This window comes from Pseudomonas sp. NCCP-436 (genome assembly GCF_019656335.1).
Lineage (GTDB): Bacteria > Pseudomonadota > Gammaproteobacteria > Pseudomonadales > Pseudomonadaceae > Aquipseudomonas.
In genome coordinates, this window is sequence record NZ_BPLZ01000016.1 from 1 (window position 1) to 54,324 (window position 54,324).

Annotated in this window: 55 protein-coding genes, 6 tRNA genes and 1 pseudogene (1 of these 62 only partly in view); 28 read left to right on the forward strand and 34 right to left on the reverse strand. The window is 60.7% G+C overall.

From position 1 onward, the window contains the following. Together NCCP436_RS14860 and NCCP436_RS14865 are read left to right on the forward strand one after the other, a co-directional pair. On the forward strand, positions 1-131 hold a 131-nt coding region (locus tag NCCP436_RS14860; protein ID WP_073664670.1), incomplete at its 5' end, for an aldehyde dehydrogenase family protein. A gap of 215 nt (positions 132-346) precedes the next feature. Then, the gene (locus NCCP436_RS14865; protein ID WP_220804755.1) at positions 347-736 is read left to right on the forward strand and encodes a GFA family protein; all 390 of its coding nucleotides are present in this window, start codon (positions 347-349) and stop codon (positions 734-736) included. A gap of 134 nt (positions 737-870) precedes the next feature. Here NCCP436_RS14865 and NCCP436_RS14870 read toward each other — a convergent pair whose 3' ends face one another. Beyond that, on the reverse strand, positions 871-2,259 hold the full coding sequence (locus NCCP436_RS14870) for an adenylate/guanylate cyclase domain-containing protein (RefSeq protein WP_220804756.1): 1,389 nt from the start codon (positions 2,257-2,259) through the stop codon (positions 871-873). Between the two features lie 208 nt (positions 2,260-2,467). Beyond that, on the reverse strand, positions 2,468-2,785 hold the full coding sequence (locus NCCP436_RS14875) for an Mpo1-like protein (RefSeq protein WP_220804757.1): 318 nt from the start codon (positions 2,783-2,785) through the stop codon (positions 2,468-2,470). 127 nt (positions 2,786-2,912) lie between these two features. Between NCCP436_RS14875 and NCCP436_RS14880 the strand changes: the two genes are divergently transcribed. After that, positions 2,913-3,968, forward strand: coding sequence for an AraC family transcriptional regulator (locus tag NCCP436_RS14880; protein WP_220804758.1), 1,056 nt, complete (start codon positions 2,913-2,915; stop codon positions 3,966-3,968). Here the strand turns inward: NCCP436_RS14880 and NCCP436_RS14885 are convergent. Next, positions 3,925-5,379: a TrkH family potassium uptake protein gene (locus NCCP436_RS14885; RefSeq protein ID WP_220804759.1), complete on the reverse strand. Its 1,455-nt coding sequence runs from the start codon at positions 5,377-5,379 to the stop codon at positions 3,925-3,927. The genes NCCP436_RS14880 and NCCP436_RS14885 overlap by 44 nt on opposite strands. Before the next feature lie 3 nt (positions 5,380-5,382). Beyond that, on the reverse strand, positions 5,383-6,837 hold the full coding sequence (locus NCCP436_RS14890; RefSeq protein ID WP_220804760.1) for a TrkH family potassium uptake protein: 1,455 nt from the start codon (positions 6,835-6,837) through the stop codon (positions 5,383-5,385). 149 nt (positions 6,838-6,986) lie between these two features. Between NCCP436_RS14890 and NCCP436_RS14895 the strand changes: the two genes are divergently transcribed. Continuing rightward, positions 6,987-7,358 (forward strand): YkgJ family cysteine cluster protein, encoded by a 372-nt coding sequence (locus NCCP436_RS14895; RefSeq protein ID WP_220804761.1) that lies wholly within the window; start codon positions 6,987-6,989, stop codon positions 7,356-7,358. A 79-nt stretch (positions 7,359-7,437) separates the two neighbouring features. Further along, positions 7,438-7,998, forward strand: coding sequence for a nitroreductase (locus tag NCCP436_RS14900; protein WP_220804762.1), 561 nt, complete (start codon positions 7,438-7,440; stop codon positions 7,996-7,998). 12 nt (positions 7,999-8,010) lie between these two features. On the opposite strand, the gene NCCP436_RS14905 is transcribed toward NCCP436_RS14900, so the two are convergent. From NCCP436_RS14905 to NCCP436_RS14925, 5 genes are all read right to left on the reverse strand, one after another. Next, a complete protein-coding gene (locus NCCP436_RS14905; protein ID WP_220804763.1) occupies positions 8,011-9,339 on the reverse strand; it encodes a HAMP domain-containing sensor histidine kinase in 1,329 nt (442 codons plus the stop codon). 64 nt (positions 9,340-9,403) lie between these two features. Then, positions 9,404-9,820, reverse strand: coding sequence for a Spy/CpxP family protein refolding chaperone (locus tag NCCP436_RS14910; protein WP_220804764.1), 417 nt, complete (start codon positions 9,818-9,820; stop codon positions 9,404-9,406). Positions 9,821-9,938: 118 nt separating this feature from the next. Further along, positions 9,939-10,616, reverse strand: coding sequence for a response regulator transcription factor (locus NCCP436_RS14915; protein ID WP_220804765.1), 678 nt, complete (start codon positions 10,614-10,616; stop codon positions 9,939-9,941). Positions 10,617-10,620: 4 nt separating this feature from the next. Continuing rightward, on the reverse strand, positions 10,621-10,992 hold the full coding sequence (locus tag NCCP436_RS14920) for a translation initiation factor 2 (IF-2, GTPase) (protein WP_220804766.1): 372 nt from the start codon (positions 10,990-10,992) through the stop codon (positions 10,621-10,623). 37 nt (positions 10,993-11,029) lie between these two features. Next, a complete protein-coding gene (locus NCCP436_RS14925; protein WP_220804767.1) occupies positions 11,030-11,329 on the reverse strand; it encodes a YciI family protein in 300 nt (99 codons plus the stop codon). A gap of 105 nt (positions 11,330-11,434) precedes the next feature. On the opposite strand from NCCP436_RS14925, the gene NCCP436_RS14930 reads away from it, so the two are divergent. The 5 genes from NCCP436_RS14930 to NCCP436_RS14950 all read left to right on the forward strand — a co-directional run bounded on the left by NCCP436_RS14930 (position 11,435) and on the right by NCCP436_RS14950 (position 14,848). Next, entirely contained in the window at positions 11,435-12,301 is an 867-nt protein-coding gene (locus tag NCCP436_RS14930) for a PHP domain-containing protein (protein ID WP_220804768.1), read from the forward strand. 13 nt (positions 12,302-12,314) lie between these two features. After that, positions 12,315-12,944, forward strand: a complete 630-nt coding sequence (locus NCCP436_RS14935) for an L-threonylcarbamoyladenylate synthase (protein WP_220804769.1) — start codon at positions 12,315-12,317, stop codon at positions 12,942-12,944. Between the two features lie 148 nt (positions 12,945-13,092). Then, positions 13,093-13,791: a ScpA family protein gene (locus NCCP436_RS14940; RefSeq protein ID WP_220804822.1), complete on the forward strand. Its 699-nt coding sequence runs from the start codon at positions 13,093-13,095 to the stop codon at positions 13,789-13,791. Then, the gene (gene scpB, locus NCCP436_RS14945; RefSeq protein ID WP_220804770.1) at positions 13,788-14,576 is read left to right on the forward strand and encodes an SMC-Scp complex subunit ScpB; all 789 of its coding nucleotides are present in this window, start codon (positions 13,788-13,790) and stop codon (positions 14,574-14,576) included. Before NCCP436_RS14940 ends, scpB begins: the two co-directional genes overlap by 4 nt. 95 nt (positions 14,577-14,671) lie before the next feature. Further along, on the forward strand, positions 14,672-14,848 hold the full coding sequence (locus NCCP436_RS14950) for a DUF1289 domain-containing protein (RefSeq protein ID WP_220804771.1): 177 nt from the start codon (positions 14,672-14,674) through the stop codon (positions 14,846-14,848). 27 nt (positions 14,849-14,875) lie between these two features. On the opposite strand, the gene NCCP436_RS14955 is transcribed toward NCCP436_RS14950, so the two are convergent. From NCCP436_RS14955 to NCCP436_RS14970, 4 genes are all read right to left on the reverse strand, one after another. Further along, the gene (locus NCCP436_RS14955; RefSeq protein WP_220804772.1) at positions 14,876-15,667 is read right to left on the reverse strand and encodes an ABC transporter permease; all 792 of its coding nucleotides are present in this window, start codon (positions 15,665-15,667) and stop codon (positions 14,876-14,878) included. Beyond that, a complete protein-coding gene (locus NCCP436_RS14960; RefSeq protein ID WP_220804773.1) occupies positions 15,664-16,488 on the reverse strand; it encodes an ABC transporter ATP-binding protein in 825 nt (274 codons plus the stop codon). The genes NCCP436_RS14955 and NCCP436_RS14960 overlap by 4 nt, the downstream gene beginning before the upstream one ends. 228 nt (positions 16,489-16,716) lie before the next feature. Continuing rightward, positions 16,717-17,040 (reverse strand): I78 family peptidase inhibitor, encoded by a 324-nt coding sequence (locus tag NCCP436_RS14965; RefSeq protein WP_220804774.1) that lies wholly within the window; start codon positions 17,038-17,040, stop codon positions 16,717-16,719. 30 nt (positions 17,041-17,070) lie between these two features. Then, on the reverse strand, positions 17,071-17,721 hold the full coding sequence (locus NCCP436_RS14970; RefSeq protein ID WP_220804775.1) for a YceH family protein: 651 nt from the start codon (positions 17,719-17,721) through the stop codon (positions 17,071-17,073). Positions 17,722-17,868: 147 nt separating this feature from the next. Here NCCP436_RS14970 and NCCP436_RS14975 point away from each other — a divergent pair, with 147 nt between their 5' ends. Further along, complete coding sequence (locus NCCP436_RS14975) at positions 17,869-18,087, forward strand: DUF3820 family protein (protein ID WP_220804776.1); 219 nt, start codon at positions 17,869-17,871, stop codon at positions 18,085-18,087. A gap of 94 nt (positions 18,088-18,181) precedes the next feature. On the opposite strand, the gene NCCP436_RS14980 is transcribed toward NCCP436_RS14975, so the two are convergent. Both NCCP436_RS14980 and fnr read right to left on the reverse strand, forming a co-directional pair. After that, the gene (locus tag NCCP436_RS14980; protein WP_220804777.1) at positions 18,182-18,730 is read right to left on the reverse strand and encodes an adenine phosphoribosyltransferase; all 549 of its coding nucleotides are present in this window, start codon (positions 18,728-18,730) and stop codon (positions 18,182-18,184) included. Positions 18,731-18,758: 28 nt separating this feature from the next. Beyond that, positions 18,759-19,493 carry a fumarate/nitrate reduction transcriptional regulator Fnr gene (fnr, locus tag NCCP436_RS14985; protein ID WP_220804778.1) on the reverse strand — a complete coding sequence of 245 codons (735 nt, stop codon included), beginning with the start codon at positions 19,491-19,493 and terminating at the stop codon, positions 18,759-18,761. Positions 19,494-19,648: 155 nt separating this feature from the next. Here fnr and NCCP436_RS14990 point away from each other — a divergent pair, with 155 nt between their 5' ends. Continuing rightward, positions 19,649-20,092 (forward strand): twin-arginine translocase TatA/TatE family subunit, encoded by a 444-nt coding sequence (locus NCCP436_RS14990; RefSeq protein WP_220804779.1) that lies wholly within the window; start codon positions 19,649-19,651, stop codon positions 20,090-20,092. Positions 20,093-20,109: 17 nt separating this feature from the next. Here NCCP436_RS14990 and hemN read toward each other — a convergent pair whose 3' ends face one another. The 14 genes from hemN to ccoN (NCCP436_RS15060) all read right to left on the reverse strand — a co-directional run bounded on the left by hemN (position 20,110) and on the right by ccoN (NCCP436_RS15060) (position 33,844). Next, on the reverse strand, positions 20,110-21,492 hold the full coding sequence (gene hemN / locus NCCP436_RS14995; RefSeq protein WP_220804780.1) for an oxygen-independent coproporphyrinogen III oxidase: 1,383 nt from the start codon (positions 21,490-21,492) through the stop codon (positions 20,110-20,112). Between the two features lie 156 nt (positions 21,493-21,648). After that, complete coding sequence (locus NCCP436_RS15000; protein WP_220804781.1) at positions 21,649-22,332, reverse strand: sulfite exporter TauE/SafE family protein; 684 nt, start codon at positions 22,330-22,332, stop codon at positions 21,649-21,651. Further along, positions 22,325-22,531, reverse strand: coding sequence for a cbb3-type cytochrome oxidase assembly protein CcoS (gene ccoS, locus NCCP436_RS15005; protein WP_220804782.1), 207 nt, complete (start codon positions 22,529-22,531; stop codon positions 22,325-22,327). The genes NCCP436_RS15000 and ccoS overlap by 8 nt, the downstream gene beginning before the upstream one ends. Positions 22,532-22,602: 71 nt before the next feature. Then, on the reverse strand, positions 22,603-25,002 hold the full coding sequence (locus NCCP436_RS15010; protein WP_220804783.1) for a heavy metal translocating P-type ATPase: 2,400 nt from the start codon (positions 25,000-25,002) through the stop codon (positions 22,603-22,605). 8 nt (positions 25,003-25,010) lie between these two features. Beyond that, positions 25,011-25,529: a FixH family protein gene (locus tag NCCP436_RS15015; RefSeq protein WP_220804784.1), complete on the reverse strand. Its 519-nt coding sequence runs from the start codon at positions 25,527-25,529 to the stop codon at positions 25,011-25,013. 13 nt (positions 25,530-25,542) lie between these two features. Further along, positions 25,543-26,955: a cytochrome c oxidase accessory protein CcoG gene (ccoG, locus tag NCCP436_RS15020; RefSeq protein ID WP_220804785.1), complete on the reverse strand. Its 1,413-nt coding sequence runs from the start codon at positions 26,953-26,955 to the stop codon at positions 25,543-25,545. 157 nt (positions 26,956-27,112) lie between these two features. Then, positions 27,113-28,108, reverse strand: coding sequence for a cytochrome-c oxidase, cbb3-type subunit III (gene ccoP / locus NCCP436_RS15025; RefSeq protein WP_220804786.1), 996 nt, complete (start codon positions 28,106-28,108; stop codon positions 27,113-27,115). Further along, entirely contained in the window at positions 28,105-28,287 is a 183-nt protein-coding gene (locus NCCP436_RS15030) for a cbb3-type cytochrome c oxidase subunit 3 (protein ID WP_220804787.1), read from the reverse strand. The genes ccoP (NCCP436_RS15025) and NCCP436_RS15030 overlap by 4 nt, the downstream gene beginning before the upstream one ends. A 6-nt stretch (positions 28,288-28,293) precedes the next feature. After that, positions 28,294-28,902 (reverse strand): cytochrome-c oxidase, cbb3-type subunit II, encoded by a 609-nt coding sequence (ccoO, locus tag NCCP436_RS15035; RefSeq protein WP_220804788.1) that lies wholly within the window; start codon positions 28,900-28,902, stop codon positions 28,294-28,296. Continuing rightward, positions 28,902-30,344, reverse strand: coding sequence for a cytochrome-c oxidase, cbb3-type subunit I (gene ccoN / locus NCCP436_RS15040; protein ID WP_220804789.1), 1,443 nt, complete (start codon positions 30,342-30,344; stop codon positions 28,902-28,904). The genes ccoO (NCCP436_RS15035) and ccoN (NCCP436_RS15040) overlap by 1 nt, the downstream gene beginning before the upstream one ends. 341 nt (positions 30,345-30,685) lie before the next feature. Further along, positions 30,686-31,615 (reverse strand): cytochrome-c oxidase, cbb3-type subunit III, encoded by a 930-nt coding sequence (gene ccoP, locus NCCP436_RS15045; protein ID WP_220804790.1) that lies wholly within the window; start codon positions 31,613-31,615, stop codon positions 30,686-30,688. Beyond that, positions 31,612-31,791 (reverse strand): cbb3-type cytochrome c oxidase subunit 3, encoded by a 180-nt coding sequence (locus NCCP436_RS15050; RefSeq protein WP_220804791.1) that lies wholly within the window; start codon positions 31,789-31,791, stop codon positions 31,612-31,614. The genes ccoP (NCCP436_RS15045) and NCCP436_RS15050 overlap by 4 nt, the downstream gene beginning before the upstream one ends. A 5-nt stretch (positions 31,792-31,796) precedes the next feature. Beyond that, positions 31,797-32,405, reverse strand: coding sequence for a cytochrome-c oxidase, cbb3-type subunit II (gene ccoO / locus NCCP436_RS15055; RefSeq protein WP_220804792.1), 609 nt, complete (start codon positions 32,403-32,405; stop codon positions 31,797-31,799). Then, the gene (gene ccoN / locus NCCP436_RS15060) at positions 32,405-33,844 is read right to left on the reverse strand and encodes a cytochrome-c oxidase, cbb3-type subunit I (RefSeq protein WP_220804793.1); all 1,440 of its coding nucleotides are present in this window, start codon (positions 33,842-33,844) and stop codon (positions 32,405-32,407) included. Before ccoN (NCCP436_RS15060) ends, ccoO (NCCP436_RS15055) begins: the two co-directional genes overlap by 1 nt. Positions 33,845-33,945: 101 nt before the next feature. Between ccoN (NCCP436_RS15060) and NCCP436_RS15065 the strand changes: the two genes are divergently transcribed. Beyond that, positions 33,946-34,620, forward strand: coding sequence for an alpha/beta family hydrolase (locus NCCP436_RS15065; protein WP_220804794.1), 675 nt, complete (start codon positions 33,946-33,948; stop codon positions 34,618-34,620). Between the two features lie 23 nt (positions 34,621-34,643). Here NCCP436_RS15065 and NCCP436_RS15070 read toward each other — a convergent pair whose 3' ends face one another. After that, positions 34,644-35,438: a cytochrome c gene (locus NCCP436_RS15070; protein ID WP_220804823.1), complete on the reverse strand. Its 795-nt coding sequence runs from the start codon at positions 35,436-35,438 to the stop codon at positions 34,644-34,646. 737 nt (positions 35,439-36,175) lie between these two features. Between NCCP436_RS15070 and NCCP436_RS15075 the strand changes: the two genes are divergently transcribed. The 3 genes from NCCP436_RS15075 (at position 36,176) to NCCP436_RS15085 (ending at position 40,518) form a co-directional block, all read left to right on the forward strand. Next, on the forward strand, positions 36,176-37,381 hold the full coding sequence (locus NCCP436_RS15075; protein ID WP_220804795.1) for an acetyl-CoA C-acetyltransferase: 1,206 nt from the start codon (positions 36,176-36,178) through the stop codon (positions 37,379-37,381). A 16-nt stretch (positions 37,382-37,397) separates the two neighbouring features. Further along, positions 37,398-39,557 carry a 3-hydroxyacyl-CoA dehydrogenase NAD-binding domain-containing protein gene (locus NCCP436_RS15080; RefSeq protein WP_220804796.1) on the forward strand — a complete coding sequence of 720 codons (2,160 nt, stop codon included), beginning with the start codon at positions 37,398-37,400 and terminating at the stop codon, positions 39,555-39,557. A 235-nt stretch (positions 39,558-39,792) separates the two neighbouring features. Further along, positions 39,793-40,518, forward strand: a complete 726-nt coding sequence (locus NCCP436_RS15085) for an amidotransferase (protein WP_220804797.1) — start codon at positions 39,793-39,795, stop codon at positions 40,516-40,518. Between the two features lie 197 nt (positions 40,519-40,715). Here the strand turns inward: NCCP436_RS15085 and NCCP436_RS15090 are convergent. Together NCCP436_RS15090 and NCCP436_RS15095 are read right to left on the reverse strand one after the other, a co-directional pair. Beyond that, positions 40,716-40,791: transfer RNA gene (locus NCCP436_RS15090), tRNA-Asn, on the reverse strand. Positions 40,792-41,134: 343 nt separating this feature from the next. Beyond that, positions 41,135-42,331, reverse strand: coding sequence for an amino acid aminotransferase (locus NCCP436_RS15095; RefSeq protein ID WP_220804798.1), 1,197 nt, complete (start codon positions 42,329-42,331; stop codon positions 41,135-41,137). A gap of 246 nt (positions 42,332-42,577) precedes the next feature. Between NCCP436_RS15095 and uvrB the strand changes: the two genes are divergently transcribed. From uvrB to NCCP436_RS15135, 8 genes and pseudogenes are all read left to right on the forward strand, one after another. Further along, on the forward strand, positions 42,578-44,593 hold the full coding sequence (gene uvrB, locus NCCP436_RS15100; protein ID WP_220804799.1) for an excinuclease ABC subunit UvrB: 2,016 nt from the start codon (positions 42,578-42,580) through the stop codon (positions 44,591-44,593). Between the two features lie 77 nt (positions 44,594-44,670). Further along, positions 44,671-44,799, forward strand: a pseudogene (locus tag NCCP436_RS15105) (LysR family transcriptional regulator); the annotation flags it as partial. A gap of 33 nt (positions 44,800-44,832) precedes the next feature. Further along, positions 44,833-46,314, forward strand: coding sequence for a glutamate--tRNA ligase (gltX, locus tag NCCP436_RS15110; RefSeq protein WP_220804800.1), 1,482 nt, complete (start codon positions 44,833-44,835; stop codon positions 46,312-46,314). A gap of 177 nt (positions 46,315-46,491) precedes the next feature. Next, positions 46,492-46,567 (forward strand) — tRNA-Ala (locus NCCP436_RS15115). A 60-nt stretch (positions 46,568-46,627) separates the two neighbouring features. Further along, positions 46,628-46,703: transfer RNA gene (locus NCCP436_RS15120), tRNA-Glu, on the forward strand. A 47-nt stretch (positions 46,704-46,750) separates the two neighbouring features. Continuing rightward, positions 46,751-46,826 (forward strand) — tRNA-Ala (locus tag NCCP436_RS15125). Positions 46,827-46,878: 52 nt separating this feature from the next. Next, positions 46,879-46,954: transfer RNA gene (locus NCCP436_RS15130), tRNA-Glu, on the forward strand. Positions 46,955-47,000: 46 nt separating this feature from the next. Further along, positions 47,001-47,076, forward strand: a tRNA-Ala gene (locus tag NCCP436_RS15135). A gap of 83 nt (positions 47,077-47,159) precedes the next feature. On the opposite strand, the gene NCCP436_RS15140 is transcribed toward NCCP436_RS15135, so the two are convergent. Then, complete coding sequence (locus tag NCCP436_RS15140; protein WP_259651508.1) at positions 47,160-49,022, reverse strand: diguanylate cyclase; 1,863 nt, start codon at positions 49,020-49,022, stop codon at positions 47,160-47,162. A 160-nt stretch (positions 49,023-49,182) separates the two neighbouring features. On the opposite strand from NCCP436_RS15140, the gene NCCP436_RS15145 reads away from it, so the two are divergent. The 4 genes from NCCP436_RS15145 to NCCP436_RS15160 all read left to right on the forward strand — a co-directional run bounded on the left by NCCP436_RS15145 (position 49,183) and on the right by NCCP436_RS15160 (position 51,955). Beyond that, positions 49,183-49,833 (forward strand): bifunctional 4-hydroxy-2-oxoglutarate aldolase/2-dehydro-3-deoxy-phosphogluconate aldolase, encoded by a 651-nt coding sequence (locus NCCP436_RS15145; RefSeq protein WP_220804801.1) that lies wholly within the window; start codon positions 49,183-49,185, stop codon positions 49,831-49,833. Then, positions 49,830-50,264, forward strand: coding sequence for a thioesterase family protein (locus tag NCCP436_RS15150; protein WP_220804802.1), 435 nt, complete (start codon positions 49,830-49,832; stop codon positions 50,262-50,264). The genes NCCP436_RS15145 and NCCP436_RS15150 overlap by 4 nt, the downstream gene beginning before the upstream one ends. A gap of 67 nt (positions 50,265-50,331) precedes the next feature. After that, on the forward strand, positions 50,332-51,309 hold the full coding sequence (locus NCCP436_RS15155; RefSeq protein WP_220804803.1) for a tRNA-dihydrouridine synthase: 978 nt from the start codon (positions 50,332-50,334) through the stop codon (positions 51,307-51,309). Between the two features lie 196 nt (positions 51,310-51,505). Beyond that, positions 51,506-51,955, forward strand: a complete 450-nt coding sequence (locus NCCP436_RS15160; protein WP_220804804.1) for an Hsp20 family protein — start codon at positions 51,506-51,508, stop codon at positions 51,953-51,955. Between the two features lie 27 nt (positions 51,956-51,982). Here NCCP436_RS15160 and NCCP436_RS15165 read toward each other — a convergent pair whose 3' ends face one another. Further along, positions 51,983-54,324, reverse strand: partial view of a bifunctional diguanylate cyclase/phosphodiesterase gene (locus NCCP436_RS15165; protein ID WP_220804805.1) — the 3' portion only. 967 nt of this gene lie beyond the right edge of the window; only the last 2,342 of its 3,309 coding nucleotides appear in the window; the start codon falls outside the window, past its right edge — the gene reads right to left on this strand; its stop codon occupies positions 51,983-51,985.

Sequence of the window (54,324 nt, forward strand, 5' to 3'; positions counted from 1 at the left end):
CACATGCCGCATTCGGTGGCTACAAGAAGTCCGGCGTCGGCCGCGAAACCCACAAGATGATGCTCGACCACTACCAGCAGACCAAGAACCTGCTGGTCAGCTACGACATCAATCCGCTGGGATTCTTCTGAAAACTCCACCACGCGGCATGCTTGCTCCGGTATGCCGCGCATTCCCAGGCGAAGAACCCTACCCGGGTGGATCTGCAGGCAGCATGGCCTGGACGGCGGCAGATCCTTATCGCGACGCGGCTTCGGCCGCGTTTTTTATATTTCTGCCGTCATCGTCAGTTTCTCGGGCTGTGCTAGCTTTCCCTGGTTCGATAACTCAAGCGGAGTACACCTAGATGGCACAGTTTCCGGGTGGCTGTTTGTGCGCAAAAGTCAGATTCGTCGCCCATGGAAGGCCCAGCCGCGTTGGAATCTGTCATTGTCTGGATTGCCGGAAGCACCATGGCGCGCTATTTCACGCTTCAGCGATTTTTGCCCGTGAGCAGGTGTTGGTTGAAGGCGACACACGTGACTACCGCGGGCGTCACTTTTGCCCGGATTGTGGTTCCTCGGTCTTTTCCTGCAGTGGTGACGAAGTAGAGGTAAACCTGGGCTGTCTTGACCGTCCGGATCAGTTCCGCCCCACCTATGAGCTTTGGGTTGTGCGACGAGAATCCTGGCTGCCGGCTTTCCCGCAGATGAAGTGCTACGAGGCAGATCGGGACTCGAGTAGCCGCCTTGAGTAGAAAAAACAGGGAAATTAGGGCGACCTGGATCTTTCTTTCGCCGTCTTGCCCGAGGCGCGGTAGGCACAGTATGAAGCCGGCGGAATTGCCGGCCTGCAGCGCGTCGCTCCGGTTTCGGAGGAAAGCGCGCCGTTCTAGAGGATGACCTTGTCGCGCAGTTTCTCGGCCGCCTGGTTGAGTGCCTGAATCACCCGCTCTTTGTCGAAGTTCTGGATGCCGTTGGTATCCAGATACATGGAGAAACCCGGAAGTTCATGTTCGATGTAGCTGCAGGTTGCGCCCAGGTCGCGGCGGAAGTCCACCACCTGATAGATCTGCACCGGTCGGCTGAAGCCCTTGACGCCAATCTGGCCCTTGTCGCGGCACATGATTACGTCTTTGACCAGCGAGTAGGTCTCATGGGAGATGAGGATCTCCCCAGATTCGGCAGCGCTTTCCAGGCGGCTGGCAAGGTTCACTTCACGACCGATGATGGTGTAGTCCATGCGCGTGTCGGCGCCGAAGTTGCCGACGGTGCAGTAGCCGGTGTTGAGACCCATGCGGATTTCCAAGGGCTTGGTGATGCCCTGAGCCCGCCACTGTTGGCGCAGTACCTTCATGTGCTTGCGCATGGCTATGGCCATGGATACTGCTGCTACGGCATCTTTCTTGGCACCGTTGCTGCTTGGATCGCCAAAAAACACCATGACGCAGTCACCGACGAACTTGTCGATGGTGCCGCCGTACTTCAATGCGATCTTCGACATCTCGTTGAGGTAGGTGTTGAGCAGATCCGTTAGCTGCTCGGCTTCCAGCTCCTCGGACAGCTCGGTGAAGCCCTTGATGTCGGAAAAGAACACCGTGAGCTTCTTGCGCTGGGTCTCCAGACGCACGCTCTTCTTGCCGGTGAAGATCGACTCCCACACCTGCGGCGACAGGTATTTGGCCAGATTGCGAGCCAGTCGTGCGGCCTTTTCCTGCTCGCGTTTGATGTCGGTGCGCACCTGGGCCAGGCGGATGCCCTGAACATTGACGAAGTAGGCGGTGATGCAGATGTACAGCATGGTGAACAGGATGCTCACCAGAGCGACCAGTGTCGGCGTATTGGGAGTGGGCTGGACGTTGGTTACTGCCGCGCATAGGGCCATCGCGCTGCCGGCGGCCAGTATCGCTATACCCAGGTAGCGCAGCCCGCCGATGACCAGGGAACTGAAGAACAGTATCAGCATGAACATCAGACTTGGCACCGTGGAGAACCCCAATAGCGCGCAGGCTGCACCTGAGTTCACGGCGTCGAGCAGCAGCAGAACCAGTTCGGTCTGTTGTGGACGCTCATGTTTGAAGCGGCGGCTGAAGTTATGTACCAGATGTGGGTAGAGCAGGGAGTAGGGCACTATCCAGAGGATGTCGTAGGTGAAGTGCCCCACGTAGATTCCGGCAGCGATGCAGGCTGCCGTGGCAAGGTAGGCCAGTACGCGCGAGTAGTATTCGCGCAACGGCGGCGTCGGCAGCCCGAGGACGCGGCTGGGTATGGCTGGCTTCATCTGCTTGGAATAGCCCCTGCTGGATTCTGGCATCTCTTGCTGGACGCCTGGACGGTCTTCAAGACCTGAGCCAGTGGCTCATAAGGCGGGGATCATAACCAAGCAGACAGGGCCAGCCAAGCACGCCCGCCGAACGGTGGCAATATGCAATCGTATGGCTGCTGGTGGCTTTTGCCGGCAGCGGGCGTGTCGGTAAACAGATGAGGATTTAGAAGCGGATGCGTCCGGTGAAGGCATCCTTGAGCATGACCCAGTCGCCCATCAGGCTGTACAACGGATACTGGAAGGTGGCCGGACGATTCTTCTCGAATACAAAGTGACCGATCCAGGCGAAGCCATAACCGACTACCGGCAGAGCCAGTAGCCAGAACCATTGCCCGCTGTAAAGGGCGTAGGCGAGGATTACCAGAACCAGCAGACTGCCAACGTAGTGCAGGCGTCGGCACACCGGGTTGCTGTGTTCCTGCAGATAGTAGGGATAGAACTCGGCGAAGCTCTGGTAGCGTTTGCTTGGCTGGTTGCTCATGGCATGCCTCCTGTCACTGTCAGCACGAGTCTAGGCCGGATGTCCGGATCGGCCACTGACCCTGGGTGCCAGTTTAGTATCCTTCATCGCCAACCCTGACGTGTGATTGAGCCTGAGAAGCAAGACGATGAGCGAAAGAACCACTTCGGCTAGCTGGGCGCTGGCCATCGTGCAGGCGCTGGAGCTGGGTGGTATTGATTGTGTCCGCCTGTTTGCCGAGTTAGATATGGATTATGCGGCGCTGAGCGACCCGGACGCGCGCTTCGCGCAGGACGCAATGACCCGTCTGTGGCAACGGGCGGTGGAGTTGTCGGGCGACCCGGCCATTGGCCTGAACATGGCGCAGGTAGTGCGTCCGGCATCCTTCCATGTGGTGGGCTATGCGCTGATGTCCAGTCGCAATCTGCGAGACGCCTTCACTCGTCTGGTGCGCTATCAACGCATCATTGGTGAAGGCGCGGATCTGAGCTTTATACCGCAGCCCGACGGTTACGCGTTGACCCTGACTATCCATGGCGATCGGCTGCCGCCCACGCGACAGAGCGCCGAAGCGTCGCTGGCTTACTGCCTGGCGTTCTGTCGCTGGCTGATCGGTCGGGCGTTGCGTCCACGTGAGGTTTTCTTTCAAAGTCCGTTGCCGGAGGACTTGCAGCCTTACCAGCAGGTCTTCCAGGCTCCGCTGAGGTTCAATGCCGGGTATTACGGGCTGATTTTCGAACGGGCCGATCTGGAAATGCCTCTGCCCAGTGCCAACGAGGCTCTGGCGCAACTGCATGATCGTTTTGCCGGTCAGTATCTGGCGCGTTTTTCCGGCAGCCGGGTCACCCATCAGGTACGCCAGGTGTTGTGCCGGTTGCTGCCGGAGGGTGAGCCCAGACGGGAGGTGGTGGCGCATGCGCTGCATCTTTCGCAGCGTACCTTGCAGCGCCGTCTGCAGGAGGAGGGCACCGGCTATCAGCAAACTCTCGACGACACCCGTCGCGATCTGGCCCAACAGTACCTTGGCCAGTCCGGACTTACCCTGCTGGAAATCGCCTACCTACTGGGGTTTGCCGATCCGAGCAACTTCTTCCGTGCCTTCCGTCGCTGGTTTGGCATAACCCCAGGCGAGTACCGTACTCGCCTGGAGGCCGGAAGCCTCAGTGACGCCAGAATGCCGGAAACAGCAGAACCAGTACGGTAAGGATTTCCAGACGGCCGAGCAGCATGCCCAGTGTCAGCAGCCACTTGGCCAGATCCGGCAGGGCAGCATAGTTGCCTGCCGGCCCGACCATCTCGCCCATACCCGGGCCAACTCCCGAAACCATCGCTGCGGCTCCGGTCAGGGCGGTGATCCAGTCCACGCCACACAGGGTCACTGCCAGTGCCAGCACGGCTATGGTGATGCTGTAGAAGAAGGCAAAGGCGAGAATCGAACGGACGATGTCCTCATCCAGGCGATGGCGGTTGTATTGCTGCTTGATCACCTCTCGTGGGTGGATGAGCTGGCTGAGGTTGGCGCGCAGCAGAATGTAGGCTACCTGAAAACGGAAGATTTTCAGACCGCCGGCAGTGGAACCAGAACAGCCGCCGACGAAGCCGAGGTAGAAGAACAGCATGCTGGCGAATGGTCCCCAGAGTTGGTAGTCGCCCAGAGCAAATCCGGTAGTGGTCATGATCGAGGTGATGTTCACGGCCACCAGGCGCAGGGCGTCGAGCCAGTGCAAGTCGGAGCTGCTCCACTTCCATAGCGTCAGTATCAGCCAGCAACTGATCAGTAGCAGCAAAAAGCCCCGTACCTGTTGGTCACGCAGCAAGGCCCGGCGGTTGCCACGCAGCGTGGAAACGTAGAGCGCAAAGGGCAGACTGCCAAGAATCATCGCCAACACTGCAACCCAGTGCACCGCTGGCTGCTGCCAGTGCCCCAGAGAGGCGTCGTAGGTAGAGAAGCCACCGGTAGAGATGGCCGACATGGCATGGTTGATGGCGTCGAACAGGTTCATGCCCGCCAGCCAGAAGGCCAGCACTGCCAGGCCGCTGAGCCCGAGATAGGCCAGGATCATGTATTTGGCGACCATGTGCGAGCGCGGCATGACCTTTTCCGAGCGATCCGACGATTCGCTCTGGAACAGACGCATGCCACCGATGCGCAGCATCGGCAGGATCGCCACGGCCATGCCGATGAAGCCGATACCACCGAGCCAGTGCAGTAGCGAGCGCCAGATCAGGATGCCCGGCGACATCTCATCTAGGCCATTGAATACCGTGGCACCGGTGGTTGTAATGCCGGACATGCTCTCGAAATAGGCATCGGTGATACTGGCTCCTCCGGCGAACAGAAACGGCAGGGCAGCGAACATCGACACCAGCAGCCAGCTCGAGACGGTAAGCATGTACATGTCTCGCGGACGTAGCCGAGTTTGCTGCGGTCTGCCGCGGGCGATCAGGCCAAGCCCGCTCAGAATGGTGAGCAGGCTCGACCAAAGGAAAGCATTGATGCCCTGAGGCTGTTCGAAAAACAGCAGAGTGAGCACCGGCACCAGCATGGCCACGCCCAGGGTGATGAGAAAGATGCCGTTGACGAAGGCAATGATACGCAGGCTCGACAGCGGCATGACTCAGTGCTTCCAAAAGGTGCGGGTGACCAGTACCAGCACGGTGAGGATTTCCAGGCGACCCAGCAGCATGCCGAGGGTCAGCAGCCATTTGGCCGCATCCGGCAGGCTGGAAAAGTTGCCGGCCGGTCCGACCACCGGGCCAAGCCCGGGGCCGACGTTGCAGACTGCGCTGGCTGCGCTGCTCAGGGCGGTCACCCAGTCCAGTCCGATTAGCGAGAGTGCCAGAGCCAGAACACCGATAGTAATGGTGAAGAAGAAGGAAAAAGTGATCATCGAACGGACGATGTCTTCGTCCAGTCGGTGGTTGTTGTATTGCTGACTGATGACTGCGCGAGGATGGATGAGATGCATCAGGTTGGCCTTGAGCAGGACGTAGGCGACCTGGAAGCGGAAGATCTTCAGTCCACCGGCAGTGGAGCCGGAGCAGCCCCCGACGAAGGTCAGGTAGAAAAACAGCAGCATGGCAGAGTTGCCCCAGGCGGTGTAGTCGCCCAGGGCAAATCCGGTAGTGGTGACCACCGAAGTGACATTGACCGCCACCAGACGCAGCGCCACTGACCAGTCATAGTCCGAGTTGAGCCACAGCCAGGTGCTGAGCACCAGCCAGCTCAGCAGCAGAAAGCCGATAAAACCGCGAACCTGCTGGTCGTGCCAGAGTACCTTGCGGTTACCGCGCAGGGTGGCGACGAAGAGCATGAAGGGCAGGCTACCGATGAGCATCATGACCACAGCGACCCAGTGCACGGCTGGCTGTGTCCAGTGTGCCAGCGACTGATCCGAGGTGGAGAACCCCCCTGTGGAGATCGAGGCCATCGCGTGGTTGATGGCATCGAAGGGCGACATGCCGGCAACCCAGAAGGCGAAAAAGCCCAGCCCGGTCAGCCCGGTGTAGATCAGCAGCAAGTAGTTGGCCGCCATGTGGGAGCGAGGTACTACCTTCTCGCCCCAGTCCGAAGACTCGGTCTGGAACAGGCGCATGCCGCCCACGCGCAGCAGCGGAAGAATCGCCACGGCCATGCCGATAAAGCCGATACCGCCCAGCCAGTGAAGCATCGAGCGCCAGAGCAGCAGTCCTGGAGAGAGGTCATCCAGTCCGACCAACACGGTGGCACCAGTGGTGGTAATGCCGGACATGGTCTCGAAGAACGCATCGGTATAGCTCATGCGACCGACCAGCAGCAGCGGCAGGGCGGCGAAGCTGCAGACGACACCCCAACTGAGGGTGGTCAGCAGATACATGTCGCGTGGGCGAAAGTGAGTCTGTTCGGGACGTCCGGGAAGCACCAGGGCAAGTCCGGCCCCCAGAGTGATCAGGGCTGACCAGGCGAAGGCGGAAAAGACCTCCGGCTGTGGGGACTGGAGCAGCGTCAGCAGGGGAATGGCCATGCCGACGGCCAGAACGAGAAGGAGGATGCCGATGATAAAAGCGATAAGGCGTAACGTCGGCAAGGCCATCTGCGAAGCACTCTGGCGAAAGGCGTAAAGGCGCCATTCTACCGCCGACAGGACCTCTGTAAACCTGCAAGTCCGGGCTTTACAAGGTTTTTGCCGAGCATAAAAATATCGCTCGCGCCGGCGATCGCCGGTCTCCGAGTTGATCCAATATGTCAGAAGCTAATCCCTGCCTCACGTGCGGTGCCTGTTGCGCGTTCTTTCGTGTGTCCTTCTTCTGGGGCGAGTGCCAGTCTGCCGGCGGTACCGTGCCAGATGACCGGGTGGTTCAAGTCAGCCATCACTATGTTGCCATGCGCGGTACCGAGAGCCGCCCGGCGCGCTGTTCGCAGCTACTTGGCGACGTTGGTTGTGGTGTGCGCTGCACCATGTACGAGCAGCGTTCCAGCAGCTGTCGCGAGTTCGAGGCGTCCTGGGTGAACGGAGAGCACAACCCGCGCTGCGATGAAGCACGCAAGGCCCATGGCTTGCCGCCACTGACTCCGCCTATCCAGCCGGTGATTTCACCGGATCGAGTGGCCTGAGCTCCGTCTGCACGGGTATTTCCGGCTGGTGAGAGCGAGCCTGCTAGAATGCAGACTCCCTGTATTCTGGAGAAGGTAAATGGATGCTCTCGATGCGCTGCTCAACCGCGTTTCCGTTCCCCGTGTGCAGGATCCGGCACCAGACACGCTGCAGCGTGAACAGCTGTTCCGGGCGGCGCTGCGGGCGCCTGACCATGGTCAACTGCGTCCCTGGCGCTTCCTGACTGTAGAGGGTGAGGCGCGCGTACGGATGGGGGAACTTTTCGCCGAGGCGGTGCGTGCTGGCAATCCGCAGGCATCAGAGGAAGCCTTGAACAAGGCTCGTGGTATGCCGCTGCGGGCACCACTGCTGGTGGTGGTGATCGCGCGGCTGCAGGCACATCCCAAGGTGCCGCACGAGGAGCAGGTGATTGCCGCTGGTTGCGCGGCTCATGGCATGTTGCTGGCCGCCCACGCCATGGGGATTGGTGCAGTATGGCGAACGGGCGATATGGCCTACGACGGTCACGTCGCGCGAGGCTTGGGTCTGACGGAGAACGAACGGATCGTTGCCTATCTTTACCTCGGTACGCCGGAGCGGCCAGCGCGGCGCGCTCCGGATGTGGCGGTTGAGGACTTCGTCAGCGCCTGGAATGGCTGATGACGGCAGGCTTCAGGCGGTAGCCTGCCATTGTGGCAGGCTGAGCGAGGCAACGAAGCCACCGTCTGGGTGGTTGGCCAACTGCAGTTCGCCGCCGTGACGCTGGGCGGTACGGCGGGCGATGGCCAGGCCCAGTCCATGCCCCGAACTGCTTTGTCCGGGGGCGCGGAAGAATGGCGTACCCAGTTGCGGCAGGTGCTCAGAGTCAACGCCAGGCCCATGGTCGCGCACGCTCAGTATCACGCCTTCTCCCTGACGTTGGGCACTGATGATGATGGGCTGATCGACCGGGTTGAAACGCAGGGCGTTGCGTAGCAGGTTGTCCATTGCCCGCTCAAGCATTTCCGGCCAGCCGTTTACCAGCAGGCCTGGATCGAGCTGAATCTGCAGCTTCTGCTCAGGGGCCGTGAGTGGCATATCGGCTTGCAGCTTGCCGATCATGCCGGCCAGGTCGATCGGTTGTGGAGCGCCCGGATCCGCATCCAGGCGGGCCAGGGCCAGAATTTCACTGATTAGTTCTTCGAGGCGGTCACATTCCTGTTTCAGTCGTGGCCAGAGCCTTCCCCGCTCGTCGTGCTCGGCCCGTTCAGCCAGGGCCAGGGCGATGCGCAGGCGAGCTAGCGGCGAGCGTAGCTCATGGGACACGTCACGCAGCAGTTGCCGTTGGCTGGCGATCAGGCCCTGCAGTCGCTCACCCATACGGTTGAAGTCCTTGGCCAGCAGGCCCAGTTCATCCTGTCTGGCTGAGAGACGCGCCAGGCTGTTCTGCTGGTAGGCGGTTTGACCAAGGTCGTGGACCGCGCCACGCAGGCGGTTCAGCGGACGGGTAATCGAAAGTGTCAGCAACAGGCTGAACAGGGTCAGCACCACCAACGCTATGCCCAGGACGCTGAGAGGCCAGAGCAGGCTGTTGCGATGCCAGGCTGTCAGTTCTCCGTGGGGAATACGGTAGATGAACAGGTAGTTCTCGCCGCTCGCCGGGCTGTTGTATTCGGAGGTCAGACGTCGCCAGGGCAGACGGTGTTCGGTGCCGTGACGGGCTTCAAAGGCTGCTGCACGGGATGGGAAGGTGCCCTTGACCAGTCTTTGGCCGTTTTCATCCAGTACCTGTACATCGATGCGATAATTGCGCTTGTGCTTCTCCAGCAACAGCTGGGCTGCCGTTGCTCCTTGCTGCTCGTAGAGCTCGACCCACTGCTGGGGAAATTCCTGTAGAGCCGGGTGTCGGCTGAGGATCCAGGCGTCCTGATTCAGAGCGCGGCCTAGCAGTATGGCGAGTCCGGCGGCCAGGGCAATGGCCAGCCAGAAGGTGGCAAGAATGCGCCAGAACAGTGAACGCACGGCGGTTCCTCATGAAAAAACCGCCGGGCTTGGAGCGCGGCGGTTGATGATTGAGTGATGCGAGTCAGTCGGCCTTACCAGCCTTCTCGGCTTTCCAGGCCTTGAATTCGGCCATTTCGGCGCGTCGCGCCTCCATTTTCTTCTGATGCTCGTCGAAGGCCTTCTGCTGTTCCGGACTAAGCAACTCGCGCAAGGACTTTTGCTGTTCAGCGCGGGTTGCGTCCAGTTCTTTTTGCATGGCCTGCTTCTCGGCTGGCGGCAGTTTATCTAGGTAACGCTGGGTGATCTCGCGATGGCTTTTCATTTGCTCGGCCATCAGTTTGCGGAATTCCTGGCGTTGTTCCTTGCTCAATTGCAGGCCTTGGGCCAAGTTACCATGACCGCGCTCATGGTGGCGGAAACCACCGTCGTGCATGGGCATGGCGACAGCCAGGGTCGGCAGTGCGGCGGCGAGCAGTAGTGCGGTGAGAGTTTTGCGCATGGGGTGTTCTCCTCGTCTTGAACCGGTCATTACCGGATGGGTTCAGTATGCGTCGGTCAAGGTCAAGGGCGGTCAGGGCCGGGTAAAGGCAGTGTAAAATTTGCGCAATGGGCGCGGCTCAGGGGGCGTAGTAGTAACCACGGCTGCGTAACGCGAGGATGCGCGGGCGGCCGTCGGGGTGTGGGCCGAGTTTTTTGCGCAGGTTGCTGACGTGCATATCCAGGCTGCGGTCATAAAGGGTCAGCTTTCGGCCTAGTGCCAGCTGAGCCAGTGCCTGTTTTTCCAGCGGCTCGCCAGGCTGTCTCAGCAGGGCTTCAAGCAGGCGGCTTTCGGATACTGTCAGCGGTATGTCGTGTTCACCGATGCTGGCCACACCACGGTTGGGGCTGAAACGCAGGTCGCCCAGTTCCAGTTGGCTGCTGGCTGCAACCGGCGTGCTGCGGCGCAGCACGGCCCGCAGGCGAGCCGTCAGTTCGCGCGGCTCGCAGGGTTTGGCCAGGTAGTCGTCGGCTCCCAGTTCCAGCCCGAGAATACGGTCGAGCGGCTCGCCTCGTGCCGAGAGCATCAGCACCGGCAGTTCCGGGTGCTCGCTGCGCAACTGCCGAAGTAGTTCAAGACCGCTGCCGTCGGGCAGCATCACGTCGAGTACTACAGCGTCCGGGGCCTGGGCAGCGAGAGCCTGGCGGGCGCTGCTGGTCTCGTGACAGGCACTGACCTGGAAGCCTTCCTGGGTGAGCCAACTGCTCAGCAGTTCGCACAACTCCTGGTCGTCATCAATCAGCAGTAAACGGCTCATGGGTTCAGTTGATCCATTCCCGGCTGGTTCGACGGCGGCCGCGTAGCAGGGCGCCCAGCAGAACCGAAAACAGGCAGAGGGCCGCGCCAAGGGAGAACCAGGTTTGCTCGACGCTGAGCAACCGAGGTTGCGCCTGGCTTTCTCTGAGCTGCGCACGCAGGCGCTGGTTCTCTTGGCGCAGGCGTTGTAACTGTGCTGCACTGTTCGCTTCCTGTTCGCTACGCAACTGCTCGCTGCGAGCAAGGCGCTGCTCCAGTGCCTCGGTGGTGATCGTTGCCGGTGCAGTAGGCGCTGCCGGGGGAACCGGCTCCTCGGCCTGTGCCAGGGGGCAGGTCATCAGCAGCGTGATCAGCAGGGAAGGCGGGATCGAACGCATGACGGATCCTTAGGAGGCAGCGGCCTCACGGGTGGGGTCAGGGCAACACTTTTTTGAAGGGTTTGACCACTACGTCGGCATACACACCGGCACTGCGATAGGGATCTGCAGCTGCCCAGGCCTGGGCGGCTTCCAGCGAGTCGAACTCGGCAACGATCAGGCTGCCGCTGAAACCGGCCGAACCCGGATCTTCGCTATCGATGGCCGGGTGCGGGCCGGCCAGCAACAGGCGGCCTTCCTGCTTGAGCTGTTCGATTCGGGCAATATGAGCCGGGCGGGCAGCCAGGCGGTTTTCCAGGGAGTTTTCCACGTCGGTGGCAATGATGGCGTAGAGCATCTCAGTCCTTGTTGGAGATAGAAGGGAAAACGGTGCCAGCCAGGGCATGGCGGAAGGCAGATGTGGGGCATAATAGCAAACATCAATCGCAACGAAAGCGCCGCCATGACTGTCGATCTGCACTGCCACAGCACCGCCTCGGACGGTGCACTGCCGCCTGCTACGCTGGTGGCCCGGGCTCATGCAAGGGGCATTCGTCTGCTCGCACTGACCGATCACGATACTCTTGAGGGATTGGATGAGGCGCGAAATGCCGCTGCCCGGTTGAACCTGCAACTGGTCAACGGTATCGAACTTTCCTGCACCTGGGGCGGCGCCACCATCCATGTGCTTGGATATGCCTTTGAACCACAGGCACCCGCGCTGAGAGAGGCTATCGAAGCCCTGCATCGTGGCCGCTGGCAGCGGGCCGAGGAAATCGACCGGCGGCTGACAGCCAGGGGTATGCCGGGTGCTTTGGATGGTGCTCGGCAGATCCAGCGTGAGCTGGGTGACAGTGGCAACGCTCCGGCGCGACCTCACTTTGCCGAGTTTCTGGTGCGTGCCGGCTATGTGCGCGACCGTTCCGAGGCCTTTCGCAAGTGGCTGGGGGCTGGCAAGCTGGGAGACGTCAAGCAGCACTGGCCAGCGCTGGAGGAAACCGTTGCGACTCTACAGGCCGCCGGTGCCTGGATCAGCCTGGCGCATCCGTGGCAGTACGACTTTACTCGCAGTAAGCGTCGGCGTTTGGTGGCTGACTTTGCTGCGGCAGGTGGTCATGCGCTGGAAGTGGTCAATGGCATGCAGCCTGCCGAGCAGGTCGGTAGTCTGGCGATTCTGGCGCGTGAGTTTGGTCTGATGGCTTCCGTCGGCAGCGATTTTCACGCGCCGGGAGACTGGTCCGAACTGGGCCTGTACCGCCCGTTGCCCGAGGGTCTGACGGCACTCTGGGAGCGTTTTGAGCATGTACAGCTATCCACCATTTCTTCATGAACAGGGAGCCATCATGAGCCAATTCTTCCAGGTACATCCGGAGAACCCGCAGGCCCGCCTGATCAAGCAGGCGGTGGAGATCATTCGTGGCGGTGGTGTGGTGGTCTATCCCACCGACTCGTCCTATGCGCTGGGCTGCATGATCGGCGACAAGGGCGCTGTGGAACGCATCCGCCGCCTGCGTCAGCTTGACGACAAGCACAACTTCACCCTGGTTTGCCGCGACCTGTCGCAGATCGGCCTGTTTGCCAAGGTTGATACTGCGGCTTTCCGCTTGCTGAAGAACCACACGCCGGGGCCCTATACCTTCATCCTTAATGCCACGCGTGAGGTGCCGCGCATGCTGCTGCACCCCAAACGTCGCACCATCGGCATTCGTGTGCCGAGTCATCCCATTGCTCTGGCGTTACTGGAACAGCTGGGCGAGCCGCTGATGAGCGTCAGCCTGATCCTGCCGGGTGACGAGCTGCCGCTTTCCGACCCATACGAGATGCGGCAAATGCTCGAGCATCAGGTGGATCTGGTTATCGACGGTGGCTTTGGCGGACTGGAAGCATCTACGGTGATCAGTCTGGTTGGCGACAAGGCCGAGATCATCCGGGTCGGCTGTGGCGACCCTCTACCCTTCGGGGAAAGCGCGTGAGAGCCGTCTGCTCCACCAGGGTCGGCTGGCGATGAGTGGGCAGCCTCTCGATCCGCAGGCCGGTGCGCAGCAGGAGCTGCCTTTGGCGCTGGTTTATGGCGAGGCGCTTACCGAGCTGCCTCAGGATCTTTACATTCCGCCGGATGCACTGGAGGTTTTTCTTGAGGCCTTCGAGGGGCCTCTGGATCTTTTGCTGTATCTGATCCGCAAGCAGAACATCGACATCCTGGACATCCCCGTGGCGGAAATTACCCACCAGTACATGGGCTATGTCGAACTGATGCACTCGGTGCGTCTGGAACTGGCTGCCGAGTATTTGGTGATGGCCGCCATGCTGGCCGAAATCAAGTCGCGCATGCTGTTGCCGCGCTCCACTGAGAGTGAGGACGAGGAGGAAGATCCGCGGGCCGAGCTGATCCGGCGACTGCAGGAGTATGAGCGCTTCAAAGCCGCAGCCGAGGGCCTGGACGAACTGCCACGGGTTGGCCGGGAGATCGTTGTTCCTCGCTTGGAGGCTCCCGAGGCTCGGGCCCGCCGGCTGCTGCCGGAGGTCAGCCTGGAGGAGCTGTTGCTGTCCATGGCTGAGGTGCTGCGGCGTGCCGACCTCTTTGAGAGCCATCAGGTGACTCGTGAGGCACTGTCGACCCGGGAGCGTATGAGCGAAGTGCTGGAACGCCTCAAAGGCGGTGGTTTTGTGCCCTTCGTCGAGCTTTTCAGCATTGGGGAAGGGCGCCTAGGTGTAGTGGTGACTTTCATGGCGGTGCTCGAACTGATCAAGGAGTCTCTGGTTGAGCTGGTGCAAAATGAGCCCTTTGCCGCCATTCATGTCCGAGCACGTGCCGAATGAACCTGAACGATCCCCGTGAACTGGCCCAATTGCTTGAAGCCTTCCTGCTGGCTTCCGGCAAGCCAATGTCGCTGGAGCGCCTGGCCGAACTTTTCGAGGAGACCGAGCGTCCCGAGCCGACACAACTGAAGGAAGCACTGGAGCTGCTGCGTCGTTCCTGTAAGGGGCGCGCTTTCGAGCTTAAGGAGGTGGCTTCCGGCTACCGTTTGCAGGTGCGTGAGCGCTTTGCTCCCTGGGTTGGCAGGCTCTGGGAAGAGCGCCCGCAGCGCTATTCCCGTGCGCTACTGGAAACCCTGGCGCTGATCGCCTATCGCCAGCCGATTACCCGTGGGGAAATTGAGGATGTGCGTGGGGTAGCGGTCAACAGCAACATTACCAAAACCTTGCTCGAGCGTGAATGGATCCGGGTGGTGGGGTATCGCGACGTGCCAGGCCGGCCAGCGATGTTCGCCACTACCAAGGCCTTCCTCGACCATTTCAACCTGCGCAGTCTCGACGAGTTGCCGCCGCTGGCCGCCCTGCGCGAGTTGGAGCCGGAACCCGTGGCGATGGAGGATGATGCCGAGGTGCCTGAGGCCTTGCAGGCGCGCGCCGACCTGGCCATACAGGATGATGACGAGGCGCCGCCGCGCGAGGAAACCAGTTTCCGCAGTCTGCTGGCCGAGCTGGACAATATGGAGCAGGGGTTGAAGACCGACTTCGACGATCTGCGTCTACCTGGAGTCGAGGACGGAGACCAAAGCGCAGCCGTAGCCGATAACGAGGTCGGCGAGTCGCTTCATTGAGCGAGTCAACGCGTGCCATCGAATAGTTCAATCCCGCCACGAAGGAGGCTTGCTTATCCTTGCTGCCATGTGCAATCGCCTCCGAGGAGAGAAGCATGGGCAAGAACCCCTGTATCAAGGTCTGCGAATTCAAAGAGGGTGTTTGTCTGGGATGTGGTCGCAGCCGCCAGGAGATTCGTGACTGGAAGCGCCTGGATAAGGACGAGAAACGTCTGCTACTGGCCATCGCCGACATGCGCCTGCTGGAGGCCTGCGGCAGGCGCAGCTATTAAGAGCAGCGGGACGTTGTGCTGCCGCCTTTAGCCGGTCTTGCGCAGGGCAGCATGCTGTGGGTTGAAGCTGGCCACTGCCAGAAGAATGAACAGTAGAGTGAGAGCGGCACAGATCAGCAGGGCCGTGGCGTTCAGTTGCAGATAGAGCGCATGGCGCACAAGCTCCACGGCATGGCTGAAGGGATTCAGCAGGCACAGCCAGTACAGCCAATTACCGGCCTCGCGCATCGGCTCCAGCGGGTAGAGCGCCGGAGACAGAAAGAACAGCGGGAATATGACGAAGTTCATCACCCCGGCGAAGTTCTCCAACTGGCGTATGCCGTTGGACAACAGCAGTCCCAGGGCGCCGAGTAACAAGGCTACCAGCAGCAGCGCCGGCAGCGCAGTGAGCAGCCCGCCCAGTGGCGGGCGTACGCCGTAGCACCAGGCAACGGCAAGAAAGGCACATACCTGCAGCAGCGAGATCAGTGATGTTGCCAGCAACTTGGCCACCAGTAGAAAGGATCGTGGCAGCGGGCTGGTCAGCAGCACGCGCATACTGCCCATTTCCCGGTCGTAGACCATAGACAGGGAACCCTGCATGCCGCTGAAAAGCAGGGTCATGCAGGCCAGTCCCGGGACTATGTAGGTCTCGTAGCCAGTGGAGCCCGAGTGCAGGCCACCCGGCTCGAAGCCAGGCAGGGCGCGGATGCCGGCAGCGAACACCAGTAGCCAGAGTAGTGGACGCACCAGAGCGCTGAGAAAGCGCGAGCGCTGCCGTACGAAGCGCAGCCATTCGCGCAGCACAATACCCTTCAGGCATTCCCAATAGAGGCTCATGGTCGTTTTGCTCCGATAACAGCCGTAGCGTCGTCCGTAGCTGATTTCTCGGTCAGACGGGCTGGGGCCAAGCGCGGCCTGACTGCCTCACGCTCATGACCACGGCCCAGGGCCACATCGCCGGTCAGACGGGCAAAGCTCAGAGCCAGGTCATCGCCAAACTCGCGGGCCTTGCCGTAGCCCACTCGCTCGCCGTGGTGCAGGATCAGCAGGTCGTCGCTGGGCTCGATCTCGTCCAGCAGGTGTGTGGCCCACAACACGCACAGGCGCTGTTCGCGGCAAAGGTTGCGCAGGTGCCGGCCAAGAGCCTGTCGGGCTGCAGGATCCAGCCCGGTACTGGCTTCATCAAGCAATAGCAGACGTGGCTGGTGTAATAGAGCACGGGCAATCTCGACTCGCCGGCGGTGGCCTCCATTGAGCTTGCGTACCGGTTCATGACGGCGCTCCGCCAGTTCCAGTCGCTTCAGCTCCTCATCGATGCGTGACCGGGCCAGGCGGCGTGGCAGGCCGTGCAGGGCGGCGTGGTAGGCCAGGTTCTGCTCTACCGAAAGATCCGCATCCAGAGTGCTTGGCTGGAACACCACGCCCAACCGGCTCAGTGCCTGGCGAGGTGCATGGCGCAGGCTGTGGCCGAAAATGCGGATATCGCCTTGTTGCAGGTCATACAGCCTCGTGAGTAAGGCAATGAGTGTCGACTTGCCGGCGCCATTGGGGCCGAGCAGAGCGCCGAAATGTCCTTCCGCCAGTTCGAAATCCAGCGCTTGCAAGGCCTGATGGCGACCATAGGCGAAGCTTACTCCACGCACTTCCAGGGCGTTCATGGGCAAACCTGCAGGTGGTGGCAGAGGTGCAGTGTCTGGCGGTATCCGTTTCGAGGCATGGGCGGCTCCTTCGGCAGGATGTCGCCAGCATAGGAAGCACTGTCGCTCGCGGAAATATGCTCAAGGTAGCGACCGACTGCTACCAAGGTCTTGGATCCGCCGGGGAGTCCGGATCGGTCATAAGGGCGCCGGCCAGTCTGGGAACACCGTCTGGCCGGCGGAGTGGGATCAGCCGCAGGAGACTCGGGTAATCACGCGCTGATCGTCAACATTGAGGTTCAGGCGCTGGCGGTCGTATTCCAGGGTCACGATACTGCCGGGGGCAAGCAGACGGGCGCGACTGGCCCCCGCGCTCTGACGGGCCTGCTCCAGCAGTTCCGGTGTGGCGACCTGGCCGACCAGGTGCTCTACGGCCGAGGATGTGCAGCTTTCATGGCTTGGGGTCGTTGCCGAGGTGGTGGCAGCCGGTTCGGCTTGTTGCGCGGTGCTGCTGCAGCCTGCGGCGAGCAGCAGGCAGCCAAGCAGGGAGCTGAGACGGATTGAGAGATTCAATGCTATGAACTCCTGTTCGGTGAAATGACGTTACTGTGTTGTTTCCAGGCGTGCCAGGCGCTCCTCGAGAATGGCCAGCCGTGCTTCCAGCGCGGCGAGACGCTCTTCGTGACCGGCTGCTGCCTCGTGCCGGGCGAGCGGACGGCTGGCCAGCAGTTTCTCCAGATCCTCAGGCTCACCCAGCAAATGCATGTAGCGATCTTCGCGTTGGCCGGTCTGGCGTGGCAGCAGCATGGCCAGACCACGACTGATCAGGCGCTCGAGCTGGTGACGGATTTCCTCCACATCTTCGAAGTCGTGCATGCGATTGCTGCGCGCGAGCAGTTCTCCGAGTGTCTGCGGACCGCGCAGCATAAGCAGGCCGAGTAGAACTGTCTGCGGTTTGACCAGTTCCAGTTGCTTGTCGCAGCGCTGTTCCCAGCGGTCAGCGCGGCTACCCATCACCAGTCGTACCAACTGGCGGGCTTCCAGACTACGCAGGTAGCGCCCGATTTCTCCAGGCTCCAGATTCATCAGCGGTTCGCGGCTGGTTTTCTGATTGCAGGCCAGTTGCACGGCATTGAGCGTCAGGGGATAGGTTTCCGGTGTAGTCAGTTGCTTCTCGATCAGGCAACCGAGAATTCGTACTTCGATGGCATGCAATGGCGATTCGCCAAGCAGTTCAGAGTGCGTATGAGGCATGAGGCGATCCTGGCAGAGGAAACCTCTGCAGATTAACGGTTTCCGCGCTGGATCGACAGGCTCGTTCTGAACGGCTGACACTCAGCGTGTAGCAGTAGCGAAACCTGAGACAATGGCGGCATTTTCGATCAGTTACACGAGCAGCCGATGAATCCTGAGATGTTGCAACTGCTGGTGACCCGGCGTATGCCATTTGGCAAGTACAAAGATCGGTTGCTGGCCGATTTGCCCGGGCACTATCTAAACTGGTTTGCCCGCCAAGGCTTTCCCAAGGGAGAACTAGGCCAGTTGCTGGCTCTGATGCAGGAAATCGACCATAACGGACTCAAGCCACTGCTTGATCCTCTGCGCAAGCAAAGGCCGTAGCAGTGCGCGAGCAGACGGTGTTCTGCTTCATCAAGCATGGACAAATGACGATGGATGACTGCCCGGATGGCAATTGGGCAGATTCTGCTAAAGCTCAGTGATCGTCGAGTGCGAAGGCAGTGAGAGTAAAGACGGGGATGCCAGCATCCTGCAGTTTCTGTGAGCCACCGAGTTCTGGCAGGTCGATGATCGCTGCAGCTTCGAACACCGAAGCCCGCATGCGGCGAACCAGGTTGGCAGCGGCAATCAGGGTGCCACCGGTGGCGATCAGATCATCGAAGATCAGCACTGAGTCACCTTCGCAGAGGCTGTCCGAGTGGGCTTCGAGGAAGGCCTCTCCGTACTCGGTCTGATAACCCTCACTGAGAACGTCGGCCGGCAGCTTGCCCTGCTTGCGGAAGAGCACCAGAGGCTTGTTCAGTTCATAGGCGATGATCGAGCCGATGAGAAAGCCGCGGGCATCCATGGCGCCGATATGGCTGAAATCGGCCTCGACGTAACGCTGGATGAAGCTGTCGGCGACCATGCGCAGTGCTCGAGGGGATTGGAACAGTGGGGTGATGTCGCGAAAGATTACGCCTGGCTTGGGAAAGTCCGGCACCGGGCGAATCAGGGTTTTGATGCTGAATTCGTCAAAGATCATTCTGGAATCCTAAATGCGCCAAGCCGGTTCAGGCATCGAGACTGCCGCCTGCCAGGGCGCACAGCTCGATCGGGTCGAGAATGCGTACTTCCTTGCCTTCTGCTTCAAGCAGCTTGTTCTGCTGGAAACGGGTAAATACGCGGGATACGGTTTCCACGGCAAGGCCCAAATAGTTACCAATTTCGTTACGCGACATGGCTAAACGGAACTGGTTGGCGGAAAAACCACGCGCGCGGAAGCGGGCAGAAAGGTTGACCAGGAAGGTGGCGATACGCTCGTCGGCGGTCTTCTTCGACAGCAGCAGCATCATCTGCTGATCGTCACGAATTTCGCGGCTCATGATGCGCATCAGTTGGCGACGAAGCTGTGGTAACTGTAGTGCCAGATCGTCGAGCCGCTCGAAGGGAATTTCGCACACCGAAGTGGTTTCCAAGGCCTGGGCTGATACCGGATAACGCTCGCCATCGACGCCGGAGAGGCCTACCAGTTCACTGGGTAGATGGAACCCCGTGATCTGTTCTTCACCGGCATCGCTCAGGCTGAACGTCTTCAGTGCTCCGGAGCGCACGGCGAAGACCGAACCGAAGGTGTCACCCTGACGGAAGAGGAATTCGCCCTTCTTCAAGGGGCGGCCGCGCTTGACGATCTCGTCGAGGGCGTCCATGTCTTCCATGTTCAGAGAGATAGGCAGGCACAGCGCCGCCAGGCTGCAATCCTTGCAATGGGCTTGGTGCTGGCCACGCAGCTTGATGCTCTCGGACATCGATAAAATCCCGGATAAACACGCAGTAACTGCAAGGTTACCCCAGTGAGGCTTATGGGTGCCAGTTGCATGCATAAGCTGATCGAAGGCTCAAGTTTGCATGCTGATGGCCGATTGAAACAGATGAACCATAGTCCAAGGCAGGTATGGACACGATGCGCATTGAGCTCAGTGGGACTTTGAATAGCCTGGCGCAGAGTCTGCAGCGACAAAATACCGCAGTCCCGAGCGCTCCGCATGAAGTGCGTGATGGAGTGCGCCTGACGCTCTCCGAGCTTGGCCGGAGGCTCTCGGCCAGTGCAGCAAGCAACGAGGATATCGACAACAGCGACTTGCCGCAGGCGATCAGAGATCTGCTGAAGATGATTCGTGAGCTGCGTCAGCAGATTGCCGAGGTGAAGGTCGAGATCGAGGCGCTAATGAGCTGCCTGGACTTGGAGCCGGACAGTCGCCAGCGCCAACTGGAGGCGCTGCGTGACGAGCTGGGAGCGCTCAATCGTGCACTGACGGCCGCCAATGCCAACCTGCTGCGATTGATGAAGGACAACCAGTTGTCCGACAGTCAGATGATGACGGCGGCCACCCTGGCCCTGCGCTGAGGCCTTTGCCTGCCGTTTCAGATCACCCGTGAGAAGCGCTGACGAACCTGCTCGTTGAGGTAGCGGTCGAACAGCATGCACAGCGAGCGAACCAGCAGGCGACCGGCGGGGCGCACCTTGATTCCCTGGCTGTGCAGTTCGATCAGACCGTCGCGGGCAAGTTGCTGCAGCTCCGGCCAGAGGGCCGAGAAGTAGTCCTGGAAAACGATGCCATAAGTCTGCTCGATATCGGCGAACTGCAGCTCGAAATGGCAGATCAGTTGCTGGATCACTGCACGGCGCAGACGATCGTCTGCATTGCAGTGCAGACCGCGATGCGTGGCCAGTTGGCCGTTGCCGAGACTCTGCTGGTAGCTGGCAATGTTGCTGTCATTCTGACTGTAGAGTTCGCCGATCTGGCTGATGGCGGATACACCCAGACCGATCAGATCGCAGTGGCCGTGGGTAGTGTAGCCCTGGAAGTTACGGTGCAGGGTGCCTTCTTCCTGAGCGATGGCCAGCTCGTCATCGGGCAGGGCGAAGTGATCCATACCGATGTAGCGGTAGCCGGCACGGGTCAGTTGTTCGATGCTGGACTGCAGCATTGCCAGTTTGTCTGCCGGGCTGGGCAGGTCGTCGGTACTGATGCGCCGCTGCGGCATGAAGCGCTCGGGCAAGTGGGCATAGTTGAACAGCGACAGGCGATCCGGCTGCAGAGCGATTATTTCGGCCACGGTGCGGGCAAAGCGCTCCGGCGTCTGCTTGGGCAGGCCGTAGATCAGGTCGATGTTGACCGAACGGAACTGCAGGGTGCGAGCAGCCTCGATGATGGCGCGGGTTTCCTCCAGCGTTTGCAGACGGTTGACCGCCCGTTGCACCTCGGGGTCGAGATCCTGTACGCCGAGACTGATGCGGTTGAAACCCAGTTCGCGCAGCAGCCCCATGGTTGACCAGTCGGCCTCGCGTGGATCGATTTCGATGCTGTAGTCACCACTGTCGTCGTCCAGCAGGGCAAAGTGCTGGCGCAGGTGCTGCATAAGCCGGCGCAATTCGTCGTGGCTGAGGAAGGTGGGGGTGCCTCCACCGAAGTGCAGTTGCTCGATAACCTGGCTTCGATCCACGTAGCGGCTGACGATCTCGATTTCCCGTTCAAGCTTCTCCAGATAGGGTAGAGCCCGGCCGCGATCCTTGGTGATCACCTTGTTGCAGGCGCAGTAGTAGCAGATGTGCGCACAGAACGGGATGTGCACGTAGAGCGACAGCGGGCGGTGGGCCTTGCGGCTCTCGCGCAGGGCATGCAGCAGGTCGAACGGGCCGATGTCGTCGTGGAACTGCACGGCGGTTGGGTAGGAGGTGTAACGCGGACCGGCGAGATCGTAGCGGCGAATCAGGTCGGTGTCCCACTGGATGGCGTCGAGCATGGAAAAATCCTGGACAGGCTTTGCGTGTAGTCTAGAGAACTGCACGGGAGGAGGCCTTGACCTGAATCAACGGCGGTTATAGCTGTGGAGTGCCTTGCCTTGCCGGCAGTGGTTGGTACGCTGTTATTGGCTGGCGCAGGGCGGGGTTGCCGTGCCTTAGTGCCCCATCAGCCAGTGCTGGTGTGGGCCGGGTAGGGTCCAGAGACCGAACAGCATTACCAGCAGTCCACCAGCGATGCGTACGCCACGCTGGCGCAGCAGGGCGGTGAGGCGCTCTGCGGCCAGGCCGGTAGCCAGTAGCACCGGCCAGGTGCCAAGGCCGAAGGTCAGCATCAGCAGCGCGCTGTGGCTGGCGTTTCCTTGACTGGAGGCCCAGAGCAGAGTGCTGTAGACCAGACCACAGGGCAGCCAGCCCCACAGCGCGCCGAGGATCAGGGCGCGAGGCAGGCTGTTCACCGGCATGAAACGGCGGGTCAGTGGCTGGAGGTGGCGCCAGAGGCCGCGGCCCAGGGCTTCGACACGAGTCAGCCCGCTCCACCAGCCAGCCAGGTACAGACCCATGGCAATCAGTAGCAGGGCGGCCAGTGTGCGCAGCAGCGTTTCCGCTACGCCACCGGCCAGGGCCCAGCCCGCCAGTCCGAGCAGCTGGCCGGCACCAGCGTAGCTGAGGATGCGCCCGAGATTGTAGGTCAGCAGCAGTTGCAGGCGCCGGCTGCGCTGCTCCGCTGGAATCGCCAGGGTCAGAGCACCCATAAGACCGCCGCACATGCCCAGACAGTGCCCACCGCCGAGCAGGCCGAGGATTAGCGCCGACAGCAGCAGGGGGAGCAGTTCAGTCACGTGGCTTGTCCTGTTCGCTGCCGCCGCTGGCCTGTTCGACGCCAGCCTTGTGCAGTGGATCCTCGTCGTCGAACAGGATGCTGTGCGCCGGACTGTCGAGGTCGTCGTACTGGCCACTGTCCACCGCCCAGAAGAACAGCCAGATGGCAAAGCCTACCAAGGCGATAGCGACGGGAATCAGAATATACAGGGCAGGCATGCGGCCTCCGAATGATGTCTGGTTGGCGAGCGTTGCACGTCTGTGGCCGTTCGCGTGCAGCGCCGCGCCGACTAGGTGCGGCTCAGGCGCAAGGCGTTGAGCACCACCAGCAGCGAACTGAGCGACATACCCGCCGCCGCCCAGATTGGCGTGATCCAGCCGAGGGCCGCGAAGGGCAGAACCAGGCCATTGTACAGACTTGCCCAGGCCAGGTTTTCGATGATGATGCGGCGGGTACGTTGGGCCATGTCCAGGCCCTGAACCAGGCTGCTCAGGCGATTGGACAGCAGTACCGCATCGGCACTGGTCTTGGCCAGATCGGAGGCGGAGCCCATGGCCACGCTGATGTCAGCGGCGGCCAGTACCGGCACGTCGTTGACTCCGTCACCGAGCATCAATACGTGCCGGCCCTGCTCGTGAAGCTGCTTGAGCACTGCCATCTTGGCATCCGGTGTCAGGCCGCCTCGGGCATCTTCAATGCCTAACTGACGGGCTACTTCGCCAACCATCGGCGAACTGTCGCCAGACAGCAGGTGGATATGCCAGCCACGTGCTCGGGCAGCGGCAATCAGTTGCGGGGCATCTTCGCGCAGCCGGTCATCAAGAACGAACCAGGCCAGGGGCCCCTGTTCATCGCCGAGGAGCAGCCATTGGCCATGCTCGCTGGCAATCGTCGGCACCACTTGGCCGCTCAGGGCGCAGACGAAGCTGGCTTCGCCTATGCGTAGCAGGCGCCCGTCGACGCTGCCCTGCAAGCCCTGGCCGGGGTAGCTGTCCACTGATTCAGCGGCGCGAGGCGCCTGGCCGAAGGCGCGGGCGATGGGGTGTTCCGAGCGGTTTTCCAATGCTGCAGCCAGCGCCAGGCAGGCATCGGCATCCAGTTCACGCAGTGAGTGGATGGCGCTCAGAGTGAGACGCCCCTCGGTCAGGGTGCCGGTCTTGTCCACCACCAGAGTGTCGATCTGGTTGAGCCCTTCAAGTACATGGCCTCGGGTCAGCAGCAGGCCCAGCTTGTGCAGGCTGCCGGTGGCGGTGGTCAGTGCGGTTGGCGTGGCCAGGGCCAGTGCACAGGGGCAGGTGGCCACGAGCAGGGCCAGCACCACCCAGAAGGCGCGTTCACTATCGATCTGCCACCAGATCAGGCCGACGATGGCCGCCGCTGAGAGGATGAACAGGAGAAACCATTGCGCCACGCGATCAGCGATTTCCGCCAGGCGTGGCTTTTCGCTCTGTGCACGTTCCAGTAGGCGGACGATGGCGGACAGGCGGGTGGAGTCGCCCAGTGCCTGCACCTGTACGGTCAGTGGGCCTTCGACGTTGAGGGTGCCGGCGGTGACGCTGTCGCCGCTGCAGCGCGGTTGTGGCAGGTATTCGCCGGTCAGCAGTGACTCGTCGATACTCGATTGCCCACTGAGCACCTGGCCGTCAGCCGGAACCAGTGAGCCAGGCTGCACCAGCACCTGGTCGCCTACACGCAGCTCGCTGAGCAGGATGCGTTGACTATGGCCGTCCTCATCGAGGCGCAGGCAGGAAGCCGGCAGCAGCTGCACCAGTTGCGAGGTGGCTGCCGCAGTCCTTTCGCGCGCCCGGCGCTCCAGGTAACGTCCGGCAAGAAGGAACAGGGCAAACATGCCGACCGCATCGAAGTACAGTTCGCCCCGGCCGGTTATCGTCGACCAGATGCCGGCCACATAGGCACCACCAATGGCCAGCGATACTGACACATCCATGGTCAGGTGGCGGGTGCGCAGGTCGCGCAGCGCGCCGCGGAAGAACTGACTGCAGCAGTAGAAAACGATGGGGGTCGTGAGGAACAGACTGGTCCAGCGCAGGATCTTGTCCAGTTCGGGGGACAGGTCGATGTTGAATTCCGGCCAGGTGGCCATGGTCGCCATCATCACCTGCATCCACAGCAGCCCGGCTACGCCCAGCTCGCGCATGCGCCGGCGATTCTCTCTGGTTAGGCGCTCGGCGGCTTCATCGGCGCGCCAGGGGTGAGCGGCGTAACCGATTCGACGCAGCTCGGCCAGCAGCCTGCTTAGAGGAAGCTGACTGTCCTGCCAACGCACCTGTAGGCGTTGATTGGACAGGTTCAGGTGGGCTTCGGCTACGCCGGGTACGCCGCGCAGGTGCTTTTCGATCAGCCAGCCGCAGGCGGCACAGCTGATGCCCTCGATCAACAACTGGGTTTCGCTGAGTTCGCCTTCGTGTTGCACAAAAGGTTGTTGCACTTCGCAGCGATCGTACAGCGCCAGCTCGTCAGGCAGAGCCTGGGGCAGAGCCTGTGGATTGGTGGCGCTCTCGCTACGGTGCCGGTAATAGTGCTCCAGGCCGCCGGCCACTATGGCCTCGGCCACCGCCTGACAGCCAGGACAACACATCTCGCGGGTTTCGCCCAGAACTTCGGCACGGAAGGCACTGCCGGCAGGAACCGGCAGACCGCAGTGGTAGCAGGGAGTGGGGGCGGGCATCGGCTAGGTCAGTAGGAAGGATTGTCACCGAGTTCGATGACCTGGCCATCGGCGATCTGTTCTTCCTCGAACAGCCGCCATTGCTGGCCGCCTTCCTCGCCGAGCAGCTCAACGAAGCGGCGGCCACTGACCATGTCCACCATCTGGCCGCGGTAGCTGCCGTCTGCGCCCGGCTGCAGTATGACGCGGCGGTCGCGCTCGGGTTGAGTGGGCGAGATCAGGTTGAGCACCAGCTGTTGCGGCCGGCTGTGGCCCTGTAACTGCAGAGTGGCGGTGCCGGTGGCCTCGTCGAGCACCAGTTGGCCGTGCAGTTGCAGTCGCTCGGCGAGCTTCTCGCGTTCCAGTGACTGGTTGATGCCCTTGCCGACATCGTAATAGTCGTCGGAAATCAGCCCCGGCGGGTTCTTCGAGGCCAGTGTCAGCAGCGCCACGCCCTGTACTACCGAGTAGCCGAGTAGGGCGATGATGAACCAGGGCCAGAACTGCTTGTACCAGGGAGTCACTGGCGATGGCGTTTGCTCGGACATAGTTTTTCCGTTGTCAGCGGACGCTGGGGCCGATGAAGCGGCTGTCGGCGTCGTTCTTGATACTGGGGTCATCCGCGGATTGTACGTGGAAGACGATGTTGTTGGCGCTGGAAGGCAGTTTCTCCGGTGAGAGAGACAGTTCCACCGGGAAGGAGTAGACCTCACCAGCCAGTGCCTGTACCTCACGCTTGCCTTCGTAAACCAGGCCGTCCAGGCCACTGACACTGATGATGTAGGTCATGTCGCGCTGTGCCTTGTTCATGATCTTCAGGGTGTAGACGTTCTCGATGTTGCCAATCTCGTTTTCGCGGAACAGCACGCGGTCCTTGAGCACATCCAGCTCCACCAGAGGCCGGTTGGTTACGGCCCAGGCGAACAGGCCGATCATCGCAACCAGCGCAACAGCGTAGCCGATCAGACGTGGGCGCAGCAGGTGGGTTTTCTGTCCGGACAGGTTGTGTTCAGTGGTATAGCTGATCAGGCCTTTCGGGTAGTTCATCTTCTCCATGATGTCGTCGCAGGCATCGATGCAGGCAGCACAGCCAATGCACTCGATCTGCAGGCCATCACGGATGTCGATACCGGTAGGGCAGACCTGCACGCACATCTTGCAGTCGATGCAGTCGCCGAGGCCCTGGGCCTTGTAGTCGGCGTCTTTCTTGCGTGGGCCACGTGATTCGCCGCGACGAGGGTCATAGGAGACGATTAGCGTATCCTGGTCGAACATCACACTCTGGAAGCGTGCATAAGGGCACATGTAGATGCACACCTGCTCGCGCAGGTAGCCGGCGTTGCCGTATGTGGCCAGAGTGAAGAAACCGATCCAGAAGTAGGCCCAGCCGCTGGCTTCGCCCGTGAATATCTCGACGACCAAATCACGGATCGGCGTGAAGTAGCCGACGAAGGTAATGGCGGTGAGCAGCGAGACAGCAATCCAGATGGCGTGCTTGGCGCTCTTGCGTGCGAGCTTGTTGCTGCTCATCGGCTGCTTGTCCAGCTTCATGCGCTGGTTACGGTCACCCTCGGTTACCTTTTCAGCCCACATGAATACCCAGGTAAACACGCTTTGCGGACAGGTGTAGCCGCACCATACCCGCCCAGCGAACACGGTGATGAAGAATAGGCCGAAGGCGCAGATGATCAGCAGCCAGGACAGCAGCATGAAGTCCTGTGGCCAGTAGGTCGCGCCGAAGATATGGAACTTACGCTCCGGCAGGTTCCACCAGACGGCCTGCTGACCGTTCCAGTTGATCCATACCGTACCGAAGTAGAGCAGGAACAGGAAGGCTCCCCCCACGCGGCGCAGATTGCGGAACATCCCGGTGAAAGCGCGGGTGTAGATCTTTTCGCGGCTGGCGTAGAGATCGACTGTCGCGTTCTTGGGAGAGGAGGGGGTAACGTCCTGGACGGGAATCTGTTCGCTCATCACTGCTTACCATGGCGGTTGATTGGCAGCCCGGACCGTACGTGCGGTCAGAGTCGTTTCACGGTTGCCCTATGGTACGCCTGATGAGGCACCATCTGGGTGCGACCGGCAGTCGCGTCCCAGATGGCTTGGCCCTTGCAGACAAGGGCGGGGAGGGTTACTGCTTTTCTGCCTGGTGAGACAGGCTGTACACATAGGCGGCCAGCAGATGCACCTTGTCGTTGCCGAGGAATTCTTCCTGGGCTGGCATGTTGCCGTGGCGACCGTAGCGGATGGTCTGCTGCAGTTGAGAATAGCTGCTGCCGTAGATGAACGCTGCCGGGTTGGTCAGGTTCGGAGCACCCAGAGCGGCCGTGCCCTTGCCGTCAGCACCATGACAGGCGAAGCAGGTGCCTGCAAATACCTTCTGTCCGGCTTCGATGTCGGCTTCAACACTCTCGGGCAGTTTGCGGCCAGCCAGCTCGGTCAGAACATAAGCGGCAACATTACGAACGCCATCTTCACCAATGATCGGGCCCTGAGCCGGCATGGCGCCTTGGCGACCCTTGAGAATAGTGGTCTTGATGGTTTCTGCATCGCCACCCCAGCGCCATTCGCTGTCTGTCAGGTTCGGGAAGCCGTAGCTGCCCTTCGCATCGGAGCCGTGGCAGACCGAGCAGTTGGAGGCAAACAGGCGGCCACCCATTTTCAGGGCTTGCTCGTCCTTGGCTACTTCTTCGATCGGCATGGCGGCGTACTTGGCAAACAGCGGGCCGTATTGCTCTTCGGCACGGGCCATTTCCTTTTCCCACTGGTGTACGCCACTCCAGCCGGAGTGACGGACTTCGCCACCAGCGATCTGAACACCTGCGGCGAACGGGGTCTTCTTCTCGCTGTCGAGGTAGTCGTAGCCCGGCAGGAAACCCTTGAAGTTACCCAGGCCCGGATACAGAGCAAGGTAGCCGAGAGCGAAGACGATGGTGCCGACGAACAGCATGAACCACCACTTCGGCAGTGGGTTGTCATATTCCTCGATGCCATCGAAGCTGTGGCCCATGGTTTCGTCGGTGACATCCTGGCGCTGGCCCTTGCGAGTGCCGAAGATCAGCCAGGTCAGGGCGAAAATGGTGCCCAGAGACAGAATGGTTACGTACCAACTCCAGAACGGGGTCATTGGTTATTGCTCCTGGAAGAGTCTTGATCGCGCTTGGACTCGGGCTCATCCGCGAAAGGCAGATTGGCGGCCTCGTCGAAACTGGACTTGCGCTTGCTGCTGTAAGCCCAGAGCACCACGCCGATGAAGGCGATGAAAACTACCGCAGTACCGATACCGCGAATCGTCCCGATGTCCATAGCGTCTTACCGTTTGTTCTTGATGGAAGTGCCGAGCACCTGCAGGTACGCGACCAGCGCGTCCATCTCGGTGCTGCCTTTCACCGCGTCGCGGGCACCGGCGATTTCTTCGTCGGTGTACGGGATGCCGAAGCCACGCAGGACTTCCATCTTCTTCGCTGTCTCACGGCCGTCGAGTTTGTTTTCCACCAACCAGGGGTAGGCTGGCATCTTCGACTCGGGAACCACGTTGCGGGGGTTGTACAGGTGGGCGCGGTGCCACTCATCGGAGTAACGGCCGCCGACGCGGGCCAGATCCGGACCGGTACGCTTGGAACCCCAGAGGAAGGGATGATCCCAGACGCTTTCACCAGCAACGGAGTAGTGGCCGTAGCGCTCGGTTTCGGCGCGGAACGGACGGATCATCTGCGAGTGGCAGCCAACGCAGCCCTCACGGATGTAGATGTCGCGGCCTTCCAGTTGTAGAGCAGTGTAGGGCTTGAGGCCCTCCACCGGCTCGTTGGTGACGTCCTGGAAGAATAGCGGGACGATCTGGGTCAGGCCGCCAATGCTGACGGCAATCACCATCAGCAGCGCCATCAGGCCGATATTTTTCTCGAGAATCTCGTGTTTCATCAGTGAGCTACTCCGGCGGGAATCTGCGCAGCCGCTTCGTATTCAGCCGGCTTGGCGGCACGCACGGTGCGGTAGGTGTTGTAAGCCATCAACAGCATGCCGGTGACGAAGAAGGCACCGCCGATCATGCGCACGATGTAGCCTACATGGCTGGCTTCCAGAGCCTCTACGAAGGAGTAGGTGAGGGTGCCGTCCTCGTTGACTGCACGCCACATCAGGCCCTGAGTGATGCCGTTGACCCACATCGAGGCGATGTACAGCACGGTGCCGATGGTGGCGAGCCAGAAGTGGGCGTTGATCAGGCCGACACTGTGCATCTGTTCGCGACCGAAAACACGTGGAATCAGGTGGTACAGCGAGCCGATGGAGATCATCGCTACCCAGCCGAGGGCACCGGCGTGCACGTGGCCGATAGTCCAGTCGGTGTAGTGGGACAGGGCGTTGACGGTCTTGATGGCCATCATCGGGCCTTCGAAGGTGGACATGCCATAGAAGGCCAGGGATACCACCAGGAAGCGCAGAATCGGGTCGGTGCGCAGTTTGTGCCAGGCACCGGACAGGCTCATCATGCCGTTGATCATGCCACCCCAGCTTGGAGCCAGCAGGATGACCGACATGGCCATGCCCAGCGACTGAGCCCAGTCTGGCAGAGCGGTGTAGTGCAGGTGGTGCGGACCGGCCCAGATGTACAGGGTGATCAGGGCCCAGAAGTGCACGATCGACAGGCGATACGAGTAGATCGGACGCTCGGCCTGTTTGGGTACGAAGTAGTACATCATGCCCAGGAAGCCGGTGGTCAGGAAGAAGCCCACGGCGTTGTGGCCGTACCACCACTGGATCATGGCGTCGGTGGCGCCGGCATAGGCCGAATAGGACTTGAATAGGCTGACCGGAACCGCGGCGCTGTTGACGATGTGCAGCATGGCGGTTACCAGGATGAACGCACCGAAGAACCAGTTGCCCACATAGATGTGCTTGGTTTTGCGCTTCATCACGGTGCCGAAGAAGACCACCAGATAGGTGACCCATACCAGACCCAGCAGAATGTCGATCGGCCATTCCAGCTCAGCGTATTCCTTGGTGCTGGTATAGCCCAGCGGCAGGGTGATGATCGCGAGCACGATGACTGCTTGCCAGCCCCAGAAGGTAAAGGCAGCCAGACCGTCGGAGATCAGGCGCGTTTGGCAAGTGCGCTGAACCACGTAGTACGAAGTGGCGAACAGCGCGCATCCGCCGAAGGCGAAGATCACCGCGTTGGTGTGAAGTGGGCGCAGACGGCCGAAGCTGGTCCACGGCAGGTTTAGGTTGAGTTCCGGCCACACAAGTTGTGCGGCGATGAACACGCCTAGACCCATCCCAATGACCCCCCAGATCACCGTCATAATGGCGAACTGGCGGACCACCTTGTAGTTATAAGCAGTCTGACTGATTGCTGTGCTCATGCTAGGGGTTCCACGGTTAATGGAGTTTTATGGGGCAAAAATCGGCGGCAAGTATGGAGAAAGGAGGTAGCCATTGCAACGCAACATGCCGATACGATTAGGGTTTCAGGGCCCGTAGCAAGCCGCTTTGGACGGCCTTGGCGTGTGCATGAGGCACCTGTGTGCCCCCGAGAGAATGGCGCGAAAGGAAGGGATCGCCTTGGCCTTGTTACCGGGGACGACTGTCCAGCAGCATAGACCAGCTCAGAGGGCTTTGCCGGACAACGGATTGGTGGGTGCGACACTCGGTCGCATTAATAGGGAAGGGCCGGCGACCTTTTCGGTCGCCGGTGGGGGGAGGGTCAGCGAGCGTTTTCCTGACTCAGCTTGTAGACATAGGCGGCCAGAAGATGAGCCTTGTCGTTTCCGAGGAAGTCGCCTTGAGGCGGCATGTTGCCGCTGCGACCATAACGAATGGTCTGCTGCAGTTGGGCAAAGCTGCTGCCGTAGATGAACGCCGAAGGCTGAGTCAGGTTCGGCGCGCCCAGTGCAGCCATACCAGTACCATCGGCGCCGTGGCAGGCGAAGCAGGTGCTGGCGAAAATCGCCTTGCCGTTGGCCATATCCGCGCTGCGGGCGTCTTCAGGCAGTGGACGGCCTGCCAGTTCGCTGAGCACGTAGGCAGCTACGTCGCGGACGCCTTCTTCGCCGATCACCGGGCCCTGGGCGGGCATTACGCCGATCCGACCGTTGAGGATGGTAGCCTTGATTTCCTCCGGCTTGCCGCCCCAGCGCCATTCGCTGTCTGTCAGGTTCGGGAAGCCGTAGCTGCCTTTGGCATCGGAGCCGTGGCATACCGAACAGTTGGAAGCGAACAGGCGACCACCCATCTTCAACGCACGCTCGTCCTTGGCGACTTCTTCGATGGGCATGGCGGCATATTTGGCGAAGATCGGCCCGTAAAGCTCATCGGCACGATCCATTTCGCGCTGCCACTGGTTGACCTGGGTCCAGCCATCCTCATAGCCCGGTAGCAGGCCCTTGAAGTTGCCCAGGCCCGGGTAGAGCAGCAGGTAGGCGACCGAAAATACCAAGGTGCCGACGAACAGCAGGAACCACCACTTCGGTAGTGGGTTGTCATATTCCTCGATGCCATCGAAGCTGTGCCCCATGGTTTGATCGGTGGGGTTCTTGTGTACTTCGCTCTTGCGGGTGGCGAAAATCAGCCAGAACAGTGCGACCAGCGAGCCGACGGTCAGCACAGTGATGTACCAGCTCCAGAAGGTGGTCATTGGTAATTCCTCGAAACGTCGGGCTTGGCCTCATCAGCGAAGGGCAGGTTGGCCGCTTCGGCGAAGGCCTCGCGGCGCTTGCCGTTGTAGGCCCAGAGGGTGACGGCAGTGAAGGCGATCAGAACCAGCAGGGTGCCGATGCCTCGCAGGGTGCCGATATCGATCAGCTCGAACATAGTGCTTACCTCTTGTTCTTCACTGCGGTGCCGAGCACCTGGAGGTAGGCGACCAGCGCGTCCATTTCGCTCTTGCCCTTCACCGACTCGGCAGCAGCAACGATGTCCTCGTCGCTGTAGGGCACGCCAAGGGTACGCAGGGCGTTCATCTTGGCGGCGGTGTTCTTGCCGTCGAGGTTCTGCTCGACCAGCCAGGGATAGGCGGGCATGATCGACTCCGGCACCACGTTGCGCGGGTTGTACAGGTGGGCGCGGTGCCACTCATCGGAGTAACGGCCGCCGACGCGGGCCAGATCCGGACCGGTACGCTTGGAACCCCAGAGGAAGGGATGATCCCAGACGCTTTCACCAGCAACGGAGTAGTGGCCGTAGCGCTCGGTTTCGGCGCGGAACGGACGGATCATCTGCGAGTGACAGCCGACACAGCCTTCGCGGATGTAGATGTCACGACCTTCCAACTGCAGAGCGGTGTAGGGCTTCATGCCTTCCACCGGCTCGTTGGTGACGTCCTGGAAGAACAGCGGGACGATCTGGGTCAGGCCGCCGATACTGACGGCCAGGATCATCACCAGGGCCATCAGGCCGATGTTCTTCTCGAGAATTTCGTGTTTCATCAGTGGGCTCCTTCTACCGTGAACTGCGCAGCGGCTTCCATCTCGGTCGATTTGGCGCTACGTACGGTCAGCCAGACGTTCCAGGCCATCAGCAGCATGCCGGCGAAGAAGATCGCGCCGCCGATCACCCGCACCACGAAGCCGACATGGCTGGCTTCCAGCGCTTCGACGAAGGAGTAGGTGAGGGTGCCGTCCTCGTTGACTGCGCGCCACATCAGGCCTTGCGTGATGCCGTTGACCCACATCGAGGCGATGTACAGCACGGTGCCGATGGTGGCGAGCCAGAAGTGAGCGTTGATCAGGCCAATGCTTGCCATCTGCTCGCGGCCGAATACCTTGGGAATCAGGTGATACAGCGAGCCGATCGACACCATGGCTACCCAGCCGAGAGCACCGGCGTGCACGTGGCCGATAGTCCAGTCGGTGTAGTGGGACAGGGCGTTGACGGTCTTGATGGCCATCATCGGGCCTTCGAAGGTGGACATACCGTAGAAGGCCAGGGACACCACCAGAAAGCGCAGGATCGGGTCGGTGCGCAGCTTATGCCAGGCCCCGGAGAGGGTCATCATGCCGTTGATCATGCCGCCCCAGGAGGGTGCCAGTAGAATCAGCGACATCACCATGCCCAGGCTCTGTGCCCAGTCCGGCAGGGCGGTGTAGTGCAGGTGGTGCGGGCCGGCCCAGATGTACACCGCGATCAGCGCCCAGAAGTGGACGATGGACAGACGGTAGGAGTAGACCGGCCGCCCAGCTTGCTTGGGCACGAAGTAGTACATCATCCCCAGGAAACCGGCGGTCAGGAAGAAGCCCACGGCGTTGTGGCCGTACCACCACTGGATCATGGCGTCGGTGGCACCGGCATACAGCGAGTAGGACTTGGTCAGGGTGACCGGGATTTCCAGGTTGTTGACCACGTGCAGAATGGCCACGGTGAGAATGAACCCGCCGAAGAACCAGTTACCCACGTAGATATGGCTGACCTTGCGCTGCATCACCGTGCCAAAGAAGACGATGGCGTAGGACACCCATACGATGGTGATCAGAATGTCGATCGGCCATTCCAGCTCGGCGTACTCCTTGGAACTGGTCCAGCCCAGCGGCAGGCTGATGGCAGCCAGTACGATTACCAGTTGCCAGCCCCAGAAGGTGAAAGCGGCCAGTTTGGGCGCGAACAGCGTCGTCTGGCTGGTACGCTGCACCGCGTAGTAGCTGGTAGCGAACAGCGCGCAGCCGCCGAAGGCGAAGATCACAGCGTTGGTGTGGAGAGGGCGGAGCCGGCCGAAGCTGGTCCACGGCAGGTTGAAGTTGAGGTCGGGCCAGGCCAGCTGGGCGGCGATGAAAACGCCGAGTCCCATGCCGACGATGCCCCAAACCACCGTCATAATGGCGAACTGGCGAACCACCCTGTAGTTGTAGGCGGAACGGGTTGTTGTGTTCATGTCTGGGCTTCCATACACGGTAATGGCTGTGCGTTCGATAACCGTGGCAGTCGCAGGCATGAGCAGGCCACGAACACCACGGATATCGACGCGAGGCAAGCATGAGCAAAGGGGCATCGGGGTTTATTGACACGGGTCAATGTGAGCAGGAACAGCCCTGGCTGTGGGACGAAGCGCCGCAGGGGGTATTTGCTACGCTGATTCTGGCGCATGGCGCGGGAGCGCCAATGGACAGTTCGTTTATGCAGCAGATGGCTCAGGGACTTGCGGTACGCGGCGTACGGGTGGTGCGTTTCGAATTCACCTATATGGCTCTGCGGCGCATGGATGGGCGCAAACGCCCGCCCAATCCGCAGGCGCAGTTGTTGCAGCAATGGCGTGAGGTTTACGCCAAGGTGCGCCAACAGGTCGCAGGGCCGCTGGCCATCGGCGGCAAGTCCATGGGGGGGCGCATGGCCAGCTTGCTGGCCGACGAACTGGGCGTATCGGCGCTGACCTGCCTGGGGTATCCCTTCCATCCGGCTGGCAAGCCGGACAAACCGCGTGTTGCCCACTTGACCGGACTGACTACTCCGACGCTGATTGTTCAAGGCGAACGAGACGCTTTGGGCGGTCGCGAGCGGGTGGCTGACTATGTTCTATCGCCGGCCATCGAACTGCACTGGCTGAAGGCCGCCGATCACGACCTGAGGCCGCTGAAAAGCTCGGGTATCAGCCACGAGCAGCACCTGGAGCGGGCTGCCGATGCAATTGCTGCCTTCCTGCAGGCACGCTGAACGACAGGCAGTGAAGGCCTGTTTCAGTTGTGTGGCATGTCTTGCGGCACTGGTACCTTGTGGCTGGCCATGTGCTGCAGGTAGGCGAGCAGGGCGTTGAGTTCTTCAACTGGCAGGATCGCCTCGGTGAAGGCCGGCATTCGTCCCTGCGGCCAGCGCCGCAGGCTTTGCGGGTTCCGGATGTATTGAGCCAGGAAATCGCCGCTGAAGTACTCGGTCGGGTTGTGCGGGATATTCAGGTCCGGCCCGAATGTGGCGTCGCCTGCAGCATTGAGGCGATGACAGGCCATGCAATGCCTCTGGTAGGCGGCGTATCCGGCCTGGATTTCGACGCCGGCTTCTGGCGCCGGAAGCAACTGGGGAAATCGTTGAGCCACTGGCGCCTGCAGACGAATTCGGCTGACCTGATAAGGCCACTGTTCAGGGCTGATCTGGCTGGCTGCCGGATCGCTCCAGACCAGATAGAAGGGGCCGGCGCTAGGCCTGCCGGGTGCCAGGGGCGGCCAGGGGTACTGCGTATCCTCCACCGCCAGCCAGGCGCGAGCGCCTTCACTGGCGAGCAGGATGGACGCTGGTAGCTCGGCGGCAAAGCCGTCCAGCGCGATCACTTGCAGATGATCGCCGGGGGCCAAGCCCTCGAGCAATGTACGGGCTGGCACGGCCCGGTAGCGCATGCTGCGTTTGTAGCTAACATCATCGGCGATCTCGATATCGCGGATCTGAGGATGGCTTAACAAGGCTTCTGTGGTCCAGACCTGCGGCGTTTCGTCGAGTTCGATCATCAATTCGGCGGCCATGGCTGTTCTGCCGAGGGCCATCAGGATTACCAGCAGCAATTGCTTCACGTCAGTAGCTCCACCTTGCGGGCAACAGTCCGGACGAATGGGGGTAAGGCATCCGGCGTTCTTTCTGGCTGTCGCCGGAAGCCGTCGTGGTGGACATGATGCCAGAGAGGCCTGCGTACGGCAGTGGATCGCTTGCCGCCCTACCAGGGTTGGATCAGGCGGTTGCGGCTGCAGTTTAGCTGACCAGGCGGGTCAGGTTGGGAAGGATGAGAATGACCGTCGTGGCGAATAGGATGACTCCAGCCTGGCGGTATTTAGGCTGCTTGAACATGGCCGTATGCCTTCTTGTAAGGGATGGCGGATGCCGGCCGTAATGCATTGCATGGCTGGCTGTTGCTGGCCCTCTGTGCAGGGGCTGACCAGCTGTCCCGGCACCGCTGGCTGACGGTTCCACCTCTCCGTTCAGCACGGGCGTACAAATAACTCTAGGGCCGCTGCCGTCGCTCCTTAGACCTCTTGGTTCCTAAAAGAAAACAGTTTCAAGCATCCGGCTATGCAAAAAAGTGTGAGTCGGACGTAAGCCTTGCGCTAGACGGCCGGCAACTGCCAAATCGGGCAAGCCACCGTTCGTCTGAGCGCAGGCGTCAATGGGGCTGAGCACTTCGGTCATTGAGCACTAAGCCTGGGGCGTTAAGGTAGGGGCGTTCCCATCCCCCGCTGGCGCTTCAGGGGCAAGATTGGTCGGCGCCGCATGAGCTATCGAGGACAGCATGACCGAGGCATATATTTTCGATGCGCTGCGCACGCCGCGTGGCAAGGGTAAGAAAGATGGCGCATTGCACAGTGTCAAACCGGTTCAACTGGTTGCCGGCCTGCTCAGGGCCCTGCAGGAACGCAACGGCCTGGACACCCGTCAGGTCGACGATATCGTTCTCGGCTGTGTGACGCCGGTGGGCGACCAGGGCGCCGATATTGCCAAGACCGCGGCCATGGTCGCGGACTGGGACGTCAGCGTGGCCGGCGTGCAGCTCAACCGTTTCTGCGCTTCGGGGCTGGAAGCGGTGAACATCGGCGCGATGAAGGTGCGCTCCGGCTTCGAGGACCTGGTAGTGGTCGGCGGCGTCGAGTCCATGTCGCGCGTGCCCATGGGCTCGGACGGCGGCGCCTGGGTGATGGACCCGGAGACCAATATCCACTCCAATTTCGTGCCGCAGGGCATCGGTGCGGACCTGATCGCCACCCTCGAGGGCTTCAGTCGCGCGGACGTGGATGCTTTCGCCCTGCGTTCGCAGCAGAAGGCCGCGCGCGCCAGTGCCGATGGCTCCTTCGCCAAATCGCTGATTCCGGTGACCGACCAGAACGGCATCGTCATCCTCGATCATGACGAGTTCATCCGCGGCGACAGCACCTTCGAGGGCCTCGGCAAGCTCAAGCCGAGCTTCGAGATGATGGGGCAGATGGGCTTCGACGCCACCGCCTTGCGCGTGTACAGCCACGTCGAGCGCATCGACCACGTGCACACCCCGGGCAACAGCTCGGGCATCGTCGACGGCGCGGCGCTGATGCTGATCGGCTCCGAGGCCAAGGGCAAGGAGCTGGGCCTCAAGCCCCGGGCGCGTGTGGTCGCCACGGCGGTGACCAGCACCGACCCGACCATCATGCTCACCGGCCCGGCGCCGGCCACCCGCAAGGCGCTGGCCAAGGCCGGGCTGAGCGTCGAGGACATCGACCTGTTCGAGGTCAACGAGGCGTTTGCCTCCGTCGTCATGAAGTTCATGAAGGACATGGGCGTTAGCGAGGACAAGGTCAACGTCAACGGCGGCTCCATCGCCATGGGCCACCCGCTGGGCGCCACCGGCTGCGCCATCCTCGGCACCCTGCTCGACGAATTGGAAAAACGCGACCTGCGTTACGGCCTGGCCACTCTCTGTGTAGGTGGCGGCATGGGTATCGCGACGATTATTGAAAGAGTTTGAGGCGGGGATAAGAAAAATGACTGACGCCATCCGTTACGAAAAGGGCCAGGACAATATCGTCGTCCTGACCATGGACATGCCCGGCCAGAGCGCCAACACCATGAACGCGGCCTACCGCGAGGCCATGGGCGCCACCGTGGCGCGCCTGGAGGCCGAAAAGGATTCCATCGCCGGGGTGATCGTCACCTCCGCCAAGAAGACCTTCTTCGCCGGCGGCGACCTGAACGAGCTGATCAAGGTCACCAAGGCCGACGCCAAGCCGTTCTACGACATGATCCTCAACATCAAGGGCCAGCTGCGCCGCCTGGAGACCCTCGGCAAGCCGGTGGTCGCCGCGATCAACGGCGCCGCCCTGGGCGGTGGCTGGGAAATCTGCCTGGCCTGCCACCACCGCATCGCCCTGAACAGTTCCAGCGTGCAGCTGGGCCTGCCGGAGGTCACCCTCGGCCTGCTGCCGGGCGGTGGCGGCGTGGTGCGCATGGTGCGCCTGCTCGGCCTGGAGAAGGCCCTGCCGTATCTGGCCGAAGGCAAGAAGGTGCGCCCGGACGCCGCGCTCAAGGCCGGGCTGATCCACGATCTCGCCGATACTGCCGAGGAGATGCTGGCCAAGGCCCGCGCCTGGATCCTCGCCAACCCCAACGCCGTGCAGCCATGGGACGTGAAGGGCTACAAGATCCCCGGCGGCACCCCGAGCACCCCGGCCGTGGCACAGATGCTGGCCATCGCGCCGAGCGTGCTGCGGGACAAGACCAAGGGCTGCTTCCCGGCGCCGGAGAAGATCATGTGCGCCGCCGTCGAGGGCGCTCAGGTCGACTTCGACACCGCGCAGATCATCGAGGCGCGCTACTTCACCGAGCTGACCTGCGGCCAGGTGGCGAAGAACATGATCGGCACCTTCTGGTTCCAGCTCAACGAGATCAATGCCGGCAGCTCACGCCCGCAGGGCTTCCCGCAGTACGTGACCAGGAAGGTCGGCGTACTCGGCGCCGGCATGATGGGGGCCGGCATCGCCTACGTGTCGGCCGCCGCCGGCATCGAGGTGGTGCTGAAAGACGTGTCCATCGAAGCGGCAGAGAAGGGCAAGGCCTACTCGGCCGGCCTGCTCGACAAGAAGGTCAGCCGTGGCCAGATGACTGCCGAGAAGCGCGATGCCTTCCTCGCCCGGATCAAGCCGACCGTTAGCGACGCCGACTTCGAAGGCTGCGACCTGATCATCGAAGCGGTGTTCGAGGATCGTGAGCTGAAAGGCCGCGTCACCGCGGCCGCCGAAGCCGCTGCGCTGCCCGATGCGGTGATCGCGTCCAACACCTCGACCCTGCCGATCACCGGCCTGGCCACCGCGGTGCAGAAGCAGGACAAGTTCATCGGTCTGCATTTCTTCAGCCCGGTCGACAAGATGCCGCTGGTGGAGATCATTCGCGGCGCCAGGACCAGTGACGAGACCCTGGCCCGTGGCTTCGACTACGTGCTGCAGATCAAAAAGACCCCGATCGTGGTCGAGGACAGCCGCGGCTTCTTCACCTCACGGGTGTTCGGCACCTTCACCAACGAAGGCATCGCCATGCTCGGCGAGGGCGTCAGCGCGGCGATGATCGAGACCGAGGCGCGCAAGGCCGGCATGCCGGTGGGCCCGCTGGCGATCAGCGACGAAGTGTCGATGAGCCTGATGGAGCATATCCGCCAGCAGACCATCAAGGACTTGGCCGCCGAGGGCAAGCAGGCACCGCAGCACCCCGCCTTTGCCGTGATCGACCTGATGCTCAAGGAGTACAAGCGCCCGGGCAAGGCTGCCGGTGGCGGCTTCTACGACTACCCGGCGGCCGGCGCTCCGGCCGGTGGCAGGAAGCACCTGTGGCCGGAGCTCAAGACCCGCTTCGAGAAGGCGGACGCGCAGATCTCTCAGGAAGACGTGCGCGACCGCCTACTGTTCATCCAGGCCATCGAGACCGTGCGCTGCCTGGAGGAGGGCGTGTTGAAGTCGGTTGCCGACGCCAATATCGGCTCGATCTTCGGCATCGGCTTCGCCGCCTGGACCGGCGGGGCGCTGCAGTTCATCAACCAGTACGGGGTGAAGGACTTCGTTGACCGCGCCCAGTACCTGGCCGAGCAGTATGGCGAGCGCTTCCTGCCGCCGGCGCTGCTACTGGAGAAGGCGGCCCGTGCCGAGGTGTTCTGAAATTGATGGACGATAATCATCGCCCGGGATCTGATCCCGGTTGATGATTGTGATCTGTAACCCAAGACTGTCTCCGGGGCTGTAAATTTTAATTTACGACTTCCCAGGAGTCTCTTTTCTTTTGTTTAGGATGGTTATCTGCTCTAAAACTGGCGCGGCTATTTCTTTGTTGGTAGGCATATGTTAAGAAAAACGCACAATTCACTCCTGCCTCCGTGCCACCACAGGAAATCTCATGTCACTGCGTATTTGTATTCTGGAAACCGACATTCTTCGCCCCGAACTGATCGATCAGTATCAGGGCTATGGTCGTATGTTCGAACAACTGTTCGCTCAGCAGCCGATTGAAGCGGAGTTCAGTGTCTACAACGTGGTGGAGGGGCACTATCCGCCCGATGATGAAAAATTCGATGCCTACCTGGTAACCGGTAGCAAGGCCGATTCCTTCGGTGATGATCCCTGGATTCAGACCCTCAAGACCTACTTGCTCGAACGTTACCAGCGAGGGGACAAGTTGCTCGGCATCTGCTTTGGCCATCAGTTGCTGGCGTTGCTGCTGGGTGGAAAGACCGAACGGGCCAAGCAGGGCTGGGGAGTCGGTGTACACAGCTATCGCCTGGAAAATCGTCCGGAATGGATGACGCCGGCGCTGGACGAGTTGCAGTTGCTGATCAGTCATCAAGATCAGGTCACTCGCATGCCGGAGAATGCCACGCTGCTGGCCTCCAGTGATTTCTGCCCTGTCGGGGCCTATCACATCGGCGATCAGGTACTGTGCTTCCAGGGGCATCCGGAGTTTGTTCACGAATATTCCCGCGCCTTGCTCGATCTGCGTCAGCGTCATCTGGGTGAGGAGATCTACCAGCAGGGCGTAAACAGTCTTGCGCAGTCCCATCAAGGCAAGGCGGTAGCCGAATGGATGATGCGCTTTGTCGCTCAGGGTAGGCAGAGCGCAGTCTGAAAACTGACGTAGAACTGATAAGCCCTGTGAAGGTGACGTCTTCACGGGGCTTTTTCATTTTGGCCGCCAGCATCACAGTTGATGCGTGCTTTAGCGCGGCCCCGAAGAGGGGAGTGAAGCGAATAACCTGGGGCGTAGTCCCTGGTGATAGTTCGCTGAAAATGAAAAAGCCCCGGTATGAACCGGGGCTTTGAATTTGGCTCCGCGACCTGGACTCGAACCAGGGACCCAATGATTAACAGTCATTTGCTCTACCGACTGAGCTATCGCGGAATTACGAAGCGTATGTTACTGATTAAAAAAGAGAAGTCAACTGTCTATCGGGAATTTTTGCGCATCCCGAGGTGGTCTGCTCTCGGATTGGTGAGTGATGGCACTTTGACTTTTCCTCTGCTTTTTGTGACAGTTCTTCAAAAAGGAAAGTGCATATATGACAGGAAGTCGAAAGCGATTCTATACCTTGTGTGGCATGTATCTATTGGGAGTCTGTCATGTCGTCCTGGCCTTGGGCGGCATGGGCATCCGCTGGCCATGGTAAGGGACGGCCTTCAAGGGCTCTAAACGACAATGCCCGCAGCGTTGAGTGCGGGCATTGCAGAGAGGTGAGGGGTTGGGCTCAGAGTACGGCGTGGATGGCGCGTGTGATGCTGTCCAGATTGCTGTTATTCAATGCAGCCACACAGATGCGCCCGGTGCCGACGGCGTAAATGCCGAACTCGTTTTTCAGGCGTTCGACCTGCTCTGCGCTCAGACCGGAGTAGGAGAACATACCGCGCTGCTGCTTGACGAAGCTGAAGTCCCTGTTTGCGCCAAGAGCAGCCAACTGATCCACCATGGCCAGGCGCATGCCGCGGATGCGCTCGCGCATCTCGCCTAGCTCGGCTTCCCACATGGCTCGCAGTTCCGGGCTGTTGAGAACGGCAGATACCACGCTGGCGCCGTGAGTGGGCGGATTGGAGTAGTTGGTGCGGATCACGCGCTTGAGCTGCGACAGCACACGTGCAGACTCCTCGCGACTGCTGGTAACCAGCGACAGGGCTCCAACGCGCTCGCCATACAGCGAGAAGGACTTGGAGAACGAGCTGGAAACAAAGAACTCCAGACCGGCATCGGCAAACAGGCGCACGGCCTCGGCATCCTCTTCAATACCGTCGCCGAAGCCTTGATAGGCGATATCGAGGAAGGGCACGTGTTCGCGATCGCGCAGTACCTCCAGTACTGCCTTCCAGTCGCCAGTCTGCAGATCGACACCGGTCGGGTTGTGGCAGCAGGCGTGCAGTACCACGATGGAACGGGGCGGCAGATTGCGCAGATCCTCAAGCAGCCCGTTGCGATCGACGCCGTGGCTGGCCGGGTCATAGTAGCGGTAGTTGCGAACCGGGAAACCGGCGGTTTCGAACAGGGCGCGATGGTTCTCCCAGCTTGGATCGCTGATGGCCACTGTTGCCCCCGGCAGCAGGCGCTTGAGGAAGTCTGCGCCGATTTTCAGAGCGCCAGTGCCGCCCAGTGCTTGGGTGGTGATTACGCGGCCGGCCTCGATCAATGGCGAACCTTTGCCGAACAGCAACTCCTGAACCGCTTTGTCGTAGGCTGCGATGCCTTCGATGGGGAGATAACCACGCGGTGCGTGTGCCTCGATCCGGGCCTTTTCGGCTGCGGCGACGGCGCGCATCAGCGGAATTCGTCCCTCCTCGTTGTAGTAAACGCCCACGCCAAGGTTCACCTTGGTGTTGCGGGTATCGGCGTTGAACGCTTCGTTCAGGCCAAGGATGGGGTCGCGTGGAGCCATTTCGACGGCAGAGAAGAGACTCATGATGGGTGTGGCAACTCGAAGTGAGGGTGGGTGGCCAAGCGCCCCCGCTACAAAGCACTAGGGCGCGCGTAAACGGGGCGTTAGTATAGCGCCCCCGATTCCCGGGGGCGACAGCGCAAAGCCCTGTAATTGGGCCTTTTGCCAGGTAATTCGACTCTGCAGGGAAGCATTGCCGTATCGCCCCGCAATTCATGGCTTCTGACGCTGTCCGAAAGGATTGGTCACAGCGATTTGCCGAGGTGCTCCATGTCCGATTTTCAATTGGTGACCCGCTTCAAGCCTGCCGGTGATCAGCCCGAGGCGATCCGGCAGATGGTCGAGGGGCTGGAGGCCGGTCTGTCACATCAGACGCTGCTTGGCGTGACAGGATCCGGCAAGACTTTTTCCATTGCCAACGTGATTGCTCAGGTGCAGCGTCCGACTCTGGTATTGGCGCCCAATAAGACTCTGGCAGCGCAGCTCTACGGCGAATTCAAGGCGTTCTTTCCGCACAATGCGGTGGAGTATTTCGTTTCCTATTACGACTACTATCAGCCGGAAGCCTACGTACCTTCCTCTGACACCTTCATCGAGAAGGATGCTTCGATCAACGACCATATCGAGCAGATGCGGCTGTCGGCGACCAAGGCGCTGATCGAGCGCAAGGACGTCATTGTGGTGTGCACGGTGTCCTCGATCTACGGACTGGGCAGCCCCGAGGAGTACCTAAAGATGGTGCTGCACCTCGATCGTGGGGACAAAATGGATCAGCGCGCCTTGTTGCGCCGCCTCGCAGAACTACAGTACACACGCAACGACATGGATTTTGCACGTGCCAGTTTCCGCGTGCGTGGCGATGTGATCGATATCTTTCCGGCGGAATCGGATCTGGAAGCGATCCGTGTCGAACTGTTCGACGATGAGGTGGAGAACATCAGTGCCTTCGACCCGCTGACTGGCGAGGTGCTGCAAAAGCTGCCGCGTTTCACCTTTTATCCCAAAACGCACTATGTGACTCCGCGTGAAACCCTGTTGGAGGCGGTGGAGCAGATCAAGGTCGAGCTGCAGCAGCGACTGGAGTACCTGCGCGGCGCCAACCGGCTGGTGGAGGCGCAGCGTCTGGAGCAACGCACTCGTTTCGATCTGGAGATGATTCTTGAGCTGGGTTATTGCAACGGCATCGAGAACTACTCGCGCTACCTGTCCGGACGTCCGGCAGGCGCGCCGCCGCCAACTCTCTACGACTACCTGCCGGACAATGCGCTGCTGGTTATCGACGAATCCCACGTCTCGGTGCCGCAGGTCGGTGCCATGTACAAGGGCGACCGCTCGCGCAAGGAAACCCTGGTGGAATATGGCTTCCGCCTGCCGTCGGCACTGGACAACCGTCCGATGCGCTTTGAGGAGTGGGAGGCGGCCAGCCCGCAGACCATTTTCGTTTCCGCTACGCCTGGCCCCTATGAAGCCGAGCATGCCGGTCGGGTGATCGAGCAGGTGGTGCGCCCCACCGGCCTGGTCGACCCGGAAGTGGAGGTGCGTCCGGCACGTACCCAGGTTGATGATCTGCTATCGGAGATCCGTCTGCGTGTAGCCTCCGGTGAGCGTGTGCTGGTGACTACCCTGACTAAACGCATGGCTGAGGATTTGACCGACTATCTGAACGATCATGACGTCAAAGTGCGCTACCTGCACTCGGACATCGATACGGTGGAACGGGTAGAGATCATCCGCGATCTGCGTCTGGGCACCTTTGACGTGCTGGTGGGCATCAACCTGCTGCGTGAAGGTCTGGATATGCCGGAGGTGTCGCTGGTGGCAATCCTCGATGCGGACAAGGAAGGCTTCCTGCGCAGCGAGCGTTCTCTGATCCAGACCATCGGCCGAGCCGCACGCAATCTCAACGGCAAGGCGATCCTCTACGCCGACAACATCACCGGATCGATGCAGCGGGCCATCGACGAGACCGAACGGCGTCGCGCCAAACAGATAGCTTTTAACGAGGGTAACGGCATTGTGCCCAGGGGGGTGCAGAAGGACGTGAAGGACATACTTGAAGGTGCCGTGGTGCCTGGAGCGCGCAGCAGCAAGCGTAAGGGCATGGCCAGAGCGGCAGAGGAAGGTGTGCTCTATGAGCGCGAGCTGCGTTCGCCCAGTGAGATTACCAGGCGCATCCGTCAGTTGGAGGAGAAGATGTACCAACTGGCCCGTGACTTGGAGTTCGAGGCTGCGGCGCAGTTGCGTGACGAGATCCAGAGGCTGCGCGACCGATTACTGCAGGTCTGACGTCGGAGCGATCATTTCTTCGCGAGTTGTTTCTCTGTTGAGTCGGCTCTTGCGAGGAATGCCTCATGACGGGGTTCTACCCGGCGCGGCGCTTCCAGGCGATGAAGGTCAAGGCTTTTCTGGACTTTCTTGTCGCCAGCTTGCCTGTCACTAGCGGCGGCCTGCTGGAGCCAGGGGCTGCCAGCCTGCTAACATCGACAGCTTGATTCAATCCTCGTGTCTTCCTTCCGAGAACCCACATGACCACCGTCCGTACCCGCATCGCGCCTTCGCCGACCGGCGATCCCCACGTCGGCACCGCCTACATCGCACTGTTCAATCTGTGTTTCGCCCGTCAGCATGGTGGCCAGTTCATTCTGCGCATCGAGGACACGGATCAGTTGCGTTCCACCCGCGAGTCCGAGCAGCAGATCTTCGATGCTCTACGATGGCTGGGCATAGAGTGGGACGAAGGCCCGGACGTCGGCGGCCCGCACGGCCCTTACCGGCAAAGTGAGCGCGGCGAGATCTACAAGAAATACTCGGACGAACTGGTCGCCAAGGGGCATGCCTTCCCCTGCTTTTGCTCTGCCGAGCGTCTCGACCAAGTGCGTGCCGAGCAGATGGCGCGCAAGGAAACTCCGCGTTACGACGGCCACTGCATGCATATTGCACCGGACGAAGCGCAGCGTCGCATAGCTGCCGGCGAGTCCCATGTGGTGCGCATGAAGGTGCCAAGCGAAGGTGTCTGCGTAGTACCGGACATGCTCCGAGGTGACGTCGAGATTCCCTGGGATCGTATGGACATGCAGGTGCTGATGAAGGCCGACGGCCTGCCCACCTACTTCCTGGCCAACGTGGTCGACGATCATCTGATGGGTATCACTCACGTGCTGCGTGGTGAGGAGTGGCTGCCATCGGCTCCGAAGTTGATCAAGCTGTACGAGTATTTTGGCTGGGAGCAGCCGAAACTGTGTTACATGCCGTTACTGCGAAATCCGGACAAGAGCAAACTGTCCAAGCGCAAGAATCCCACCAGCATTACCTTCTATGAGCGGATGGGTTACCTGCCACAGGCCATGCTCAACTACCTGGGACGCATGGGCTGGTCAATGCCGGACGAACGCGAGAAGTTCTCCCTGGCCGAGATGATCGAGCACTTCGACATTAACCGCGTGTCCTTGGGTGGACCAATCTTCGACCTGGAGAAGCTGTCCTGGCTCAATGGTCAGTGGTTGCGAGAACTATCGGTGGAGCACTTTGCTGCCGAGGTGCAGAAATGGGCGCTCAATCCCGAGTATCTGATGAAGATTGCACCTCATGTGCAGGGGCGGGTTGAAACCTTCAGCCAGATAGCGCCGTTGGCCGGGTTCTTTTTCTTCGGCAGTGTGAATCCGGATATCCGGCTGTTCGAGCACAAGAAGCTGTCGCAGGATCAGGTTCGTCAGTTGATGCAGCTGATCCTGTGGAAGCTCGAGGCGCTGCGTCAGTGGGACAAGGAGCGTATCACTGCCTGCATTCAGTCCGTGGTGGGGCACCTGGAACTGAAGCTGCGTGATGCTATGCCATTGATGTTCGCTGCGATTACCGGTCAGGCCAGTTCGGTTTCGGTGTTGGACGCGATGGAAATCCTTGGCCCGGATCTGACCCGTTTCCGTTTGCGTCAGGCTCTTGAGTTGCTCGGTGGCACTTCGAAGAAAGAAACCAAGGAGTGGGAAAAGCTACTGGCGGCCATTGCCTGATCCGGCTGCCGTAGCCAGGGTAAGCGCCCTGTCCGGCTTGCTGGACAGGGCAGCGGCTCGCCCTGTTTCGGGAGGCGGTCTAAGTAATTGTTCTAGTGGCAAAAACTTTTGGCTGGCAGGAAAAATTTTGTTGACAGCCAATCGGGGCGCTCTTAACATGCGCCCCGTCCTCGAGATGGGGCTATAGCTCAGCTGGGAGAGCGCTTGCATGGCATGCAAGAGGTCAACGGTTCGATCCCGTTTAGCTCCACCAATCTCGACTCCTTCGGGAGTGCCAGAATCAACTTGAGTTGATTCACGATCAGGGTCTTGCGTCCCCTTCGTCTAGTGGCCTAGGACACCGCCCTTTCACGGCGGTAACAGGGGTTCGAGTCCCCTAGGGGACGCCATATTCCAGTCGCAGTGTTCAGGCATTGCGAACCGACCGCAAGGTTTCGGGGCTATAGCTCAGCTGGGAGAGCGCTTGCATGGCATGCAAGAGGTCAACGGTTCGATCCCGTTTAGCTCCACCAAATACTGACCAGTCGCTGGCAAATGTTATGCTGGCGTGGTCTCGAAGGACTTGTCCCCTTCGTCTAGTGGCCTAGGACACCGCCCTTTCACGGCGGTAACAGGGGTTCGAGTCCCCTAGGGGACGCCAATTCCAGTCGCAGTGTTCAGGCATTGCGAACCGACCGCAAGGTTTCGGGGCTATAGCTCAGCTGGGAGAGCGCTTGCATGGCATGCAAGAGGTCAACGGTTCGATCCCGTTTAGCTCCACCAATTCAAGACAAGGCCAGCTTCGTGCTGGCTTTTTCATTTCTGTTGTTACTGCTACCCGTTAATGGCTATTTGGCTCTAGTCCTTCAGGCGCCGATGGCGTTGCTGTCCTCGTAGTATTCCACTCGATTGCGCCCGGCCGCCTTGGCTCGATACAACGCTCGATCAGCCATATCCAGCCACTGTTCGCCGCAGTACGGGGACTGTGGGATGCCCGCATGCACGCCGACGCTCAGGGTCAGGGCGATGGGGCCTTGTGGGTGAGGGCAGGGATGGCGGGCTAGGTCATCACGCAGTTGTTCAGCCAGCTCCAGCGCTCCGGCCAGGCCGGTATCGTGCAGCAGGGCGACGAATTCCTCGCCGCCAAAACGTGCCAGGATGTCGCTGCTGCGCAGGCGCTGGCGGATGCGCTGGGCTGCATGGCGCAGGCAGGCGTCGCCGACGAGGTGGCCGTAGTGGTCGTTGACCTGCTTGAAGTGATCCAGATCAAGCATCAGTATCGCCAGCGGCTGGCGGCTGCGTTCGGCTCGGGCACAGGCTGCAGCCAGCTCCTCGCTCAGTGCCTGACGGTTGTATAGTTCTGTCAGGCTGTCTTGTCGGTTGAGCTCGGCCAACTGCCTGTTTGCCTCGGATAGTTGCTGCAGTGTGTTCTCCAGGGTGGCGGTGCGCTCCTTGACGCGTTGCTCCAGCTCGTCGCTGATCTGCTGTTGCAGTTCCAGGCGTCGGCTCTGCTCGCTGCGCAGTTGTCGCTCGCGGGCGATAAGCTGAAGCTGAGCCTGCTGCTTGGCCTTCTGCATCTGGCGAATGCGGGCGGCGAGGGCGATGGAGAACACGGTCATCTCGATCAGGCCTCCTATCTGCTGGGCATGCAGGGTCAGCAGCGAATAGGGCAGCAAGCCGGTCCCGGTAAGGATGCTGGCCAGGCTGGCAACGATCAGTACAAACCAGCCAGTGGCGAACAGGCGGGCGGCAGTGTATCGGGCGCGCCAGCGCAAGAGCGTAATGACAAAGGCGGCCAGGATGCAGGCCACGACGAGCACAAAGCTGGCCAGCAACGCCACCCGGTAGGGCCCCATCAGTGCTAGAAGCATTACCAGCCAGGCGCAGCCCGACAGAATGTTGGCGGTTAGTCGGTAGCTTTTCGGAGCTTGATCCAGCTCCAGCATGCCGTAGGTAAAGCGGATACTGAAGAAAGTCGCTAGTGCCGAGCTGAGCGGAAAACTCAGTTGGTGCCAGGCCTGTGCTTTTGGCCAAATCCACTGTAGGGCAAACCCCAGTTGGATGAACTCATAGAAGCTGAAGCTGGCGATGAACAGGCTGTACCAGAGGTAGTTGCGATCGCGAGTGATGACATAGATCGAGGCGTTGTACACCAGCATGGCCAGCAGGGCGCCGAAGAAAAGTCCCTGAAACAGCAGGTTGCGCTGCTCCTGGTGGACAAAGGTTTTGTCGCTCATGAGGCTGGCGCTCAAGTTGGCCGAACCTTCGGTTTGCATGCGCAGCCAGATACGCCGCATTTCGCCCGGCTGCAACTGCAGTGGTAGTGCCAGTTGGCGGTGTTCGATCCAGCGCCAGTCGAAAGGGCGCTGGTCGCCGCTGCGGTACACTCGCTCACCATCAAGCCCGTAGGCATCCAGATGATCCAACAATGGGTTACCGATCAGCAGTATCCAGTCCTGTGTCTTGGCGTATGGGTTGTGTAGATCCAGGCGAAGCCAGTAGGCGCTGGAACTGTAGCCAAAACTGGCGTCTCGTCGTTCAACGGTGTGCCAGGCTGAGTCCGGCAAGGCTTGCACTGTGGAGAATTCTGCCTGGCCGTCCGGGTCTTCCCAGTACTTCATGAAGGGCGCAGGCAGGATTCTGTCTTGACCGGCCGGCAACTGCAGCACTTCGGACCAAACTGGCAGGGGCAGCAGCAGGATCAACAGAAGGCGCAGGAGTGCAATCAATTGCTCGGGTCTCGGATGGTTAGGCTTGCGCCTGGCAATTATGGGCTTTTTAAGCGTAGTGGCGAAAGAGTGGCTCTGCGGAGAATTTGCTGGCAGCGTATGATTCGCGCCAGCGACGTGCTGCGGGTATGTCGAGAGGTTGTCGATCTGGGGGGGAGTGATGACACTGACGATTGAGGAGGTACTGCGCCAGGCGCGTCCGGTGATGCCGGTGCTGGTGATCGAAGAGGTGGGGTTGGCCGTTGATCTCGCCCGGGCGCTACAGGCTGGCGGGCTGCGGGTGCTGGAAGTTACCCTGCGCACGCCGCAGGCTTTGGATGCACTGGCGGCCATACGTCGCGAAGTGCCGGAACTTTTGCTGGGTGCCGGCACATTGATCCATGCCGAGCAGTTCATCGAGGCGCGCCAGGCCGGTGCCCAGTTTGTGGTAAGCCCGGGGTTTACCGAGCGTCTGGCACGGGCAGCGGTGGATGCGAATCTGCCCTATTTGCCAGGTGTGATGACGCCATCGGAGGTATTGCTGGCGGTAGAACACGGCTATCGTTCGCTCAAGCTGTTTCCGGCCGACGAGACGGCCAGTGTGAAGATGCTCAAGAGCTTCAAGGGACCATTCACTGGTATTCGCTTCTGCCCAACTGGCGGGGTGACGGCTGATAATCTGCTGGGTTTCCTGCGATTGCCCAATGTGGCTTGCGTCGGCGGCACCTGGGTGGCGCCAAGCAGCCTGATTCGGGCGCGTGCGTGGGATCAGATCACCCAGTTGGCTGTCGAGGCCTGCAGCTTGGCCGCCAGTCTGGAGCTGCAGTCATGAACTGGGATTTGCCAAGCCCCTTTGTCATTGATTTGCGTGTGGAGCCTGAAGATATCGATGGGCTCGGACATGCCAACAACGCGGTGTACGTCAGTTGGTTGGAGCGTTGTGCCTGGCGCCATTCGCAGTTTCTCGGACTGGATCTGGCAGAGTACCGGCGGCTGGATCGGGCCATGGCGGTGGTACGACATGAGATTGACTACCTGGCCAGTGCCTACGAGGGGCAGCGACTGCAAATGGGAACCTGGATCGTTGAGTCGGATCAGCGGATAAAGATGGATCGGCGCTTCCAGTTGCTACGGCCCGAAGATGGGGTGACCCTGCTTCGGGCAAAGACCACCTTTGTCTGCATCGAACTGTCCAGCGGGCGCCCCAAGCGCATGCCGGCCGAATTCGTCGAGGGCTACGGGCGGGCGCTGTTGCAGCTCTAGGAGCGCTGCACTTGCGCATGGTGCTCCAGCTCTTAAACTGTGCGCCCCGTTTTTCCCGGACTACCTCATGCAAATTGCTCTGGCGCCCATGGAGGGGTTGGTCGACGAGATTCTACGTGACGTACTGACCCGCGTCGGCGGTATCGACTGGTGCGTGACCGAGTTCATTCGCGTTACTGAGCGTCTGTTGCCAGCAGCCACCTACCACAAGCTTGCCCCGGAGCTGTTCGATGGTGCGCAAACCCGTGCCGGCACGCCAATGCGGGTGCAGTTTCTGGGGTCAGATCCGCAGTGTCTGGCCGATAATGCGGCCTTCGCTTGCAGTCTTGGGGCGCCGGTGATCGATCTGAATTTCGGCTGCCCGGCCAAGACGGTGAACAAGTCACGTGGTGGCGCTGTACTGCTTCGGGAGCCGGAGTTGCTGCATACCATCGTGCGCGAAGTGCGGCGCACGGTACCGACACAAATTCCGGTTACTGCGAAGATGCGCTTGGGCTTCGACGACAAGAGTGTGGCGCTGGACTGCGCGCGGGCGCTTGCCGAGGGTGGTGCCGAGCAGATCGTCGTGCATGCCCGTACCAAAGTTGAGGGTTACAAGCCCCCTGCGCATTGGGAGTGGGTGGCCCGTATCAAGGAAGTGGTCTCTGTGCCGGTATTGGCCAATGGTGAGATCTGGACGCTGGAGGACTGGTATCGCTGCCGCCAGATCAGCGGTGTCGACGATGTCATGCTCGGCCGCGGCTTGGTGTCGCGTCCTGGACTGGCCCGCCAGATCGCTGCCGTTCGCGCCGGCGAGCAGCCGGGTGAGATGAGTTGGAGCGAGTTGCAGCCACTGTTGCTGGATTTCTGGCAGCAGGCACGACGCAAGCTGGCGCCGCGCTATGCTCCTGGTCGGTTGAAACAATGGCTGGCGATGCTGACTCGTACCTACCCCGAGGCATCGGCGCTGTTTGCCGAGATTCGTCGGGAGCAGGACTGTGAGCGTATTGATCGGCTGTTGGGGGCTACGACTGTAAAAGCAGGCTGGGCGGAGGCGGTGCTTTAGGGCAAGGTGTTTGTCGAGAGATTCTCTGTGTGCAGCAAGGGTTTACGGGGCGCTGGCTAGAACATCTTTGACGATTTGGATGTAAGCGGTTTTTCCAGGGCTTGAAATTTTTTCTGGCGCCCTCAGTTAAGGGCATGCGGGATGCCGAAGTCGGGTTCCGCAACATGAAACTTGCTGAATCTTCAGGAGAATACTCATGAGCAACGTACTGTCTCTGGCCCCTCTGTTCCGTCAGTCTGTCGGTTTTGACCGGTTCAACGATCTTTTCGAGTCTGCCCTGCGCAGCAATGACGGTGGCAGCTCCTATCCACCCTACAACGTCGAGAAGCACGGTGAGGATCACTACCGCATTGTGGTGGCCGCCGCCGGATTCCAGGAAGACGACCTGGAACTGCAAGTGGAACGCGGTGTGTTGACCGTGACCGGCAGCAAGCGTGAGCGGCGTGATGAAAGCGTCAGCTATCTGCATCAGGGCATTGCCCAGCGAGCTTTCAAGCTGTCCTTCCGGCTCGCCGACCATATCGAGGTCAAGGGCGCCAATCTGGTCAACGGTTTGCTCAATGTGGATCTTGAGCGTATCGTGCCGGAAGAGGCCAAGCCCAAGCGCATTCCCATCGGCAGTCAGCGCCCGGCGCTGGAAAACTAAAGCACGATGTCAGCGAAGGAAGGCGCCTTATCGGGCGCCTTCTGCATTTGAGGGAGCAGACGCGCAGAGCAGGCGACGGAAGTCATCCTGCGTCAGTGGCGGGCTGAACAGGTAGCCCTGGTACAGGTGGCAGCCCTCTGTTTGCAGAAACGCCAACTGTTCCGGGTGCTCAACTCCTTCGGCGATCAGCTCAAGACCCAGGCTGCGGGCCATGGCCACGATGGCGCGGATGATTTCGGCGTCATTGGGGTCGCAGGTTGCATCGTGGACGAACGAACGGTCGATTTTCAGTATGTCTACGGGCAGCCGCTTGAGATAGGTCAGCGAACTGTAACCAGTACCGAAGTCGTCCATGGCAAAACTGATGCCGTGACGTTTTAGGCGCAGCATTTTGCTGATGATGTCCTCAATGTTCTGGATGACAATGCTTTCGGTAATCTCCAGTTTCAACATTGTGCTGGGCAGTTGGCTGTTACGCAGGCTCCCTAGTATGTGCTCGACGAAGTCGTGCTGACGAAATTGCTGTGGGCTGATGTTGACACAGAGGCTGAAGGTCTCTCGGTCGGCCAGACCTTCGGCGATCAGGCGTGCGCAGAAATGGCAAGCTTCTGTCAAAACCCATCCGCCCACCTCGATGATCAGCCCGCTTTCTTCCAGAACCTGAATGAACTCGGCTGGGGAGCGCATACCCTGCTGGGGATGCTGCCAGCGCAACAGGACTTCGGCACCGACCATGCAGCCATTTCGGGCGTCGACTTGGGGCTGGAAGTACAGTTCGAACTCGCCGCGTGCAAGAGCCAGGCGCAACTCGTTTTCCAGTCGCAGGCGGGCGCTGGCTGCTGTCTGCATGGTGTTGTGAAACAGCTGGATGGCGTTGCGCCCGGAGTCTTTGGCTCGGTAAAGAGCGATGTCGGCACGCTTGAGCAGGTCTGCCGGCGTCTTGCCGTGATCCGGGATCAGTGCCACGCCAATGCTGGGCGTGACCTGCAACTGATGACCGTCCAGCAGCATGGGCTCGGCGAGTATTCGTCGTAGCTTCTCCGCCAATCGACGCACGTGCCGAGTGACCTCCGCACGGGTGCCGGCAAGGCTGGAGAGCAGTACGACGAACTCGTCACCACCGAGCCGTGCGACGGTGTCTTCTAGGCGTACGCTGGCCTCCAGTCGGGCGGTAATCAGGCGCAGGACAGCGTCACCTACGGGGTGGCCGAGTGAGTCGTTGATGTGCTTGAAGTGGTCCAGATCGATGAAGAGCAGGGCACCACGTAACTTGTGGCGCTGGAGCAGGGAGACTTGCTGGGTCAGGCGGTCGATCAACAGAGCACGGTTGGGCAGATTGGTCAGGGCATCGTGATAGGCCAGGTGCTGGATCTGCGCCTGGGCCTGTTTCAGTTCACTGATGTCGCGCGCGGTGAGCAAGAGGCAAGGCACGCCGTTGAGTTCGATGGGCTGCACCGAAACATCCATTAGGATCACTTGGCCGCCGCGGTTGCGGCCGTGCATCTCCATGTGCAGAACCTGACCATGCTGCTGCAGATGGAGAATCATCCGCTCGCGCTCCTCGGGAAAAGCCCAGACGTTCAGCTCGTGAACAGTGCGGCCGACTACTTCCCAGGCCTGATAGCCGCTGATGCGGGTGAAGCCTTCGTTGACCTCGATATAGCGTCCTGTATCGCGTTCGGTGATGGTGATGGCATCTGGACTGGAGTGGAAGGCCTTGGCAAATTTCTCTTCCGAGCTTTTCAGGCGTTGTTCGTGGAGGATCCGCTCACTGATGTCGACAAGGATGCCGACCATACGCTGCGGCTGACCGGCAGAGTCGAACTGCAGGCGAGCGGTGCTTTCCAGATAGCGAATAGCGCCGTTGTCTTCGCGAACCTGGTAGGTGACCTGATAGCGATTCTTACCGCTGCGAGCCAGTTCCAGATAGTGCTGGCGCAGGCGATGGCGATCGTCCATTGGCACCTGGTTGAAGAAGCTGGTCAGCTCGCCCTCGAATGATTTGTCGCCAAGCCCCTGCAGGTTTGTGGCTCGGGGGCTGGCAAAGATGATGTTGTCGTCGATATGCCAGTCCCAGATACCTAGCGCAGCGGACTCCAGTGCCAGGTTCAGGCGCTGCTGGCTTTCCTGCAGGGCCAGTTCCTGGCGGCGTTGCTCAGTGATGTTACGTACCGTGAGTACCAGACAGGTCTGACCATTGAGTTCTATTTCGCCGCCAAATAGCTGGTTGATGCTGAGGCTGCCATCACGGCTGAATAGTTGTACTTCAAGGTTGCTGAGGCTGCCGTTGTGCAGTTCCTTAAGCATACGCTGGCGGTCGCCGGGATCTGCCCATATGCCCAACTCCAGTGAGGTGCGGCCTACCGCTT

Bases quoted from the DNA above. Each gene is read 5' to 3' on its own strand.
- NCCP436_RS14865 (WP_220804755.1), top strand. From the start codon at position 347: ATGGCACAGTTTCCGGGTGGCTGTTTGTGCGCAAAAGTCAGATTCGTC.
- NCCP436_RS14870 (WP_220804756.1), bottom strand. From the start codon at position 2,259: ATGAAGCCAGCCATACCCAGCCGCGTCCTCGGGCTGCCGACGCCGCCG.
- NCCP436_RS14875 (WP_220804757.1), bottom strand. From the start codon at position 2,785: ATGAGCAACCAGCCAAGCAAACGCTACCAGAGCTTCGCCGAGTTCTAT.
- NCCP436_RS14880 (WP_220804758.1), top strand. From the start codon at position 2,913: ATGAGCGAAAGAACCACTTCGGCTAGCTGGGCGCTGGCCATCGTGCAG.
- NCCP436_RS14885 (WP_220804759.1), bottom strand. From the start codon at position 5,379: ATGCCGCTGTCGAGCCTGCGTATCATTGCCTTCGTCAACGGCATCTTT.
- NCCP436_RS14890 (WP_220804760.1), bottom strand. From the start codon at position 6,837: ATGGCCTTGCCGACGTTACGCCTTATCGCTTTTATCATCGGCATCCTC.
- NCCP436_RS14895 (WP_220804761.1), top strand. From the start codon at position 6,987: ATGTCAGAAGCTAATCCCTGCCTCACGTGCGGTGCCTGTTGCGCGTTC.
- NCCP436_RS14900 (WP_220804762.1), top strand. From the start codon at position 7,438: ATGGATGCTCTCGATGCGCTGCTCAACCGCGTTTCCGTTCCCCGTGTG.
- NCCP436_RS14910 (WP_220804764.1), bottom strand. From the start codon at position 9,820: ATGCGCAAAACTCTCACCGCACTACTGCTCGCCGCCGCACTGCCGACC.
- NCCP436_RS14915 (WP_220804765.1), bottom strand. From the start codon at position 10,616: ATGAGCCGTTTACTGCTGATTGATGACGACCAGGAGTTGTGCGAACTG.
- NCCP436_RS14920 (WP_220804766.1), bottom strand. From the start codon at position 10,992: ATGCGTTCGATCCCGCCTTCCCTGCTGATCACGCTGCTGATGACCTGC.
- NCCP436_RS14925 (WP_220804767.1), bottom strand. From the start codon at position 11,329: ATGCTCTACGCCATCATTGCCACCGACGTGGAAAACTCCCTGGAAAAC.
- NCCP436_RS14930 (WP_220804768.1), top strand. From the start codon at position 11,435: ATGACTGTCGATCTGCACTGCCACAGCACCGCCTCGGACGGTGCACTG.
- NCCP436_RS14935 (WP_220804769.1), top strand. From the start codon at position 12,315: ATGAGCCAATTCTTCCAGGTACATCCGGAGAACCCGCAGGCCCGCCTG.
- scpB (WP_220804770.1), top strand. From the start codon at position 13,788: ATGAACCTGAACGATCCCCGTGAACTGGCCCAATTGCTTGAAGCCTTC.
- NCCP436_RS14950 (WP_220804771.1), top strand. From the start codon at position 14,672: ATGGGCAAGAACCCCTGTATCAAGGTCTGCGAATTCAAAGAGGGTGTT.
- NCCP436_RS14955 (WP_220804772.1), bottom strand. From the start codon at position 15,667: ATGAGCCTCTATTGGGAATGCCTGAAGGGTATTGTGCTGCGCGAATGG.
- NCCP436_RS14960 (WP_220804773.1), bottom strand. From the start codon at position 16,488: ATGAACGCCCTGGAAGTGCGTGGAGTAAGCTTCGCCTATGGTCGCCAT.
- NCCP436_RS14970 (WP_220804775.1), bottom strand. From the start codon at position 17,721: ATGCCTCATACGCACTCTGAACTGCTTGGCGAATCGCCATTGCATGCC.
- NCCP436_RS14975 (WP_220804776.1), top strand. From the start codon at position 17,869: ATGAATCCTGAGATGTTGCAACTGCTGGTGACCCGGCGTATGCCATTT.
- NCCP436_RS14980 (WP_220804777.1), bottom strand. From the start codon at position 18,730: ATGATCTTTGACGAATTCAGCATCAAAACCCTGATTCGCCCGGTGCCG.
- fnr (WP_220804778.1), bottom strand. From the start codon at position 19,493: ATGTCCGAGAGCATCAAGCTGCGTGGCCAGCACCAAGCCCATTGCAAG.
- NCCP436_RS14990 (WP_220804779.1), top strand. From the start codon at position 19,649: ATGCGCATTGAGCTCAGTGGGACTTTGAATAGCCTGGCGCAGAGTCTG.
- hemN (WP_220804780.1), bottom strand. From the start codon at position 21,492: ATGCTCGACGCCATCCAGTGGGACACCGACCTGATTCGCCGCTACGAT.
- ccoS (WP_220804782.1), bottom strand. From the start codon at position 22,531: ATGCCTGCCCTGTATATTCTGATTCCCGTCGCTATCGCCTTGGTAGGC.
- NCCP436_RS15010 (WP_220804783.1), bottom strand. From the start codon at position 25,002: ATGCCCGCCCCCACTCCCTGCTACCACTGCGGTCTGCCGGTTCCTGCC.
- NCCP436_RS15015 (WP_220804784.1), bottom strand. From the start codon at position 25,529: ATGTCCGAGCAAACGCCATCGCCAGTGACTCCCTGGTACAAGCAGTTC.
- ccoG (WP_220804785.1), bottom strand. From the start codon at position 26,955: ATGAGCGAACAGATTCCCGTCCAGGACGTTACCCCCTCCTCTCCCAAG.
- ccoP (WP_220804786.1), bottom strand. From the start codon at position 28,108: ATGACCCCGTTCTGGAGTTGGTACGTAACCATTCTGTCTCTGGGCACC.
- NCCP436_RS15030 (WP_220804787.1), bottom strand. From the start codon at position 28,287: ATGGACATCGGGACGATTCGCGGTATCGGTACTGCGGTAGTTTTCATC.
- ccoO (WP_220804788.1), bottom strand. From the start codon at position 28,902: ATGAAACACGAGATTCTCGAGAAAAATATCGGCCTGATGGCGCTGCTG.
- ccoN (WP_220804789.1), bottom strand. From the start codon at position 30,344: ATGAGCACAGCAATCAGTCAGACTGCTTATAACTACAAGGTGGTCCGC.
- ccoP (WP_220804790.1), bottom strand. From the start codon at position 31,615: ATGACCACCTTCTGGAGCTGGTACATCACTGTGCTGACCGTCGGCTCG.
- NCCP436_RS15050 (WP_220804791.1), bottom strand. From the start codon at position 31,791: ATGTTCGAGCTGATCGATATCGGCACCCTGCGAGGCATCGGCACCCTG.
- ccoO (WP_220804792.1), bottom strand. From the start codon at position 32,405: ATGAAACACGAAATTCTCGAGAAGAACATCGGCCTGATGGCCCTGGTG.
- ccoN (WP_220804793.1), bottom strand. From the start codon at position 33,844: ATGAACACAACAACCCGTTCCGCCTACAACTACAGGGTGGTTCGCCAG.
- NCCP436_RS15065 (WP_220804794.1), top strand. From the start codon at position 33,946: ATGAGCAAAGGGGCATCGGGGTTTATTGACACGGGTCAATGTGAGCAG.
- NCCP436_RS15070 (WP_220804823.1), bottom strand. From the start codon at position 35,438: ATGGCCCTCGGCAGAACAGCCATGGCCGCCGAATTGATGATCGAACTC.
- NCCP436_RS15075 (WP_220804795.1), top strand. From the start codon at position 36,176: ATGACCGAGGCATATATTTTCGATGCGCTGCGCACGCCGCGTGGCAAG.
- NCCP436_RS15080 (WP_220804796.1), top strand. From the start codon at position 37,398: ATGACTGACGCCATCCGTTACGAAAAGGGCCAGGACAATATCGTCGTC.
- NCCP436_RS15085 (WP_220804797.1), top strand. From the start codon at position 39,793: ATGTCACTGCGTATTTGTATTCTGGAAACCGACATTCTTCGCCCCGAA.
- NCCP436_RS15095 (WP_220804798.1), bottom strand. From the start codon at position 42,331: ATGAGTCTCTTCTCTGCCGTCGAAATGGCTCCACGCGACCCCATCCTT.
- uvrB (WP_220804799.1), top strand. From the start codon at position 42,578: ATGTCCGATTTTCAATTGGTGACCCGCTTCAAGCCTGCCGGTGATCAG.
- gltX (WP_220804800.1), top strand. From the start codon at position 44,833: ATGACCACCGTCCGTACCCGCATCGCGCCTTCGCCGACCGGCGATCCC.
- NCCP436_RS15145 (WP_220804801.1), top strand. From the start codon at position 49,183: ATGACACTGACGATTGAGGAGGTACTGCGCCAGGCGCGTCCGGTGATG.
- NCCP436_RS15150 (WP_220804802.1), top strand. From the start codon at position 49,830: ATGAACTGGGATTTGCCAAGCCCCTTTGTCATTGATTTGCGTGTGGAG.
- NCCP436_RS15155 (WP_220804803.1), top strand. From the start codon at position 50,332: ATGCAAATTGCTCTGGCGCCCATGGAGGGGTTGGTCGACGAGATTCTA.
- NCCP436_RS15160 (WP_220804804.1), top strand. From the start codon at position 51,506: ATGAGCAACGTACTGTCTCTGGCCCCTCTGTTCCGTCAGTCTGTCGGT.